Annotated in this window: 47 protein-coding genes and 2 tRNA genes; 14 read left to right on the top strand and 35 right to left on the bottom strand. The window is 45.6% G+C overall.

Features of this window, described 5'->3' with window-relative positions; translation table 11 throughout:
- Nucleotides 1–181 (bottom strand): hypothetical protein (locus ACTTJF_RS06835; protein WP_442551317.1); only part of this gene is annotated, 181 nt, incomplete at its 3' end.
- A gap of 383 nt (nt 182–564) precedes the next feature.
- The gene (locus ACTTJF_RS06830) at nt 565–2,763 is read right to left on the bottom strand and encodes a TonB-dependent receptor (RefSeq protein ID WP_442551316.1); all 2,199 of its coding nucleotides are present in this window, start codon (nt 2,761–2,763) and stop codon (nt 565–567) included.
- A gap of 229 nt (nt 2,764–2,992) precedes the next feature.
- Here ACTTJF_RS06830 and ACTTJF_RS06825 point away from each other — a divergent pair, with 229 nt between their 5' ends.
- Together ACTTJF_RS06825 and ACTTJF_RS06820 are read left to right on the top strand one after the other, a co-directional pair.
- Entirely contained in the window at nt 2,993–4,153 is a 1,161-nt protein-coding gene (locus ACTTJF_RS06825) for an FtsW/RodA/SpoVE family cell cycle protein (RefSeq protein WP_442551315.1), read from the top strand.
- 175 nt (nt 4,154–4,328) lie between these two features.
- Nucleotides 4,329–5,351 (top strand): UDP-N-acetylglucosamine--N-acetylmuramyl-(pentapeptide) pyrophosphoryl-undecaprenol N-acetylglucosamine transferase, encoded by a 1,023-nt coding sequence (locus tag ACTTJF_RS06820; RefSeq protein WP_442551321.1) that lies wholly within the window; start codon nt 4,329–4,331, stop codon nt 5,349–5,351.
- A 53-nt stretch (nt 5,352–5,404) separates the two neighbouring features.
- Here the strand turns inward: ACTTJF_RS06820 and ACTTJF_RS06815 are convergent, their stop codons facing one another.
- From ACTTJF_RS06815 to ACTTJF_RS06765, 11 genes are all read right to left on the bottom strand, one after another.
- Nucleotides 5,405–6,121 carry an imidazole glycerol phosphate synthase gene (locus ACTTJF_RS06815; protein WP_442551314.1) on the bottom strand — a complete coding sequence of 239 codons (717 nt, stop codon included), beginning with the start codon at nt 6,119–6,121 and terminating at the stop codon, nt 5,405–5,407.
- Nucleotides 6,118–6,624 carry a PAS domain-containing protein gene (locus ACTTJF_RS06810; RefSeq protein WP_442551313.1) on the bottom strand — a complete coding sequence of 169 codons (507 nt, stop codon included), beginning with the start codon at nt 6,622–6,624 and terminating at the stop codon, nt 6,118–6,120. The genes ACTTJF_RS06815 and ACTTJF_RS06810 overlap by 4 nt, the downstream gene beginning before the upstream one ends.
- 245 nt (nt 6,625–6,869) lie before the next feature.
- The gene (gene htpG, locus ACTTJF_RS06805; protein WP_442551312.1) at nt 6,870–8,723 is read right to left on the bottom strand and encodes a molecular chaperone HtpG; all 1,854 of its coding nucleotides are present in this window, start codon (nt 8,721–8,723) and stop codon (nt 6,870–6,872) included.
- 214 nt (nt 8,724–8,937) lie between these two features.
- Nucleotides 8,938–9,864, bottom strand: a complete 927-nt coding sequence (locus tag ACTTJF_RS06800) for a hypothetical protein (RefSeq protein ID WP_442551311.1) — start codon at nt 9,862–9,864, stop codon at nt 8,938–8,940.
- Between the two features lie 145 nt (nt 9,865–10,009).
- Nucleotides 10,010–10,906, bottom strand: a complete 897-nt coding sequence (locus ACTTJF_RS06795) for a hypothetical protein (RefSeq protein WP_442551310.1) — start codon at nt 10,904–10,906, stop codon at nt 10,010–10,012.
- Between the two features lie 152 nt (nt 10,907–11,058).
- Nucleotides 11,059–11,745: a lysophospholipid acyltransferase family protein gene (locus ACTTJF_RS06790; protein ID WP_442551309.1), complete on the bottom strand. Its 687-nt coding sequence runs from the start codon at nt 11,743–11,745 to the stop codon at nt 11,059–11,061.
- Nucleotides 11,732–13,084 carry an SH3 domain-containing protein gene (locus ACTTJF_RS06785; RefSeq protein WP_442551308.1) on the bottom strand — a complete coding sequence of 451 codons (1,353 nt, stop codon included), beginning with the start codon at nt 13,082–13,084 and terminating at the stop codon, nt 11,732–11,734. The genes ACTTJF_RS06790 and ACTTJF_RS06785 overlap by 14 nt, the downstream gene beginning before the upstream one ends.
- Nucleotides 13,078–13,743, bottom strand: a complete 666-nt coding sequence (purQ, locus tag ACTTJF_RS06780; protein ID WP_442551307.1) for a phosphoribosylformylglycinamidine synthase subunit PurQ — start codon at nt 13,741–13,743, stop codon at nt 13,078–13,080. The genes ACTTJF_RS06785 and purQ overlap by 7 nt, the downstream gene beginning before the upstream one ends.
- Nucleotides 13,740–14,000, bottom strand: a complete 261-nt coding sequence (purS, locus tag ACTTJF_RS06775) for a phosphoribosylformylglycinamidine synthase subunit PurS (protein ID WP_295146912.1) — start codon at nt 13,998–14,000, stop codon at nt 13,740–13,742. Before purS ends, purQ begins: the two co-directional genes overlap by 4 nt.
- 1 nt (nt 14,001) lies before the next feature.
- Nucleotides 14,002–14,718, bottom strand: a complete 717-nt coding sequence (purC, locus tag ACTTJF_RS06770; protein WP_185898834.1) for a phosphoribosylaminoimidazolesuccinocarboxamide synthase — start codon at nt 14,716–14,718, stop codon at nt 14,002–14,004.
- 11 nt (nt 14,719–14,729) lie between these two features.
- Nucleotides 14,730–16,019 carry a S41 family peptidase gene (locus ACTTJF_RS06765; RefSeq protein WP_442551320.1) on the bottom strand — a complete coding sequence of 430 codons (1,290 nt, stop codon included), beginning with the start codon at nt 16,017–16,019 and terminating at the stop codon, nt 14,730–14,732.
- Nucleotides 16,020–16,212: 193 nt separating this feature from the next.
- Between ACTTJF_RS06765 and ACTTJF_RS06760 the strand changes: the two genes are divergently transcribed.
- Entirely contained in the window at nt 16,213–18,786 is a 2,574-nt protein-coding gene (locus tag ACTTJF_RS06760; protein WP_442551306.1) for an ATP-dependent Clp protease ATP-binding subunit, read from the top strand.
- Nucleotides 18,787–18,994: 208 nt separating this feature from the next.
- Here the strand turns inward: ACTTJF_RS06760 and ACTTJF_RS06755 are convergent, their stop codons facing one another.
- A complete protein-coding gene (locus ACTTJF_RS06755) occupies nt 18,995–20,059 on the bottom strand; it encodes a tyrosine-type recombinase/integrase (RefSeq protein WP_442551305.1) in 1,065 nt (354 codons plus the stop codon).
- Nucleotides 20,060–20,226: 167 nt separating this feature from the next.
- Between ACTTJF_RS06755 and dsrO the strand changes: the two genes are divergently transcribed.
- On the top strand, nt 20,227–20,967 hold the full coding sequence (dsrO, locus tag ACTTJF_RS06750; protein ID WP_442551304.1) for a sulfate reduction electron transfer complex DsrMKJOP subunit DsrO: 741 nt from the start codon (nt 20,227–20,229) through the stop codon (nt 20,965–20,967).
- 10 nt (nt 20,968–20,977) lie between these two features.
- A complete protein-coding gene (locus ACTTJF_RS06745; RefSeq protein WP_442551303.1) occupies nt 20,978–23,977 on the top strand; it encodes a molybdopterin-dependent oxidoreductase in 3,000 nt (999 codons plus the stop codon).
- A gap of 142 nt (nt 23,978–24,119) precedes the next feature.
- Here the strand turns inward: ACTTJF_RS06745 and ACTTJF_RS06740 are convergent, their stop codons facing one another.
- The 3 genes from ACTTJF_RS06740 to pta form a co-directional block, all read right to left on the bottom strand.
- Nucleotides 24,120–25,070: a DUF3137 domain-containing protein gene (locus ACTTJF_RS06740; protein ID WP_442551302.1), complete on the bottom strand. Its 951-nt coding sequence runs from the start codon at nt 25,068–25,070 to the stop codon at nt 24,120–24,122.
- Between the two features lie 281 nt (nt 25,071–25,351).
- Nucleotides 25,352–26,566: an acetate kinase gene (locus ACTTJF_RS06735; RefSeq protein WP_442551301.1), complete on the bottom strand. Its 1,215-nt coding sequence runs from the start codon at nt 26,564–26,566 to the stop codon at nt 25,352–25,354.
- Nucleotides 26,566–27,951: a phosphate acetyltransferase gene (gene pta / locus ACTTJF_RS06730; RefSeq protein WP_442551300.1), complete on the bottom strand. Its 1,386-nt coding sequence runs from the start codon at nt 27,949–27,951 to the stop codon at nt 26,566–26,568. The genes ACTTJF_RS06735 and pta overlap by 1 nt, the downstream gene beginning before the upstream one ends.
- Before the next feature lie 62 nt (nt 27,952–28,013).
- Between pta and flgH the strand changes: the two genes are divergently transcribed.
- From flgH to ACTTJF_RS06705, 5 genes are all read left to right on the top strand, one after another.
- The gene (flgH, locus tag ACTTJF_RS06725) at nt 28,014–28,715 is read left to right on the top strand and encodes a flagellar basal body L-ring protein FlgH (RefSeq protein WP_122873899.1); all 702 of its coding nucleotides are present in this window, start codon (nt 28,014–28,016) and stop codon (nt 28,713–28,715) included.
- Between the two features lie 637 nt (nt 28,716–29,352).
- The gene (locus tag ACTTJF_RS06720; protein WP_442551299.1) at nt 29,353–31,053 is read left to right on the top strand and encodes an acetolactate synthase large subunit; all 1,701 of its coding nucleotides are present in this window, start codon (nt 29,353–29,355) and stop codon (nt 31,051–31,053) included.
- An 8-nt stretch (nt 31,054–31,061) separates the two neighbouring features.
- Complete coding sequence (gene ilvN / locus ACTTJF_RS06715) at nt 31,062–31,523, top strand: acetolactate synthase small subunit (protein ID WP_163026421.1); 462 nt, start codon at nt 31,062–31,064, stop codon at nt 31,521–31,523.
- Nucleotides 31,523–32,479 carry a UDP-3-O-(3-hydroxymyristoyl)glucosamine N-acyltransferase gene (gene lpxD / locus ACTTJF_RS06710; protein WP_442551298.1) on the top strand — a complete coding sequence of 319 codons (957 nt, stop codon included), beginning with the start codon at nt 31,523–31,525 and terminating at the stop codon, nt 32,477–32,479. Before ilvN ends, lpxD begins: the two co-directional genes overlap by 1 nt.
- The gene (locus tag ACTTJF_RS06705; protein ID WP_442551297.1) at nt 32,480–33,310 is read left to right on the top strand and encodes a putative phage abortive infection protein; all 831 of its coding nucleotides are present in this window, start codon (nt 32,480–32,482) and stop codon (nt 33,308–33,310) included. It abuts the gene before it with no gap.
- A gap of 28 nt (nt 33,311–33,338) precedes the next feature.
- Here the strand turns inward: ACTTJF_RS06705 and ACTTJF_RS06700 are convergent, their stop codons facing one another.
- The 10 genes from ACTTJF_RS06700 to murA all read right to left on the bottom strand — a co-directional run bounded on the left by ACTTJF_RS06700 (nt 33,339) and on the right by murA (nt 43,079).
- Nucleotides 33,339–34,508 carry a pyridoxal phosphate-dependent aminotransferase gene (locus ACTTJF_RS06700; RefSeq protein WP_442551296.1) on the bottom strand — a complete coding sequence of 390 codons (1,170 nt, stop codon included), beginning with the start codon at nt 34,506–34,508 and terminating at the stop codon, nt 33,339–33,341.
- A 20-nt stretch (nt 34,509–34,528) separates the two neighbouring features.
- Nucleotides 34,529–36,364, bottom strand: coding sequence for a biosynthetic arginine decarboxylase (gene speA, locus ACTTJF_RS06695; RefSeq protein ID WP_298086001.1), 1,836 nt, complete (start codon nt 36,362–36,364; stop codon nt 34,529–34,531).
- The gene (hisS, locus tag ACTTJF_RS06690) at nt 36,357–37,604 is read right to left on the bottom strand and encodes a histidine--tRNA ligase (protein WP_442551295.1); all 1,248 of its coding nucleotides are present in this window, start codon (nt 37,602–37,604) and stop codon (nt 36,357–36,359) included. Before hisS ends, speA begins: the two co-directional genes overlap by 8 nt.
- Nucleotides 37,597–38,175, bottom strand: coding sequence for a dTMP kinase (tmk, locus tag ACTTJF_RS06685; RefSeq protein WP_442551294.1), 579 nt, complete (start codon nt 38,173–38,175; stop codon nt 37,597–37,599). The genes hisS and tmk overlap by 8 nt, the downstream gene beginning before the upstream one ends.
- A 2-nt stretch (nt 38,176–38,177) precedes the next feature.
- Nucleotides 38,178–38,645: a pantetheine-phosphate adenylyltransferase gene (gene coaD, locus ACTTJF_RS06680; protein WP_442551293.1), complete on the bottom strand. Its 468-nt coding sequence runs from the start codon at nt 38,643–38,645 to the stop codon at nt 38,178–38,180.
- 81 nt (nt 38,646–38,726) lie between these two features.
- Nucleotides 38,727–39,674 carry a UbiX family flavin prenyltransferase gene (locus tag ACTTJF_RS06675; RefSeq protein WP_442551292.1) on the bottom strand — a complete coding sequence of 316 codons (948 nt, stop codon included), beginning with the start codon at nt 39,672–39,674 and terminating at the stop codon, nt 38,727–38,729.
- Nucleotides 39,671–40,477, bottom strand: a complete 807-nt coding sequence (gene flgA, locus ACTTJF_RS06670) for a flagellar basal body P-ring formation chaperone FlgA (RefSeq protein WP_442551291.1) — start codon at nt 40,475–40,477, stop codon at nt 39,671–39,673. The genes ACTTJF_RS06675 and flgA overlap by 4 nt, the downstream gene beginning before the upstream one ends.
- 59 nt (nt 40,478–40,536) lie before the next feature.
- Nucleotides 40,537–40,611: transfer RNA gene (locus ACTTJF_RS06665), tRNA-Gly, on the bottom strand.
- 43 nt (nt 40,612–40,654) lie between these two features.
- Nucleotides 40,655–41,812, bottom strand: coding sequence for a molybdopterin molybdotransferase MoeA (locus ACTTJF_RS06660; RefSeq protein WP_442551290.1), 1,158 nt, complete (start codon nt 41,810–41,812; stop codon nt 40,655–40,657).
- Between the two features lies 1 nt (nt 41,813).
- A complete protein-coding gene (murA, locus tag ACTTJF_RS06655) occupies nt 41,814–43,079 on the bottom strand; it encodes a UDP-N-acetylglucosamine 1-carboxyvinyltransferase (protein ID WP_442551319.1) in 1,266 nt (421 codons plus the stop codon).
- Between the two features lie 170 nt (nt 43,080–43,249).
- On the opposite strand from murA, the gene ACTTJF_RS06650 reads away from it, so the two are divergent.
- The 4 genes from ACTTJF_RS06650 to ACTTJF_RS06635 are packed head-to-tail and all read left to right on the top strand — an operon-like array spanning nt 43,250 to nt 45,823.
- Complete coding sequence (locus tag ACTTJF_RS06650; RefSeq protein WP_442551289.1) at nt 43,250–43,909, top strand: NlpC/P60 family protein; 660 nt, start codon at nt 43,250–43,252, stop codon at nt 43,907–43,909.
- Nucleotides 43,910–43,961: 52 nt separating this feature from the next.
- Nucleotides 43,962–44,495, top strand: coding sequence for a rhomboid family intramembrane serine protease (locus ACTTJF_RS06645; RefSeq protein ID WP_442551288.1), 534 nt, complete (start codon nt 43,962–43,964; stop codon nt 44,493–44,495).
- On the top strand, nt 44,492–45,331 hold the full coding sequence (locus ACTTJF_RS06640) for a ferritin-like domain-containing protein (RefSeq protein ID WP_442551287.1): 840 nt from the start codon (nt 44,492–44,494) through the stop codon (nt 45,329–45,331). Before ACTTJF_RS06645 ends, ACTTJF_RS06640 begins: the two co-directional genes overlap by 4 nt.
- Nucleotides 45,332–45,823: a SixA phosphatase family protein gene (locus ACTTJF_RS06635; RefSeq protein ID WP_442551286.1), complete on the top strand. Its 492-nt coding sequence runs from the start codon at nt 45,332–45,334 to the stop codon at nt 45,821–45,823.
- Here the strand turns inward: ACTTJF_RS06635 and ACTTJF_RS06630 are convergent.
- The 8 genes from ACTTJF_RS06630 to ACTTJF_RS06595 all read right to left on the bottom strand — a co-directional run bounded on the left by ACTTJF_RS06630 (nt 45,820) and on the right by ACTTJF_RS06595 (nt 53,779).
- Complete coding sequence (locus tag ACTTJF_RS06630; RefSeq protein WP_442551285.1) at nt 45,820–46,710, bottom strand: methyltransferase regulatory domain-containing protein; 891 nt, start codon at nt 46,708–46,710, stop codon at nt 45,820–45,822. The genes ACTTJF_RS06635 and ACTTJF_RS06630 overlap by 4 nt on opposite strands.
- A gap of 64 nt (nt 46,711–46,774) precedes the next feature.
- On the bottom strand, nt 46,775–47,110 hold the full coding sequence (locus ACTTJF_RS06625) for a methyltransferase domain-containing protein (RefSeq protein ID WP_442551318.1): 336 nt from the start codon (nt 47,108–47,110) through the stop codon (nt 46,775–46,777).
- A gap of 1,496 nt (nt 47,111–48,606) precedes the next feature.
- Complete coding sequence (locus ACTTJF_RS06620) at nt 48,607–50,133, bottom strand: mobilization protein (RefSeq protein ID WP_442551284.1); 1,527 nt, start codon at nt 50,131–50,133, stop codon at nt 48,607–48,609.
- A 142-nt stretch (nt 50,134–50,275) separates the two neighbouring features.
- Nucleotides 50,276–50,569 carry a hypothetical protein gene (locus ACTTJF_RS06615; RefSeq protein ID WP_442551283.1) on the bottom strand — a complete coding sequence of 98 codons (294 nt, stop codon included), beginning with the start codon at nt 50,567–50,569 and terminating at the stop codon, nt 50,276–50,278.
- Between the two features lie 36 nt (nt 50,570–50,605).
- Nucleotides 50,606–52,123: a hypothetical protein gene (locus ACTTJF_RS06610; RefSeq protein WP_442551282.1), complete on the bottom strand. Its 1,518-nt coding sequence runs from the start codon at nt 52,121–52,123 to the stop codon at nt 50,606–50,608.
- Nucleotides 52,124–52,271: 148 nt separating this feature from the next.
- Complete coding sequence (locus ACTTJF_RS06605; RefSeq protein WP_442551281.1) at nt 52,272–52,577, bottom strand: hypothetical protein; 306 nt, start codon at nt 52,575–52,577, stop codon at nt 52,272–52,274.
- 71 nt (nt 52,578–52,648) lie between these two features.
- Entirely contained in the window at nt 52,649–53,500 is an 852-nt protein-coding gene (locus ACTTJF_RS06600) for a hypothetical protein (protein ID WP_442551280.1), read from the bottom strand.
- Between the two features lie 202 nt (nt 53,501–53,702).
- Nucleotides 53,703–53,779, bottom strand: a tRNA-Arg gene (locus ACTTJF_RS06595).
- Nucleotides 53,780–54,150: the final 371 nt, after the last annotated feature.

Here is a 54,150-nt window from a genome sequence, read left to right as displayed (position 1 = left end):
CCGCTAGCGGACCGCTGGCGACGCCTTTGTTTAGTATGCCTTCGCTGATGCCGCTTTCACTTATGTTATCGCCGACGCTATTTACCTCGACGCCTTCTAGCTTGATCGTCTCGGCTGCGTTTGCTTGCACCGAAAGTAGCGCTAAAACCGCACATGCAGCAACTGAAATTTTAACTTTCATTTATACCCCTTTGTAAAGTATTAAAATATTTATTTTTATATTTAAATAAGCCGATGTTACATATTGTTACCTTAATATACAATTTATCTATAATATATTTTTTAAATTTAATGAATTTATGTTTACTTTTTACGGATGCGTTTGGTTAAATTTATTTTTGTGAAAATTTGAGAAAATAAGGACGTGCGTTTGAAAGTAGTGTTGTAAGATAAATTTTATATCAAGAAGCGTTGCAAATTTGAATGTAAGGCAATAAAGTAAAGTATCGCGAGACGGCTTTGATGATTGCGAAGAAAATTTTCTACCGAAGATAGAACACGTAGTTCATCAAGGGAAATTTCAAGCTCCGTTAAAGACGCTCGCGAGACAAGCCTTAAATCAAATTAAAATTTGACTTCGGCTGACAGCATAAACATCCTACTCTCGCCCAGGCTTAGCCCGTTAGCTACGCCAAGAACGCTAGCGCTGGTACCTGCGCCGTCGGCGCTAGCAGGATACATACCCGCCCAGTATTTTTTGTTAAATACGTTATTTACGTTAAAGCGCAAAGTGGTTTGCTTGCCTAGCATCGCGCGGCTAACGTATCTCACGCCAAGATCGGTGACGAAAAAGCTAGGCGTGGCCTGCGTGTTTAGATCGTCGATATACATCTTGCTCGTGTAGTGGAAATTTGCGCTAAATGCGAGCTTTTCGGTATTTGGAACGACGTAGTCAAATAGCAAATTCGAGTTTAGTTTAGGCACGCCGTTTACGACTTTGCCGTTTGCGCCTTTTAGTAGCGGATCTTTAAATTTAGAGTTTATCAGCGTAAAGCCGCCTAGAACGCTTAAATTTGAGGTGATTTTACCGCCGCTCATAAACTCAAATCCAGTGTTTACCTGCTCGCCTTGGACGTCGTATTTGCCGTTACCGCCAACATAGGCGATAGGGCGCTGTATCCTAAATACCGCCGTGCTAAAGTCGATCTCGTTTATGCGAGCTTTGGCGCCTATTTCGTATTGTTTCGAGCGATACGGTTTTAGCGTGCTGGTCGTGCCGTCGGCGTTCGTGCCGGTGCCGCCTTGTTGCAAGCTATCGGCAAAGGTAAAATACGTGCTGACGTTTTCGACCGGCTTATAAACCAAGCTCGCGCCGTAGCTAAGGCCTGATTCGTCGTATTTGGTTACGATAGGTTTTAGCTGTCTTTGCGTAGCGGTTATGGCCGGACGAGTGCGCTCTTTTATCCAGCTGTTTGAGAGGCTTAGTAGCAAGCTAAAGTTATCATTTATCGTGATATCGTCTAGCACGGAGATATTTTTCATATCGGTCGTGCTGAGTTTATATAAATTTGAGCCTTTTTTAGAGTTTGGATGCGGGAAAATTTTAGGATCGTTGATATTTGCCGAGCCCGCTTTTGTAGTCGTGCTTAAATTTGAGTAACGATACTGCACGTATCTGTATCCGTTTGCCTGCAAGCTAAAGTTATGGTTTAGCCCCCAAGTATCAAAGTCCGTGACTGCCTTTAGATAGCCGCTAGGCAGGTCAAATCTATACGCCGCCGTCGCTCCGCCGCTGTGATAGGTATCGTAGTTGCCGTTTTTATCCGTGATCCTATTTACGACGCTGTGTATGTGGCGATCGGCTCGCTGGAACTGATATCCGCCCTCGAAATACCAATCCTCGCTCGGAGCGTATTTAAATTTAACGCTAGCCGTCGTCGTTTTTAGATTCATACCGCCGTATGGCTGACCAAGGCCCGGAGTTTTGTTATCGACCGGATCTGGTAGCTTTAGGTCGTTTCTGATCATGCCGTCTTTTACGTAAAGCGCAAAAAGTCCCGCAAATCCGTGAGTGTTGTGCTCGTAGTAGCTAGCCGCGGTCTCAAACGTAAGCGACTCGGTCGGATAAAACTCGAGCGTGAGGCTGGCTAGGCGGCGCTGGTAGTTGCTGTCTTTTACTTGTTTTGCGCCGTCTGAGCCGTATACGACTGCGCGGTAGCCCACCTTGTCAAATTTCATCGAACTATCCACGCCTACGCCGAAGTGCTCGCGCGAAGCGTAGTCCGCCCAGATACTGTGCTCGTTATCTACAGGGCGTTTTCTCGTGTAGTTAAAGACGCCGACCGGGTTTTGCGGGCCGTAAAGCGAGCCGGCAAGACCGTTTTGTATCTGCAAACTCTCAAACATCGCCATCGGGATCGCGGTAGTCGAGATAGCGTAAAAACCGTCCCAAAAAACGTTGCCTACGACGCTGCCTTCAAAGCCGCGAGTTTGCGGACGACCGACCGTGGTGCCGCCTCTCATCTGAACTTGCGCGGACGGGAAGTACTTCACCGCCTCCTCAAAGCCGGTCACGCCCTGGTGATTCATCGTTTCTTTCGTGATTGTGCTTATCTGATACGGCGTATCTAGTACCTTTTTACCGGCTAGGATGCCGTTTTGCACGTTTTTGGCTAGGATGCCTTCGCTGATACCGCTCTCGCTGATGTTATCGCCGACGCTGTTTATCTCGACGCCTTCTAGCTTAACCGTATCGGCGGCGTTCGCCTGCGCCGTAAATAGCGCTAAAACCGCACATGCGGCAACTGAAAATTTAACTCTCATTTAGACTCCTTTTAATTTTTCGTTACGTTTTTATAACGCGCGTATGTTACAAACTATTTACTTAATACTAAATTAAAATTATATATTGATATAATTTGTACTATTATATTTTTAATTTTTTAGACGATTTTTTGAGCTAAATTTTGAAATATATAAATGCCCGATTAACATCTTTGTAAGTCATATTTAAGTAAAATCGCCCATTAAATTTAACTCGGGAAAGGGAAAAATGCAGGCGGATAAGTGGATATTTTACTCTTGCGTCGCGCTCATTACTATCGGTATCGTTTTTTCGCTCTCCTTGCCCGTTTTTACCGTGCTTTTCTTTAACTACGAGCCTTATCATTTTTTCATCAGACAACTTGTCGTAGGGGCGATCGGGATATTTTTGATGTGGGGTATCTCGCGGCTTGACCCTGATAAATCCATGGTCTGGATCGGCTTTTGTCTATTCGGCTTTTGCGCTATCGCGATGGGAGCTATGCATGCGCTGCCTAGCTCGCTAGTCACCGATGCAGGCGGAGCTAAGCGCTGGATACGTTTGCCGGGCTTTTCTCTAGCGCCGGTGGAGTTTTTTAAGATCGGTTTCGTTTACTTTTTGGCATGGAGTTTTGCGCGCAAGATCGATGGCAGCAAAAAGAGCCTAAAGCAGGAATTTAAGCTCATTTTGCCTTATATGTTTTTGTTTTTGATAGCCGTTTATCTCATCGCCATCCTTCAAAACGACCTCGGCCAAGTCGTCGTTTTGGCGCTTACGCTCATCGTTATGATGCTTTTTGCCGGCACTAGCAAGCGGCTTTTCGTCATCGGCATGGCGGGCGCTTCGGTGCTTGCTATCGTGGCTATTTTTACGTCGGAACACCGCATTTTACGCATAAAGTCATGGTGGGGCACGGTGCAAAATATGGTCCTTTCGCTTATGCCAGAAAATATGGCAAATATGTTTCGCGTCGAGGGCGTGCCGGAGCCCTATCAGATCTCGCACTCGCTAAATGCCATAAAGCACGGCGGGTTTTTCGGCGAGGGGCTGGGAGCCGGCGTATTTAAGCTCGGATTTTTGAGCGAAGTGCACACGGACTTCGTGCTTGCCGGTATCGCCGAGGAGGTCGGGGTGCTGGGGATACTTATCATCACGTCGCTTCTTTTGATTTTACTTTTCCGCATCTTTCGCGTCTCGTCAAGGAGCGAAAACAAAGTCTATCACCTCTTTACGCTCGGCGTCGGACTTCTCATATCGTTTTCGTTTATCATGAACTCATACGGCATCACCTCGATCACGCCTATCAAAGGCATCGCCGTGCCGTTTCTAAGCTACGGCGGTAGCTCGATCCTAGCGCTTTGCATAGGGGTCGGTATGGTGCTGATGGTGAGTAAAAAAGTAAAAGATTAGGCTCAAATTTGACTTTCGACGCAAATTTAAAGTCAAATTTAAATGTCCAAAATTGGACGACAAGGAGTAAAATTTGACGCCTGAAAATGTACAAGACAAAGAGCGAAATGCTGCTGAAATTTTGCCGTCAAATTTAGCTAGCGGCGAAGCTCGAAACAAAACCGAAAGCGGCGCTATCGTTATATGTGGCGGCGGCACGGGCGGACATCTAGCCGTCGCAAAAGCTCTAAACGAGGAGCTAGTTTCGCACGGATGTAGGACGATATTTGTAGGCTCAAGCAGCGGGCAGGACAAGATGTGGTTTGAAAACGACGCCGCATTTAGTGAGAAATTTTTCCTGCCTAGCAGCGGAGTCGTAAACAAAAAGGGGCTGGGCAAACTTTTTTCGCTTTTTAATATCCTAAATTTAGCCTTTAAATGCCTAAAAATCTTTAAGACCCAAGGCGTAAAAGCCGTCGTTAGCGTGGGCGGATACAGCGCGGCGCCTGCGGCATTTGCGGCAATTATCTCTCGCACGCCGCTTTTTATCCATGAGCAAAACGCCGTGATCGGCAACCTAAACAAGCTCCTAAAACCGCTTGCAAAGGGCTTTTTTAGCTCTTATTTTAAGCCTACATTTAGCTATCCCGTAGCGCAGAGATTTTTTAGCTCGACTAGGCTTCGCGGCGAGCTAAAAACGGTAATATTTTTAGGCGGTTCACAGGGCGCGGCGGCGATAAATTCGTTAGCTTTAAAGCTGGCTCCCGTTTTTAAAGAAAAAGGCGTAAAAATCATCCATCAATGCGGCAAAAACGCGCTTGAAAGCTTGCAAGAGGAGTATAAAAAGCTTGGTTTTAGCAGCGACGAACTCGAACTTTTCGACTTTGATCCCAAAATAGAGCTTAAGATGAGTCGTGCCGATCTAGCGATAAGCCGCGCAGGGGCGGGCATGCTGTGGGAGCTCACGGCAAATGCGCTACCTAGCGTATTCGTGCCTTATCCTTACGCCGCAAACAACCATCAGGTCTTTAACGCGAAATTTCTCGTGGATCAAAATTTGGCCAAATTTTGCTTTCAAAAAGGCGGCGAAATCGACGCGGATGAGATGCTAAATTTGATAAACGAGATAGATATAGCGCAAATTTCAAGCAAGCTTTCTGGACAGATAGATAACGGCGGCGCGGAAAAAATAGTGGATGAAATTTTAAAAGATATTTAAATTTACGGCAGAGCGTTAAATTTAAATATCTTTGTATTTTGCAAATTTTAAAATTAGTTTATAAAATCATCTTTCAGCTCTCGCAGTTCGTAAACCAGATAGTGATACACGAGCTCGCCAGTCTTTAGACTCTGGTCGCTAAATATCGGCCCAATCATTGCTGCAATCTTATCGCAAACGCTTATTATCTCGGCCAAAAGCAGCTGATCGCCTCTGCTTTTTGCTACAAAAACCGCGTAGAGCAAAAATTTATATACTGTCTTAAACTCGCCTAAAATCACGTTTGAAATAATACTAGCCTGAATTTTTAGTATCTTGTCCAATCTTGATTGCACTTTGAGAAGTTCCGCGAGCTGCGTCTTTACGGCGCGAAGCCGAGTTGCGTCATTATTAAAGAAGCTTCGTCTTTTGTATTTTTGCATAATTGCGCTTTGAGCTTGCAGGAGCTCGGTTATATCTTTGATATTTTTCGCGGTAACTTGGAGCTTGAGATTTGCTTTGATACTGATACCATTTTTTTCGCTTTTTAGCGATATCGCCGAGAGTATTTGTGATAGATAGGCGCTAATGTTAGCATAATACTCCTCATCATCAAAAACGGCCGAAAAATATCCGCTACCTTTTGCTCCTTGCACCTTAATCGAATTAGCTATAGTGCTAAACTGCGCGGCGCTCATGATCGCTTCTTGCGGTTTGATGTCCATTTTTTCAAGCTCGTTAAGCTCGTTTTTTAGCTTAATTATATCGCCTGAGATAGGATGCTGCCTCATATCTGTCCTCGCTGAAGTTTATGTACCAACTCATCGTAGCTGACGCCGGCGCCGGCTAAAATTTGCCCCAGCAGCTTGCCAGAAGCCTCCATGCCGCCGCTTTTTTCGGCCTCAAGTAGCTGTCTATATACGCCCTCAATAAATTTGACGCCATCTGGATTTGGCTTGTGGCGAACGGAGTAGTAGCCGATGATCTCGCCGTTAGCGTCTAGTGAAGCCGTAATGTTAGCAAATACCCAGTAAAAGCCGCCGTCAAAGCTCTTGTTTTTAACGAATGCAAATATCTCCTGCTTTGCCTTGATACGCTCCCAAAGCAGCTTAAACACGATGCGCGGCATATCGGGGTGTCTGATGATGTTATGCGGCTTGTGCAAAAGCTGCTCTTGTGTCGCGCCGACGATCTTTAGAAACGGCTGATTGCAGTAGGTTATCCTGCCCTTTAGATCGGTTTTTGATACGATAAAATCTTCTTCTTTTACGAAATATTCTTTATTCTCGTTCACTTTATACCTTAAATTTTTCGGCAATTATAACCAAATATTACGCAAATGTAGCTTACTAGCCTTTTTAATTTGGCATTCGGCGAGCACGGCAAGCATCTTTTAGGTCAAATTTGACGCCGTAAATTTAAGGGTATGACGAGCGGATTTTGCTATGCAGATTTGAGTGAGATTTTGAAAAAACTCGGCGGCAAATTTAACTCCGCCGCCGAACCGAAAATAAAATTTAAGCCAAAAAAGGCTTAAATTTAGATCGCTTTTAGCAAGATTTTGGTTAGCTTTTTACTAAATGCCGACGGATCGTCGATCGCGACGCCTTCGTTTAGCTTAGCCATATCCAAAAGTAGCTCCGCCGCATCATAGATCATCGCCTCGTTTTGAGATAGCTTTTCAAAGAGCTCGTGCTTTGGATTTATCTCCAGTATCGGCAAAATTTTACCCGCATTATGCCCCATCTGCTTTAGCATCATCTGCGTAGCGTAGTCCGGATCGTTTTTGTCGTAAACGATGACGGCGGGGCTTTGGCTTAGGCGCGAGCTTAGCTTCACGTCCTTGACCTCGTCTTTTAGTATCTCTTTCATCTTAGCTAGCAGCGCGGCGAATTTACCCTCGTCGGCTTCGTCTTTTTCAGACTTGATCTCGGCGTCGATATCGGTGTGATTTACCGCTTTTATCGGCGTTTTGTCGTAGTCTTGGACCATCGGCATGACGATAGAGTCTATCTCCTCGTCCATGATAAGTACTTCTATCCCTTCAGCTTTAAAGCTCTCTAAAAGCGGCGAATTTCTTAGCATTGTTTCGTTATTTCCGCTGATGTAGTAGATCGATTTTTGACCGTCTTTCATCGCGTCTTTGTACTCTTTTAGGCTGACTAATCCCTCGCGCTTGCTTGATTTAAAGAGGCAAAGGTCTAAAATTTGCTCCTTTTCGCTGCTAAATCCGTAAAGCCCCTCCTTGATCACCTTACCGAATATTTTATAAAATTTGATGTATTTTTCTCTATCTTTTTCTTTCAGCTTAGCTAGTTCGCCCAGGATTTTCTTGACGCTTTGCTCCCTTACGCTACGCATTATGCTGTTTTCTTGTAGGATTTCGCGGCTTACGTTTAGCGGTAGGTCTTCAACGTCGATTATGCCGCGGATGAATCTAAGATAAGGCGGCAGCATCTCTTTGGCGTCGTCGCTGATAAATACGCTTTTGACGTAGAGTTTCACGCCGCTTTGATAATCCACGCGAAATAGATCAAAGGGCTCTGACGCCGGCACAAAAAATAAGGTAGTGTACTCGATCTTGCCCTCGGCTTTGGTATGCACGTAAAGTAACGGATCCTCGCTATCGTGCGAGATTTGTTTGTAAAAGTCGTTATAGTCGGCGTCTTTTAGCGCGCTTTTACTCATTTTCCAGAGCGCCGAGGCTTTATTTATCTGCACGTTTTTGGTCTCGTACGAGCCCTCTTTTTCGCCATCTTTAGGCGCTACGTACTCTTCTTTATCCGCAAATATCGGATACGGGATGTGGTTAGAGTATTTTTTGACGATGTTTTCTATGCGGTAGGACTCGGCAAACTCGTCATCTTTTAGATAAAGCGTGATCGAGGTGCCGTGGCTATCTTTTTGCGCGGGCGAGATTTCGTAGGTTTTCGCATCCGAGCTCCACATGAAGGCCTCATCGCCAAGCGCCTTTTTGCTCACGACTTCGATCTTATCCGCAACCATAAACGCCGAATAAAACCCGACGCCAAACTGTCCAATGAGCGCGCTATCTTTTTTAGCTTGGCCGCTTAGCTTGTCCAAAAAGCCCTTCGTACCGCTTCTAGCGATGGTGCCGAGGTTGTTTATCAGCTCGTTTTTGTCCATGCCGATGCCGTTATCGCTGATCGTTAGCGTCTTTTTTTCTTTATCTATTTTAATATCGATTCGCGGGGAGTAGCTTAGACTTTTGTAAGCATCATCCGTGAGGCAGAGATAGTTTAGCTTATCCAGCGCGTCGCTTGCGTTTGAGATGAGCTCGCGCAAAAATATCTCTTTGTTCGAGTAAAGCGAGTGTATCATCAAATTTAACAGCTCGTTTACCTCGGTTTGAAATTCAAATTTTTCACTCATTTTTCGTCCTTTGTTTTTAAAATTTTTAGCAGATTATAGCACAAGGTGCTAAGAATATCTTTAAACTTGATACGATTACTATCAACAAATCTAAAATTTGTTTCTCAAATTTGACTCGCGGTTGAGGCTAAAATTTGACGTTTGCTTGGACGGTAAATTCTGTCAAATTTAGGATTTGGGTTTTTAAATTTTGTTGCCGAGTTTTTAAAGGCGACTAAAATTTAAGCTTCAAAACTTCCGTCGCACCGTAAATTTTCGCCTTTTTTCTCAAAAACTCACACTCGCCCGCCAGCTCGCAAAGTCCGTTTTTTAATAAAAATTCTATCGCCATAGCGTTATCAAGCGCCAAATTCGTCTCTATAAAAAATCTAAGCCCGCCTTTGTTAATCTCTTTTAAGCTTTTAAATTTCAAAAACTCCTCGAAATATCTCATTTTCTCGCGGTAAAACTCTATAAATTTCGCGCTTTTTCCAAGCCGCGCCGCCTTTAAATTTACGACCTCGCCAAACTTTAAAGTAGCGCCGTTTTCATGAGCAAAGGAGCGCATATCGACCGCGATTTGCAGCGCTATCTCGCTCATATCGGCGTTCATGCCAAGCAGCTCTTTAAAAATCCCAAAGCCGTCCGCGCCGTAAATGCAGCCTAAAACAAATTTGTCATTCGAGTCCGCTCCATGCCTAACCAGTAGCTTTACGAGGCGGATGACGTCAGCTTCGCTAAGCTTGGACTTTTGTCCTGAGGGAAGCGGCATCGGTAGCAAAGCGGCGTTGCAAATAGGGCTGGCAATAACGGTTTTGTAGTTTAGATCGGGCTTAAATTTGAGCGCTTTTTCTATCCGCCCAAAGTCGATTTCGCCGACATTGTGCATCTTGGCATTAAAGATAAAAGGCGTAAAAGGGCGGTCGCAATACTCGTCCAGCTCGTCGTTTACGCGGTGCGGGTTTTGCCGTAAAAAATCCAAAATTTGATCAAGCCCCGCGTCTATCTGCTCGCTCGTAGCGTTTTCGTCGTAGAAAACCCTAAAATCAGGCACGGATTTTGGCTGCTCGCAAACCTTGACCGCTTCGTCTTGATCTAGCGCAAAAAGCGGCACAAATAAAAAGAGTAGGTCGAGCGGCAAAAATCGAAAAGAAATTTTCATCATCTATACTTAAATTTACATACGCCGCGGTAAAATTTGAGTCCAAATCCAGTAGTCTAAATTTGAAGCGGCAAATTTAACTCGGCCGTCTTGTTTAAATTTGTCCTTAAATTTTAGCTTCATGCCGCTTGCTTACCGCGTTATGCTATCTAACTTCGTTTATCAGCTTTAGGCTCTCTTTTGCGTCGTAGCGGGTCGCGTGCTTTTTAAGATTTTCGCACGAGGTTTGTAGCTTTTCATCTTTGCAAATGCCGTTTTTTAGCAGAAACTTAACCATATCCTCGCTATCTAGGATCGTGGCTAGTTTTGCAAAAATTTCCAGCTCTTTAGTCTCAAATTCGCTAAGCGGTTTAAATTTTAGCAGCTCCTCGAGGTAGCGCATTTTATCGCGGTAAAACTCTGCAAATTTTGCGGTTTTTGCAAACTGCCTTATTTTTGGATCAAGCGGAGCGTTTGCGATCGGCGAAGCGCCGTTTTGACCCATAAAAATAGCTATCCCGCCGGCCACGCAAAGCATCGTTTCTTTGTCGCCGCGCGCGCCTTTGCTAAGAAGGTGGCTAAAAATCTCAAACGCCTCGGCATTGCAAGCCGTTCGCAAAAGCTCGGGCGAGCCGATATTAGTACCGTTTGCTATGAGTAGGTCGATGAGGCGTATCGCTTCTTTTTGATCGAATTTATATTTGCCGTTAGGATTTATACCAAGCGCTATAACCGCATCAAGAGGGGTGAAAATCATAAATTTATAGTTGAGACCCGGCTTAAATTTGAGTGCCTTTTCTATGCGTTCAAAGTCGAATTTACCCGTTTTCATGATTTTTACGTTATAGATAAACGGCGAAAAAAGACGGTCGTTAAATTCGCCGTATTCCTCGTTTACGCGGTGCGGGTTTTGCGATAAAAACTCCAAAATTTGATCAAGCCCCGCGTCTATTTGCTTGCTCGTAGCGTTTTCGTCATAAAAAATCTCAAAACGAGGCTCCGGCAAATTTGATGCAAATAAAATTTGAGCTAAAACCATAAATATAACGGCGTATTTTTTCATAAATCCTCCTAAATTTACGGCTTTTACGGGGGCGGTCAAATTTGACTAGCGGATTTAAGGGCTAAATTTGCTCGCGGTAAATTTGGTTCAAATTTTAGCTGAAAAGTTCGTCAAATTTACGCGTGCGGCAAAATTTACGATAAAGCAACGCTTTAAATCGCCGCTTTTTGCCTCTCGTTGTCGAGCGTTTCTTGCATTTTAGCTCTTGCGTTTTCCAACCACTCTGGCTCGGCGGTGTCGATGAGATCTAGGCAGATTATTTTGATTTTGCCGTTTTTAAAGCTAAAATTTTTCACATCCAAGATGTCTGAACCCGTGATCACAATGGGCTGGATTTTTAGATTTAGCTTGTCGGCGATGATTTTCGCACCACCTTTAAACGGCAAAAGCTCCTTTGAGTGCGAGCGCGTTCCCTCGGGGAAAATCGCCAGTACGCGCCCCTTTTCGACGCGGTCTTGCGCGTCCTTTACGAGCTTGATGAGCGAGCGTTTGTTCTCGCGCTCGACCGAGATCATTTGCGGCACGTGGATGATCTGTCCGATGACGGGCAGGTCGGCAATCTCTTTTTTGGCGATCCAGCAGAGATTTTTAGGATAGACCTCCTCTAAAACGACGATATCTAGCATACTTTGGTGGTTCATGATGATCATATTTGCGCGGTCGTCGAATTTGCCGACGACTTCGAGCGAATAAAAACCGAAAAATCGCTGACTCCTGCCCCAAAATTTCCTCACGGCGTGGATATGCTTTTTAAAAAGCCACATAAAAAACACGACCAAAAGTATACTGATCAGAAACTCGACCGCGAAATACGCGGCCTTTATCCTAGAAAATATCATCTTTTTTAACCCAGCCTATCTTGCCGTCGTCTAGTAAAATTTTGACGTAGTCCTCGCGTTCGCCGAGGATCTCGACTTTTTCCTCCGCTTTTGAGGTATAAAATACGCTTGAGTTTTGCGTAGGTAAAATTTTTACGTTTATATTTTGCCTTAGCGTCGCGCCGCCAAACGGGTTGTAGCTGTAAAGGATATAAGCTCCAAGGCCGACTACGACCACTAGGAATATCGTATCGCGCTTAAATAAAAACGTGATCAAAAATATACCGAAAAGCGCATAAACTCCGATATTTTTGTAAATTTCAAATTTGCTTTGCTTTGGATTTAGTCCGATTTGCGTGCTGATCTCGTCGTCTTCTACGACTACCGGGAACGAAAAGCTCACGAAATCTTTTTTAGCAAGGCTAAAGTAGTTAAAATCTATCGAGGTTTTTTCAGGCGAAAATATCGCAAAATAATATCCGCTTTGCGCGTCAAATTCGCCGCTTGTGGAGTCCACGCCTTGCTTGATGATGTCCTTATCCTCGATGAAAAAATCCGCAATATTGCCTTTTTGCGCATTTACTTCGACGATCATGATGAGATTTTTATCGTCGAATTTATTGGTTTTGTATTTTTTGACTTCGAGATTTTGGGCGACGACGTGGTTGTATTTCTCGCCGCTTTTTAGCGCTACAATTTTAGGTAGCGAAAGCGTTAAATTCGCCGTCTGGAAAAACTCGCCGTTGCGCTTTAAATTTACAGTGATTTTTGGATTTTTCACGGCCTCGGCGGAGGCCTCGGCGTAAATTTGAGCTTTATAAACCCCTTTGCCGTCGTTATCCCAGCGCAAATTTGAGCTTAGCCATTTTAGGTTTTCGGTTTCGGGCAATATGGTTTGCAAATCAACCGCGATGTTATCCTGGATATCGACCGAGAGCGTAAAGCTAAAAATTTGTCCGACGTAGACTTGCTTCGGCGCGTTTAAGGCCTTGATTATGATGTCGTTTGGCTGCACGCGCTCGTAGAGCTGGCTGTCTTTTAAATTTAACTCTGGCTCGTTGGTTGGCGCGATATTTTGCGGGATAGGCTGGCGCAGATGCGTGCCGCCCTGGTTGCTTGAGACTTGGCTTTGAGCTACGGGAGTTCTGTTTTGAGTGGTCGTGCTTTGCGTCTGGCTCGGAGTTCTATTTTGAGCGCTTGGCGCTTTGTTTTGTAAATTTGGCTTTTGCGCGGGCGTTTGCGGAGCGGGCTTGATTACTTTTTGACTTTGCTCGTCGCCCATCATGTCAAACACGCTAGGCTCGGTGGCTCCGCAAGCTAAAACAAATATAGTAAAAAAGGCTAAAAAGGGCTTTAGCAAACTAGCCCTTTTAGCATCTTTAGTCCATCATCCGTGCCCAAAAACTTCTCGCAGGCGCGCTCGGGGTGAGGCATGAGGCCGAATATCTTTTTACTCTTATCGCAAATTCCCGCTATTGCATCGACCGAGCCGTTTGGATTTAGGGTGGCGCCGTTTGCGTCGCAGTATTTTAGCAACACCTGATCGTTATCGTAGAGGCCTTTTAGCGTCGCCTCATCGGCGTAAAAGTTACCCTCGCCGTGAGCGATCGGGATGTTTACGACCTCGCCGACGCTCAAATTTGAGAGAAATTTATTTGCGTTTGAGACCACCTTTAGATAGTGGTATTTTGAGATAAAGCTCAAATTTTCGTTTCGTCTCATCGCGCCTGCAAGCAGTTTTAGCTCGCACAGCATCTGAAAGCCGTTGCAAATTCCAAGCACGTATCCGCCTTTTTGGGCGTGTTTTACGACTGCGCTCATCGCGGGACTAAATTTAGCGATAGCCGCCGTGCGCAGGTAATCGCCGTAGCTAAATCCGCCCGGAAGTACGATTAGATCGGCATTTATCTCGCTTTCTTTGTGCCAGATTATCTGCGTCTGGCACCCCAAAAGCTCAAAAGCGTACTTTGTATCTTGCTCGCAGTTCGTGCCTGGAAACAAAACGATGGCGACTTTCATTTTGCGCTCTCGCATTTATCGTTCAAATTTATCTCGTAGTCCTCGATGACGGTGTTTGCGAGTAGTTCCTCGCACATTTTGGTGAGCTCCTTGCGCGCTTCGTCTTTGCTTGCGGCGTTTATATCCAGCACGATTTGTTTGCCTATTCGTACGCCGCTTACGTTGTTAAATCCAAGCGATCCGAGCGCGTGCTCAACAGCCTTTCCTTGCGGATCTAAAACGCCGTTTTTTAGGGATACGTTGATGATAGCTTTCATTTTAAACCTTAGATAAAATTCTTTTTAAAACTTCTTCGTAGGCGACTTTTACGTTGCCAAGATCCTGACGGAATCTATCTTTATCGAGTTTTTCGTTCGTAGTCGCGTCCCAAAAGCGGCAACTATCCGGACTGATCTCGTCTGCTAGCAGGATATTTCCGTCCTTATCGACGCCGAATTCGACTTTAAAATCGACTAATTTTAAGTTTCTATCTGCGAAAAATTTAAAGAGGATAGCGTTTATCTCGCGGCCCATGTGTTTTAGTCTGTCAAGGTCGTTTTCGCTCTTAACTAAGCCCATGATTAGGCAGTGTTCGTCGTTTACGAGCGGATCGTGCAGGTCGTCGTTTTTGTAGTAAAACTCTACCAATGGAAACGACAAAACCGTACCTTCTTTTATCGCAAGGCGCTTTGTTAGCGAGCCGGTTGCGATGTTTCTCACGACCACTTCAAGCGGGATGATTTCGCATTTTTTCACGAGCTGTTCGGTGTCGCTTAGGGTTTCGACCAGGTGGGTCGGGATACCTTTTTCTTTTAAAAGATGAAAAAGTTGCGTCGAAATTTTGTTATTTAACGCGCCTTTGCCCGCTTCATTGCCTCTTTTTTGCGCATCAAAGGCGGTTAGATCGTCTTTAAATTCCGCTATTAGCAAGTCCGCATCGTCCGTTGCGAACATCTTTTTTCCCTTGCCTTCGTAGATCAGCTCTTTTTTTTGCATTTTTGCACTCCTTATTTTAGCTGTAAAATTTTGATCGCGTCAATCGCCGATTTTAGCTGTATATCGTCGTTTACGTTAGCCTCGGTTATTATCTTTTTGTTGTCGGCGGTTTTGGTCGCGTTTTTATCGCCGTTGCCGTCGATTTTACTTAGTTCGTTGGTTAGATGTTTTTTTAGTTCGCTCTCCTTTATAGAAAACGCATTTTCGTCCTGCTGAGGCACTTTGCCCGGAAATACTATGATATCAGGCTCCACGCCCGTTGCTTGTATGGTGCGGCCGCTAGGCAGATAGTAGCGAGCTATCGTTAGACGAATAGCCTCTTTGTCATCGACTGGAAGGATGATCTGCACGCTGCCTTTGCCGAACGTCTTTTCGCCGATAACGACGGCTCGTTTATGGTCTTGTAGCGAACCACTCACGATCTCGCTCGCGCTCGCGCTTCCGCCGTTAACTAGCACCGCAAGCGGCAAATTTGTGATCTTATTTGCTCTTGCGGCTTTAAATTCGCTATTTTCGCTCTCGTTTCTACCCTTTTGAGATACGATCACGCCGCTATCTATAAACAAATTCGTTAGTCCGACCGCTTGGTTTAAAAGTCCGCCCGGGTTATTTCGAAGGTCTAGTACGATACCTTCCGCTTTTGGGTATTTTTTGATAAATTCCTCGGCCTTTTCGGTTACGTGCTTGTCAAAATTCGTCACGCGAAGATAGAGGATGTTGTCTTTTTCGATCATCTTTGCGTAAACGGACTCGACCGAGATGATGTCGCGCACGAGCTTGACGTCAAACGGTTTTTGCTCGCCTTTTCGCACGATAGTTATCGTGATAGGCGTCTTTGGTTTGCCGCGCATTTTATTTACCGCTTCGTCTATGGTAGTGCCTAGAGTCGCGTTTCCGTCGATGCGAAGGATGATGTCGCCGCTTTTTATGCCGGCTTTATCCGCAGGCGTATTTTCGATAGGCGAGATGACGGTTAGCGCGCCATCTTTCATACCGACCGTGATGCCAAGGCCGCCGAATTCCCCGTTTGTCTGCACTTGCATATCTTTAAACGCCTTTTCGTTTAAAAATCCGGAATGCGCGTCGAGGTTGTTTAAAAGCCCCTCTATGGCTTTATCCACGATCTCTTTAAACTGTAAATCATCAACATAATATTTTTCGATAGTAGAAATGGTTTTTGTAAGTTTTGAGAGCGATTGTAATTTAGAATTTGAGCCGTCCTCGGTGGCTTTAGCATTTAAATTTGCGCTAAAAACCGCTCCGAAAATCATCGCGCCCGCAACGCTCGAAAACAAAAACATCTTTTTTTTATTCAAAGTTAATCTCCTGCCTTTTTAAGTGGGGCTATTTTAGTTAAATTTGCCTAAAAATAGGATAAAAGATTTAATAAAATTTAATTTTATTTCGTAAGTATTTATATTGTATCACTTAGATAACTTGACAATAATCGACTAAAGTTATATAATACGCTCAATATAAACTAAAGGAGAAAAAATGGCGAATTTAGGCGAAAATTTAACCGCACAAATGCAAGAGCTGGTAGAAAAGGGCGTCGCGCTAGCGATACATGCGAAAAATCCGCAAACGTTTCCGCTTCACTTGCTTTGGGCTCAGGTCGCAGATAGCGGCTCGCTACTCAACCAAGTCTTTAATAAAATGAACGTCGGCAAGGACGCGGTGGAACTTGAAGTAAAAAGCAAAGCCGCGCAGTTACCTACAAGCTCAAACGTGACCAAAGAAAACGTGCAAATTTCAAAGGAGCTCATAAACTCTCTTGAAAGCGCAAAAGCTCTGATGGTGAGCCTAGGGGATAGCTATATCGCGGTGGATACGTGGATTATCTCGGCGCTTGAGCTACCTGAGATCAAGCAAATTTTAGGCAAATTTACCGACGTTTTAGAAATCCGTAAAAATTTAGAAAGTATAAGAGCAGGGCGCAAGATAGACAGCCAAACCAGCGACGAGACGCTAGATAGTCTCGAAAAATACGGCATCGATCTAACCGCAAAGGCACTAAACAAGGAGCTTGATCCGGTTATCGGGCGCGACGAAGAGATCACGCGCATGATGCAAATTTTAATAAGAAAGAGCAAGAATAATCCTATTTTATTAGGCGAGCCGGGCGTTGGTAAAACCGCTATCGTCGAGGGTCTAGCGCAAAAAATCGTGGCAAAAGACGTACCGACTAGCCTAGCAAACAAACGCGTAGTAGCACTCGATATGAGCGCGCTAATCGCTGGCGCAAAATACCGCGGCGAATTTGAAGACAGGCTAAAAGCCGTCATAAACGAGGTAAAAAGCGCCGGAAATATCATCCTCTTTATCGACGAGATCCATACTATCGTGGGCGCTGGAGCTAGCGAAGGCAGCATGGACGCGGCAAATATCCTAAAACCCGCGCTTGCTAGAGGCGAGCTGCACGCCGTGGGCGCTACGACGCTAAAAGAGTACCGCAAGTATTTCGAAAAAGACGCCGCACTGCAACGCCGCTTTCAGCCTATCGACGTAAAAGAGCCTAGCGTAAACGAAGCGCTTCAAATTTTACGCGGTATAAAAGAGCGCCTCGAGGTGCATCACGGCGTGACGATCACCGATAGCGCGCTGGTAGCGGCGGCAAAGCTAAGCGACCGCTACATCTCAAACCGCTTTTTGCCAGATAAAGCGATCGATCTCATCGACGAGGCCGCAGCCGAGCTAAAAATGCAGATAGAAAGCGAGCCGTACGAACTAGCCCGCATCAAGCGCGAGATCGTAACGCTGCAAGTCGAAAAAGAGGCGCTAAAAATGGAAGACGAGGCTAAAAACGCCGCTCGTCTAGCCGAAATAGAAAAAGAGATCGCCGATCTAAACGAGCAAAAGCACGCCCTTGACGGTAAATTTGAAAATGAAAAGGCGGTTTTCGGCGGTATCTCAAAAGCTAAAAAGGAGATAGATAGCCTAAAAAGCGAGGCCGAGATAGCGCGCAGAAACGGCGACTTGCAGCGCGCAGCCGAGATAGAATACGGCAAAATTTTAGAAGCGGCCAACCGCCAAAAAGAGCTCGAAAAAAAATGGGACGAGATGAAAAAATCAGGCGTGCTGCTCAAAAATCAGGTCGATGAGGAGCTGGTGGCTGAAATATTAAGCAAATGGACGGGAATTTCAGTCAGCAAAATGCTAACTAGCGAAAAGCAAAAGTACCTGATGATCGAGGAGCATTTGCGCGAAAGCGTCGTCGGTCAGGATGCCGCTCTGCACGCGCTAGCAAGAGCTATCAAGCGAAACAAAGCGGGCCTAAACGAGGGCGCGCGTCCGATCGGATCGTTTTTGTTTCTAGGGCCTACAGGTGTGGGTAAAACGCAGTCGGCCAAGGCTTTGGCTAAATTTTTATTTGACGACGAGCGCGCGCTCATACGCTTTGATATGAGCGAATACATGGAAAAGCACAGCGTCTCTCGCCTGCTCGGAGCGCCTCCTGGATACGTGGGTTACGACGAGGGCGGACAGCTAACCGAAGCCGTGCGCAGACGTCCGTATAGCGTCATACTTTTTGACGAGATAGAAAAGGCTCACAAGGACGTGTTTAACGTGCTTTTAGGCATCCTAGACGACGGAAGGGCGACTGATAATAAGGGCGTGACGGTCGATTTTAAAAACACGATCATCATCCTCACATCTAACATCGCGTCGAATTTCATCATGGATTTAAAGGGCGAGGAGCGCGAGCAAGCGGTCAAAAACGAGCTTAAAAACTACTTTAAACCCGAGTTTTTAAACCGTCTTGACGACACGATAATCTTTAATCCGCTTGACGAAGACGGGCTCATAAAAATCGTAGATATAATGTTTAAAGAGCTTGAAAAAACGCTGCAAAATCGCGGTATCAAGGCGAGCCTAAGCGAAGAGGCGAAGAAATTTATCGCGGGTGCCGGCTTTGACATCGTTTACGGCGCTAGACCTTTGCGCCGCGCGCTATACGAGCTAGTGGAAGACCCGCTAGCCGATATGATCCTGCGCGACGAGCTTGAAAGCGGCGACGAGATCGTAATCGGTAGCGACAAAGAAAAAATAACGATCTCTAAAATTTAAACCAAATTTACGGTCGCGTTTTAGGCGCGGCCGTTTTTATTCTCCCGTCAAATTCTTTAAATTTAACTGCGCAAATATCTTATATATAGACTACTCAAATTTGAAAACTACATATTGACTCGCAAATTTAGCTAAATTTCAAATTTAGCAAGCTCGCGTGCCGTTAGCCGCCCGGGTCAAATTTGCCAAAACCGCTCAAATTTAGCGCCTATTCTCCGCTTAGCTCCTCGGCTACCTGAGCGGCGAGCTTTAGCTTTTCGCTATCAAAATGCGTGTAAATTCGCGAGGTGTTTAGGCTCGCGTGTCCGAGCGCTTCTTGCACCAGCACGAGGTCTTTTTGCTTTTTGTAAAGCATCGTGGCAAAGGTGTGGCGCAGCATGTGAGCGCCGTTTTTTTCCTTGCGGATGCCTGCTTTAAAGAGGATCTGCTCGACGATGCGGCTCACGTAGGCCTGCGTTAGGCGCGTGCCTTTTTTGTTGATAAAAAGATAGCCTTCTTTATTTATATAGTTTATCGCGATCGCGTCTAGATGGGCTTCGATGAGGCGGCGTTTGATCATGACGACGCGGTATTTGTTGCCTTTGCCGCGGATTCTTATGACGTAGAGCTCGCCGTCCTCGGCTATATCTTTGCGCTTTAGGTTTAGCGCCTCGCTCACGCGGATACCGGTGAAAATAATAATTTTGATGATGAGCTTGTTGCGGTTGGCATTGCTTTTAAACTCGGCGTTTTCGATCGCTTCCAAAAATCTCTTGACCTCATCCTCGCTCATAAACTCAGGCAGCTTTTGCCCGCGCGCTCCGCCCACGCCGCCCCAGTTTTTTAGCTCGATGTCAAAGACGTGCGCCTTGCCGTCCTCTTCGTTTTGCTTATCCAAAAATGCGAAAAAATTTATCGCGCTTATGCGGTAGTTTTTCTTGCTCGCGTCGCTTAGTCCACCCGTGACGCTAGCTAGCACCTCGCTTAGCAGCTCTTCGTCGATCTGCTTTAGGCTCTCTAGCTCGTAAAATTTGAGCGTCTCGAATATCTTTTTAAGCGGATTAAAGTATGTATTTATGCCCGTTAGTCCCGCGTTTCTAGCCGATTTTACGAGGCCGTCGAGCTGGTCGATATTTTTTATCTCGCGGCTAAGGGCGAAATTTACGCTTGCTAGCGCCTTTGGGTCGCGAAGCTCTTTGTTTGAGAGCGAGCTAAGCTTAAATTTGACGTATCTCGTGAGCCAAAATATAAACGAGTTTTCAAAACTATCCTTGCAATCAAGCACGTATTTCAAGATATTTTCCTTAAATTTATTAAAATTTGAAAAGCATTATAACCAAACGCTTCTAAAAAATAAATTTTGGGGTAATCTGAAAAACACTTTTAATGAAAATATTAATATTATCATTTAAGTTAAGTTATGATAAAGTTGCAAAACCATTTTGATTCAAAGGAGAAAAAATGCAATCAACGCTAGGTTCGCGTCGTAGCTTTATCGCTGCGGCGGGTGTTTTTATAGCGGCGACCGCGCTCAGGGCCGCTCCGAATACTTTTGAAAAAACCAAAGGTCCGCGCTACGGCATGGTCATCGACCTCACGCGCTGCGTCGGCTGTCAGTCGTGCACGATGAACTGCGCTATGGAAAACAACGTCCAAGCAGGCGCCTTTAGGACGATCGTTTCGGAGTACGAAGCTAGCGACAAAGACGGCAACCGCGCCGTTATCGCCTCGCTACCGCGCCTTTGCAATCACTGCGAAAACCCCGCCTGTATCGACGTTTGTCCGACGGGAGCGAGCCACCAAAGAAGCAACGGCATCGTCAAAGTAGATAGCGCCGAGTGCATCGGCTGCGCGCTTTGCGCCGAGGCCTGTCCGTATCACGCCAGATACCTTAGCCTACAAACCTACAAAGTCGATAAATGCACCTTCTGCGATCACAGACTGCGCGAGGGATTGCTACCTGCGTGCGTGGAGACCTGTGTGGGCGGAAGCCGCATAATAGGCGATCTAAACGACGAAAACTCAAATATCAGAAAATTTTTAGCCGCTCACGAGACGATGGTGCTAGATAGTCCGAAAAATACGCATCCGCAGGTTTTTTACTACGGCGTGAGCGAAATTTTGACTAAAAACGATAAAGAACTGGCGGCTAAAAAAGGCTACAAACAAGCGATCAGCTGGAGCGAAGAGATCGCGCTGTAAGGAGAAAATAATGCAAAGACGAGAATTTCTAAAAAACGCGGCGATGATCTCGGCCGTAGGCGCGACCGCTGCGGTAGCGGACGACGCGGGAAAAATAAAAGACGACTATAAACCGCAAGGCAGCTCGCTTCAGCCCGAATTTAGCGTAAAAGACGGTAAAATTTCGATGAACGACGGGCATAGCGTGGTATTTTCTATGTGTCACGGCTGCGTGGCAAAGTGCGGACTACGCCTGCACGTGGACGAAAAAGCCGACCGCGTGCTAAGATGCACGGGCAACCCGTACCATCCGCTATCAAACGTGCGCTGGGCGAGCTACAATACCTCGATAAACGACGCATTACTAGCGACCACCGCTAGCGGCGAGGACGATCGGCGCGCCACCGTATGCGCTAGAGGCGCGGCTCTGCCCGAGATGATAGCTTCGCCTATTAGGATTTTATCGCCGCTTAAGCGAGTGGGCAAAAGAGGCGAGGGCAAGTGGAAAAAGATCAGCTTCGAGCAGCTCATCGAGGAGGTCGTCGAGGGAGGGGATCTTTTTGGCGAGGGGCACGTGGACGGGCTTAGGGCTATACTCTCAGACGAGCTCATCGACGAGGCAAATCCCGAATACGGCACCAAGCGCAACCAGCTTTTGAGCTTTTATCTCTACGACGGACGCTCGGATATCGTCGATCGCTTTATAAAAAAATCTTTCGGCACTATAAATCACTACTCGCACGGCGGTATCTGCGGCGGCGGCTTTAGAGTCGGCGGCAAGATCGCGCACAACGCAAAGGGCTTTGCTCACACTAAGCCCGACTACGAAAACTCCAAATTTACCATCTACTGGGGCACCTCGCCCGCAAACGGCGGAAATCCGTTCCAAAAGCAAGCTAAAATGGTCGCCCACGCAAGAAGTACAAACGACGGCTTCACCTATGCGGTGGTAGATCCGACGCTAACAAACGCCGTCAAATTCGCCGCCTCCGATAAAGGCCGCTGGATCGGTATAAAACCCGGCACCGACACCGCGCTTGCTATGGCGATGATACGCTGGATCATCGAAAACGAAAAATACGCCGCAAACTACCTCATGCAGCCAAATTTAGAGCAAGCAAAGCTAGCGGGCGAGATACACTGGTGCAACGCCACACACCTAGTCATCACGCAAAAAGGCCACCCAGACTACGGCAAATTTGCGCTCGTGGGCGATGAGTGGCAGGTCTGCTCGCAAAGTGGCAAAATCCAAAGCTACAAGATAAACGAACCCGCCAAGCTCTACTACAAGGGCAAAATTTTACTTAACGGCAAAAAAGTCGAGGTCAAAAGCTCGATGCAACTGCTAAAAGAGTCAGCCTACAAACACAGCCTCAAAGAGTACTCTAAAATTTGCGGCGTGAGCGTAGACGATATCCTCTGGCTGTGCGAAAATTTCACCAAAAACGGCAGGCAGGTCAGCACCAACGTCCACGGCGGCATGATGCATACGCAAGCGGCGATGAGCACGTACGCGATATTTTGCCTAAACACGCTAATGGGCACATACGGCTACAAGGGCGGCAACGTAAACGCAAGCGCGGGCACGCATGAGTTTTTAAAGGGCAGATACGATCTGGAGAGCTTCGAGGGCGCATACAAGCCAAACGGGTTAAATTTATCCCGCTCGGGCAAGTATTACGAAACGAGCTCTGAGTTTAAGCGTAAAGTCGCGGCAGGCGGCAGCGGCTATCCTGCGCAGCAGCCGTGGTATCCTATCTCGATGCCGCTAGTAAACGAAACGCTCACTAGCCACGCCGCAGGCTACCCGTACAAGGTAAAAGCGCTCATAAACTACATGACAAACGTGATGTACGGACAGGCGGGACTCGAGGTCGCGGTGCTTGACGCGCTAAAAGATAGCAAAAATTTGCCGCTTTTCATCGGTATCGACGCCTTTATGAACGAGACCAACGCCTACGCCGACTATATCGTACCCGACGGCGTAAATCTCGAAAACTGGGCGCTGCCAAACTCACTCTGGGGCACGATAGCTAAAACCTCCGTCGTGCGCTACCCGGCCGTCGCCGCCAAGCAAGACCGCGCCGCAGACGGTACGGTGATCGACGTAGAGGCCTTTTATATCGCGGTAGCAAAGAGACTCGGACTAAAAGGTTTTGGCAAGGGCGCCTTTAAGGACAAAAACGGAAAGCCGATGGATCTGGATACGAAAGAGCAGTATTACGCCGCGGCGCTGGCAAATTTGGCCTTTGACGGAGCGGGCGTGAAGGACATCGACAAAGAGGACTTGAAGCTTAGCAAAATTTCAAAAACCATGAAAAAGCTAGAGCCGTTTTTAAAAGACGAGGAAAAAGCAAAAGTCGCGCACGTGCTGGCAAAGGGCGGTAGATTTGACGATTACGAGAGCGCTTATGCGGGCGATAAAATGACGGTAAAAGTACCCGCCGCCACGCCTGCTGCGATCTACTACGAGCCCCTTGGCGGACACAGACACTCTATCACGGGCAAGTACATGCCGGGCACTCCGACTCTAGCTCTTGCGGTGGCTAGCGACGGCACTCCGCTAGAAAAGTTTTTCCCAAAATCAGAGTGGAAATACCTCGTAAGCTCGAGAAAATCAAACATCCAGCACTACTATACGATAGTTAGTCCAAAGCTGCGCGCGATACATCCAAAAAATTTCGTCAGGATCGCCGAGGATATCGCGAGCGAGCAGGGTATCAAAACGGGCGATAAGGTCAAGATCACGACGCCGTACGGCTCGCAAACGGGCGAGGCCTTCGTAACAAACGGCGTTGCTAACGGCGTCATCAGCCTCGAGCACGGATTTGGACACGATGAGTTCGGTGCTAGAGTGCATTTTATCGACGGTAAACCGGCCTTTTGGCTAGAAAGCGCGGAAAAGGGCGTAAATCACAACAAACTAGGCCTGCTAGATCCGAAGCGAAAGGGCAAATTTAGCCTAAACGACTGGCTAGTGGGCACCTGCGCTAGACAGGCGCTACCTGCAAATATCCGTAAAATCGGCTAAATTTAACGCGGCGGCCCTGGCCTAGCCGGGTCGCCGTTAAATTTGACGCTTGGCGGTAAATTTAAAGTAGCGTAAATTTGTCGCGGACGGCGTCAAATTTGCAGTAATTTTAAGGCAACCCGCGCAAATTTGACGGCAAATTTTACCGATAAATATCTAGGCTCAAATTTAGCTCGTCGATGACGCTAAGTATCTGTCTCACGTATCTTTGCTCGCGGCGAGCCTCGGCGATGTCTAGTTTATCAAAAAGCCGCCCCTCGAAAAAATTTCTCCTGCTAAAGCAAAATAGATAAAATTTGTTATCCATAAAGGCCGCACTCGGCGATTTTAGCGTGTTTTTGTAGGCTTTTAGTATATTTAGCTTGCCCATAAACGCAGGCGTGAGTAGATATCTCGCTTCCACCTTATCCGTCGTAAAAACTCTAAAATTTTCATTAAATTTGACATCGTCGAGTAGCTCTTTTTCGCCTAAAAATTTAGTATTAAAATCCTTGCTAACGGCGACCGTTTTGCCGTTAAATTTCTTGTTAAACTCGCACTTTAGCACGCTGCCTTTAAAGTCCGAATACTTATCAAACGCATATTTTAACAGGATAAATGCGGCGACGTATTTGTTATTTGTCCAAGGGTATTCGCGCTCATGGCTAATAATCTCGCACAAGTTAAATTTGACGCCCTTATATACGCCGCGCACGCTATCCTCGCTGTAAAACGTGCTCGGTCTATAAATCCCCGCCGCGTTAAATTCGCTCTGCGAGATACCGCCGTAAGCGCTATACGTAAAGCTCTCGTCGATATCTTTGATGAGCGCGGGGATAAAAACCTCTTTGTAAAATTCGTTGTATTCCTCTTTTACTTTTTCTACTTTTTCGATGTGATTAAGTATTTTAAAAAGATAACAAGAAATAACAAGCAAAAACGCCATCATAAAGCCAAATGACGAGAGCTGATCGCTATCAAATCTATTTCCGAAGATAAGAAAGAGCGCTATGACGCCAACGCTCAAAATAACGCTTATCGGAGATACTGCGACTCTAGCTCGGCACTCTTTTTGTTTTTTTACGGTTAATAAAAATGCTTGCGAAAGGGTCATTTGGTCGCTTTTGATTAAAATTTACGTAAATTTTGACCGAGCGCGGCTTAAAATAAAGTAAATCCTGGTGAGTAAATTTGAGCGAGGATTTTTAAAATTCGGTAGATTTGGAGTCAAATTTGACTCGGCGTAAATTTGAAATTTGCCGCCGTTTTCGAGCGTAAATTTAAGATCAAATTTGACGAGTCCTAGAAGCGACTCGTCAAATTTGCTTTAAGCGCCAAATCAAAGCTGTTTTTGCGGCAAACGCGCCGAAAAAACTCAAATTCAAGCGATCAAATTTAGAGATTTTCTATTACCCTTTTTGTTTCTAGCGCGATTTCTAGCTCCTCGTTGGTAGGCACGACGAGAGTTTTTACCGTAGCGCCAGAGGCGCTTAGATCGCGTATACCGCCGCTAGCGGCGAAATTTAGCTCGTGATCGATCCTGATACCCATGTGCGTAAGATCGTTGCAGATTTTCTCGCGGCTATACGGGGCGTTTTCGCCGATACCGCCGGTAAAAACGACTGCATCCACTCGGCCCAAAACAGCGTAATACGCGCCGATATATTTTTTTATACGGTAGCAAAACATCTCAAAGGCCAGATGTGCGCGCTCGTCGCCTTCGTGCATTTTGGCGACCACTTCGCGCATGTCGTTTGAGCCGCAGATGCCTAGCAGCCCGCTTTTTTTGTTTAAAAACGCGTCTATGCCCTCAGCCGTGAGCTCGCCTAAATTTAAAAGGTATGTAAGCACCGCAGGATCCATATCGCCGCTTCTAGTGCCCATTATCAGGCCTTCTAGCGGGCTTAAACCCATCGAGGTATCGACGCTTTTGCCCCCTTGCACGGCGCAGGCGGAGGCTCCGTTGCCAAGATGTAGCGAGATAGCGTTAAATTTCTCGTACGGCACGCCTAGATGCTCGGCGGCCTTTTTGGTCACGTAGTGGTGCGAAGTGCCGTGAAAGCCGTATCTGCGAATGTGTAGCCTTTTGCAAAGATCAAAGGGTAGGGCGTAGCGATAGGCGTACTCGGGGATAGTTTGATGAAACACGGTATCAAAAACGACGACGTGAGGTACCTTTTTACCGCTTCCGTTTTTGTCCGTTTCTTGCATAGCATTTTTTATACCCGCTAGGTGGCCCGGGTTGTGAAGGGGCGCTAGGACGGAGTTTTGCTCGATTTTGGCGATAACGTCAGGCGTAACTAGAGCCGAGTCGCTAAAGCTCTCGCCGCCGTGCACGATGCGGTGTCCGATGCCGTCTAGCTCGCTAAAATCATGCAGGATATTTGAGCTAGCAAACAGCCGCCTCATCGCTTCAAGCCCCTCGTGGTGGTCCTTTAGCGGAGCGCGCTCCTCGTAAATTTTATCCGCGCTAACGTCTTTTAGCTTGGCGTAGGAGCTTGCTTCGCCGATCTTTTCGACTAGGCCGCTAGCGATGACGCGGTTATCGCCCATATCGAAAAGCTGAAATTTAACCGACGAGCTGCCTGAGTTTAAAACCAAAATTTTCACTATTTTTCTCCTTCGTTTGCGGCTTGTATCGCGCTTATTAGGACCGTATTTACGATGTCCCCCACGCCGCATCCGCGACTTAGGTCGTTTACGGGCTTTTTTAGACCTTGCAAGATCGGTCCGACGGCGACGCAGTTTGCGCTTCGTTGCGCGATTTTATAGCCGATATTGCCCGCGTTTAAATTTGGAAATACAAAAACGTTCGCGCGACCCGCTACGTCGCTATTTGGTAGCTTTTTGCGCGCTACGGCCGGATCTATGGCCGCGTCATACTGCACGGGAGCTTCGATTTTTAGGGCTGGGTCTAACCCTCGCGCTATCTCGCCCGCACTCCTAACCAGGTCTATATCCGCCCCGCTGCCGCTATCTCCGCTAGAGTAGCTTAGCATAGCTACCCGCGGCTCCAGTCCGAACGCACGCGCCGTATCCGCCGAGGCTAGGGCGATTTGGGCTAGTTGCCGGGCGTCCAGATTTGGATTTATCGCGCAGTCGGCGTAGATGAGGATCTCCTCCGCAAAGCACATTATAAACGAGCTTGAAACTAGCGGGCTATCAGGGCGGGTTTTGATGATCTGAAGCGCGGGGCGGATGGTGTGCGCCGTGGTCGTGTTTGCGCCGCTCACCATGGCGTGGGCTAGTCCTTCTTGTACCATCATCGTAGCAAAATACGTTCTATCTCGCACGAGCTCGCGGGCTTGCTCTAGGCTCACGCCCTTGCTTTTGCGAGCTTCAAAAAGCGCGGCGGTTAGGCGATCTGCGTACTCGTTTTTTTCTAAATTTATAAATTTAGCGCCGCTTAAATTTACCCCGAGCTTTTCCGCGTCAAATTTGACTTCGTTTTCGTCGCCCAAAAGGATCAAATTTACCGCGCCGCTTTTTAGTAAAATTTCGCTGGCTTTTAGTACCCGCTCGTCTTCGCTTTCGGGCAAAACGACGGTTTTTTTATATTTTGCGGCGAGTTTAAATAGCGAATTTTCAAACCTCAAAGGCGTGATTATATCTTGCTTTACGCTTAAAATTTCATCTAAATTTCGGCTTACGATCAGCCTTGAGTTTCGCGTAAAAAAGCTCAAATTTTCGCGGCAAAAAACCGGAACGTTTAAATTTCTAGCGATCTGCAAATTTAGCTCTATTTCGCCGATATTTGCGATGCTTTTTGCAGGCTTAACCAGTACGAAATCAGCGCTCCCCGCTAGGCGGTCAAATTCATCTACCGCGCTTTTAAAAAACTCCCGCTCGCTACCGTTTTCAAAAGCTTTCCGGGTGTTTTCTAGTCCGTAAAAATCGTTGATGGGGTCAAAAACGGCTACATTTTTAAATTTTGTTGATATAATTTCGTAAATTTCTTGAAAATTCGCGCCAAGCGCAAGGATAGAATCGGCCATAATTTTCCTTTTGGAACTTGATTTGCTTATTTTATCGTAAAATTTTCACTTTAAGGTAAAGCGTGAGAAAAAATATTTACTTTTGCGCCCTTGCAGCAGCGTTTTTGAGCGGGTGTTTGCCTAGCGCCGACCCTCGCATAGATATGAAACCGCCCGTTTACGTCGAGCAGCTTCCCGCCAAACAGGTCAATAACCAACCAAACGCGGGCAGCCTTTTTGGTCGCGGCGACAACCCGCTTTTTGCCGACCGCAAGGCGATGAACGTAAACGACATCGTAACCGTCGTCATCAGCGAGCGCGCCAACCAAAGCTCCAGCGGCAAGCACGACACGAGCAAAAACAGCACGATAAGCCTTGGCGGAGGGATATTTACCGCAGGCTCCGCGCCGCTATCTACGCTAGCCACTCAGCTAAACAAAGCCGGCGACATCGGCTTTAGCGCGGGCACGAAAAACGAATTTACGGGTGCGGGATCTAGCGTGCGCGCAGAGGCCTTTACGACTACGATTTCAGCGCGCATCATCAAGGTGCTAGAAAACGGCAACTACTTTATAGAGGGCTCGCGCGAACTGCTCATAAACGGCGAAAAGCAGATCATGCAGCTTAGCGGCGTGATCCGCCCGTACGACATCTCAAACGCCAACGAGATCGACTCGCGCTACATCGCCGACGCCAAGATCCTCTATAAAACCGAAGGCGACGTGGATAGGGCGACGAGGAAGCCGTGGGGGACGAAGCTTATGGAGGCGATCTGGCCTTTTTAAGCTTTTTTATGCTTAGCTAGCTGGCTTGTCTTTTGAGTGCTTTTTGCGGATTTTTGCTTCGCTTTGCTCGCAACTGCAAGTAGAACGTTAAAATTTGACTCGATAGGCTACATGCCTTATCTTCGTCAAATTTTAACTTCAAAACCCCAAAAATCATCTCAAAATACTGCGCCTTATCTTTTTATATTCAAATTTGAAGTCAAATTTACAAATTTTACTCGCCGAGACCCGCACCCTGAAAGCCCAAATTTAAAAACATACGGCGCGATAGCGCAAATTTGAACCTGCACGCAGTGCAGCAACTCATCACGTCGTAGGGGTTGGGGGATTGTTAAGGGGGAAGGGAGCGACTTCGTAATTCAAGCCCCTTCCCCCTTAACAAGAAAGATTGATTTATGCAAAAAAATCTAATTTATAACGCCAAATTTAACTAAATAAAATTTAGCATCTTAAATGCACGGGTCTCGGCACGTCAAATTTAATAGCCTATCCAAATTTGAATCTTCTAAATTTCGCTGGCAAATTTACTCAAATTTAAGCCCTTTTAAATCCGAGTCCAAATTCCAAGCCCGGTTTTACGCTTTTTTAAACCTTAAGGCTGTATAATCGGGGTCAAATTTATCAAAAGGCGATACAGATGATAAAAGGTATTTCTGGCTCGCGCATGGTTATGGAAGCCTTGCGCGAAGAGGGCGTAGACACGGTTTTCGGTTACCCGGGCGGCGCAGCGCTAAACATCTACGACGAGACATACAAGCAGAGTTATTTCAGGCACGTTTTGACGCGTCACGAGCAAGCCGCCGTACACGCAGCAGACGGATACGCGCGCGCTAGCGGCAAGGTCGGAGTGGCGTTTGTAACCAGCGGCCCCGGTTTTACAAACGCGGTCACGGGTTTAGCCACTGCATACTCGGATAGTATTCCGCTTATATTAATCAGCGGCCAAGTTCCGACCTCGCTTATCGGCACAGACGCCTTTCAGGAGATCGACGCCGTGGGTATCTCGCGCCCGTGCGTGAAGCACAACTACCTCGTGCGCAGTATCGAGGAGCTACCGCGCATCCTAAAAGAGGCCTTTTATATCGCTCGCTCGGGACGCCCGGGACCCGTTCACGTCGATATCCCAAAGGACATAACCGCAGCCGTTGGGGATTTTGATTACCCGACCGAGATAAAGATGCCGACATACAAACCGACCTACAAAGGCAACGCAAAGCAGATCAAAAAGGCGCTCGAAGTCATCGCCGAGGCTAAACGCCCGCTGCTCTATCTAGGAGGCGGAGTCGTAGCGGCGAACGCTAGCGAGCTCGTGCGTAAATTTAGCGCAAAAACGGGTATCCCAGCGGTAGAGACGCTGATGGGGCTTGGCGTCCTAGCGCACGAGGATAAAAATCTACTCTCTATGGTCGGCATGCACGGCAGCTACGCGGCAAATATGGCGATGAGCGAGACTGATCTCATCATCGCGCTTGGCGTGCGATTTGACGACCGCGTGACCGGCAAGCTAAGCGAATTTGCCAAACACGCCAAAATCATCCACGTCGATATCGACCCTAGCTCGATCTCAAAGATCGTAAACGCGCACTTCCCGATCGTAGGCGATCTAAACTGCGTCCTAGAAGAGATGGTGGAAAAAGTAAGCGTAAACGAGCAAAATTTGACTGCGTGGCGCGAGATATTGGCCAGGTATGACGCGCTAAATCCGCTAGATTACAAAGACAGCGACGAAGCCCTAAAACCGCAGTGGGTCGTGCGCGAAACGGCTAAAATTTTAAAAGAATCTGGCAAAGACGCCGTGATCGCCACCGACGTCGGCCAGCACCAGATGTGGGTCGCGCAGTTTTATCCGTTTGACAGACCGCGTCAGCTGATAACTAGCGGAGGCCAGGGAACTATGGGCTTTGGTTTGCCCGCAGCCCTCGGAGCAAAAAACGCGATGCCGGGAAGCACGGTCGTAAATTTCACCGGCGACGGCTCGATCCTCATGAATATCCAAGAGCTGATGACCGCCACTGAGATCGACAAACCCGTCATCAACATCATCTTAAATAACAATTTCCTAGGCATGGTGCGCCAGTGGCAGACCTTTTTCTACGGCGAGCGCTACTCCTCGACCGACCTTAGCCTGCAGCCTGATTTTGTGAAGATCGCAGAGGGCTTTGGCGGAACGGGCTTCGTGTGCCGCACGAAAGACGAGTTTCGCTCCGCGCTAAAAGAGGCGGTGGCCTGCGGTAAAACGGCGGTGCTAGACGTACGCGTGGATAGATTTGAGGACGTACTGCCGATGGTTCCTGCTGGCGCGGCGATATACAACATGATCTTAAAAAGCAAGGAATAAAAATGAGCATAAGAAGAGTGATTTCAGTCATCGTGCTAAACGAGCACGGCGTTTTATCGCGCATTTCCGGGCTTTTTGCGGGACGCGGATACAACATCGACACGCTCACGGTAGCACCCATCCCCGGCACCGAGCTTTCTCGTATCAGCATCGTCACTAGCGGCGACGAGCGCGTGCTCGAGCAGATCGTAAAGCAACTACACAAGCTAATACCGACCTACAAAGTCATCGAAAGCGGCGAATTCGTCGAAAAAGAAATGGCGCTCGTTAAAATCCCGCTAAGCGAAAATTTCGGCGGGCTGGACGCGATACTAAAAGCCTACAACGGTATCGTAGCCAACACCAACGAAAACTACATCGTCGTCATGGTCAGCGACGACGCGAGCAGGATAGAAAATTTCCTCAAAGCTATCAAAAAATTTAACCCCACAGACGTCGTGCGCGGCGGCTCTGTGCTAATGGATCTATGATGAAACTAAGCGAAATTTATAAAATTTTAGGACTGGAATTTAGCGGCGAGGAGCTAGAGATCACGGCTCTAAATTCGCTCTCAAAAGCTGGAGCTAGCGAGCTAGGCTACTGCGATAGCGAGAAAAACGCTAAATTTATCGAGAACTCAAAGGCGGGCGCGATTTTAGTCGCGTCAAATTTAAAAGAACTCGTCGGTGCGCAAAGTAGGGCGGTGGTGGTAGAAAACCCGCATCTTGCCTTTGCTATTTTGAGCGAGTATTTCGCCAGAGAGCTTCTAGCGTCCAAGCCGCAGCCGGCGCAAATTTCGCCAAGCGCAAAGATAATGCCAAACGTCTACGTGGGCTCAGGCGCCGCAATCGGCGATAACACGCTCGTGATGGCGGGCGCCTACATCGGCGACAATGTAAAAATCGGCGCAAACTGCGTCATTCACCCAAACGTCGTCATCTACAACGACACCGTTATCGGCGACGGTTGCCGCATCAACGCAAACGCCGTCATCGGTAGCGACGGCTTTGGCTACGCGCACACGAAAACGGGCGAACACGTGAAAATTTACCACAACGGCAACGTCGTTTTAGAGGATTTCGTCGAGATTGGCGCATGCACGACGATAGACCGCGGCGTGTTTGAAAGTACGGTCGTAAAAGCCTACGCCAAGATCGATAACCTCGTGCAAATCGGTCACAACTGCGAGATAGGCTACGGCTCGATACTCGTTTCGCAGGTAGGACTCGCAGGCTCGACGAGGCTTGGGCGTAACGTCGTGATGGGCGGACAAAGCGGCTCGGCGGGGCATTTAAAAGTCGGCGACTTTGCCCAGATAGCAGCGCGCGGCGGCGTGTCAAAGGATATCGCTGGCGGTAAAAAATACGCAGGCGCATATCCGATAATGGAGCTGGCCGACTTTTTCAAACTGCAAGCTAAGATCGCGAGATTTTTTAAGAAAAACTAGATGAAAAAATATCTTATTATTTTTGGTATTTTTGGAATAGGTTTTTACGTAGGTACATTGGCGGCCTATATTTTAAAAGACGATATAAATAGCGAATTCTTGGGTCAGGTTGGAGATTTCTTGGGAGGTTATTTAAACCCGCTATTTGCTCTTTTATCCTTTATAGCACTTTTGATTACTATAGTTTTTCAATCCGAAGAATTAAAAAATTCAAGAGAGGAATTAAGGCTAACCAGAGAAGAATTGGCAAAAAGTGCTGAAGCGCAAGAGAGATCATCTCAAATTTTTGAACAGCAGAGATTTGAAAACACGTTTTTTTCTTTATTAAAGACCTTAAATTTGGATATAAAAGATTTCAAGTCTAATAATGATAGATTTTTAGAAAATCATGGCGACTATGATAATCCTGAATTAAAGTATGTTGCAAATTTTTTCAGGATCGCAATTCTTGTATATGAAATATTAAAATTTATAAACGACTACAATACAAATCAAATCACTAGCAAAGAACAGAATTGTGGATATAAAAGGCATAGCAACATTTTAAGAGCTTGCTTAGATGCGGATATATTGCAATTATTACTCATATATTGTTGTAATGATAATATTGTAGATGCGTACAATATTAGGCAATTGCTGGAAAAATACAATATTCTAGAATATATGCCCATAGATAAAAGTATAAATATGGAGAAGCGTATACCAGATGATATAATGGAAATTACTTACGAAGTTTATATAATTCGACTAATAAAAAAGTATCTTACAATTGGACACATATCTATATTTGGAGATAATGTCTATATAAAGGGGCTCAAATTTGATTTTTAATATCTACCAAATTTGAGCCTAATTTACGCTATTTTTTATAGCTTTTTACGAATTCGCCGATCCTTGCGATACCTTTTCTGATACTCTCCAAATCGGTCGCAAAAGACAGCCTAAAGTATCCGTCCATACCAAATCCCACGCCAGGCACCACGGCGACCTTGGCCTTTTCTAGCAGCTCTTTGCAAAATTTCATACTATCGGGCTCAACCTCGGAGCAGTTTATAAAAAGATAAAACGCGCCGTCGGGCTTAAGCACGCTAAGTCCCGGTATAGCGTTTATCATCTCGACGCCTAGGTCGCGGCGCTTTTTAAACTCGCCCTTCATATACGCGATGTCCTCGTCGGCTTTGCCGAGCAGCGCAGGGATGGCGCCGGCTTGCGTTAGGGAGTTTATGTTGCTCGTGCTTTGGCTTTGTAGCTTGTTTACCGCAGCATTTAGCTCCTTAAACGGGCTAGCCATGTAGCCAAATCTCCAGCCCGGCATCGCGCCGCATTTGCTTAGGCCGTTTATCGTGATCGTGCGGTTAAACATATCCTCGCTCACCGCCGCGGTCGCGACAAATTCGCCCTCATAGTTTAGCTTTTCGTACATTTCATCGCTAGCTACGATGATTTTCGTGCCTTTTAGCACTTCGCCCAGCGCCTCCAGCTCTTTGCGGCTATATATCGCGCCCGTCGGATTGCAAGGGCTGTTTAATACTAAAATTTTAGTTCTAGGAGTGATCGCCGCTTTTAGCTGTTCGGGAGTGATTTTAAAGCCGGTCTTTTCGCTAGTTTCGATAAAAACGGGATTGCCGCCGCTAAATTTGACCATCTCCGGGTAGCTCACCCAGTACGGGCTCGGCACGATGACCTCGTCGCCCTCGTCGATTAGCGCCTGAAATACGTTAAAAAGCGAGTGCTTGGCGCCGACGTTGGTGATGATTTGATTTGGCGCGTAGTCTAGGCCGTTGTCGCGCTTTAGCTTTGCGGCGATAGCCTCTCTTACCTCTGGCGTACCCGCTACGGCCGTGTATTTGCCGCAGCCCTTATCTAGGGCGGTTTTTACTTCGTTTTTGATGATCTCGGGCGTGTCGAAGTCCGGTTCGCCCGCGCCGAAACTGATCACGTCCTCGCCGCGGGCTTTCATCTCTTTTGCCTTGGTGCTGATTTCGATGGTTAGGCTCTCGCCTAGCACTTGAACTCTTTTTGATAGCATTTTTACTCCTTTTTCTAAATTTAAGATATGGTTTTTAGATAGCCGTTATCGTTTAAAAACAGATACATTTCGCCTAAAATTTGCTTGCGCTGCGAGTCGGTTACGAGCTTTGACTTTTCGATGCGCTCGTTTAGGATATCCTGGATCTCGTAGATGTCGTAGTCAAGATCCTCCATGATATCAAGGATCGATTGGCTCTCCAGCAGGTGCGAAACCTTAAATCCCTCGGCGTCTATCTCGATGGTAGCTTCTGTAGGGTGAGTAAAGAGGTTGTGTTTCATACCCAGCACCTCCTGATACGCTCCGACTAGGAAAAATCCTAAAAAGTACTCCTCTTTTTCCACGTCTACGTCGTGCAAAAACAGAGGATTTTCCTCGTCGTCAAAGCCTATCTCGCCGTCACTATCGCACGTGATATCCCACAGCGACGCCGAGCGGGTAGGGCGCACGTCTAGGCGGTCAAGCGGCATGATAGGGAAATTTTGCTTTAAACCCCAAAAATCAGGCAACGACTGAAATAGCGAGAAGTTTACGAGATAGCGCTCCTGCGCCTCCTCTTGCAGCTTTAAAAGCTCGGCGTTGTGCTGCTTGGTGCCGAGGATTTTAGCCGCTTTTTTGATGATTAGGTGGGTTAAAATTTCAGCATTCGAGCGATCTTGTAGATCGACGTAACCCAGATCAAAAAGAGTCAAAATGCTCTCCATATGATCGATGCTGTCGTGCAGATACTCTATCGCGTTTGACGGCTTTATCGTGCTTAGCAGGTCGTTTAGCTCGGTGATTAGCTGAGGGTTTTTCTTTTTTAGTACGAGTTTTTCCTCGGTGTAGTCTTGACTAAAGAGCTCCAAAACGGGCGCGACCAGCACGGCGTGCGAAGCCGAGACGAAGCGGCCGCTCTCGATAAAGATATCGGGCTCCACCTCGTTTCGCTGCGTCGCCATCGTTTTTAGCAGATAGACCACGTCGTTGGCGTATTCGCTAAGCGTGTAGTTTCGGCTCGAGTTTTCCTTAAACTGCGAGTACTCTATGGCCAGACCGCCGCCCAAATTTATGGCTTTTAGGTTTTTCGCGCCCATTTTTCGCAGCTCGGCGTAGATGTTTCCTGCTTCGATTAGGGCCTTTTTTAGCGGATGGATTTCGGTGATTTGCGAACCAATATGAAAGTGGATCATATTAAAGCGATCGAGCAAATTTGCCTCTTTTAGCAAATTTACCGCTTCGATTAGCTCGGTCGCGGTTAGGCCGAATTTGGAGTTTATGCCGCCGCTTTTAGCCCAGACGCCGGATCCGCTGCTATGCAGCCTGATGCGCAGACCGATGTTTGGCTTGGGCGCGAAACGCTCTTTTGCGATGGCGATGATAGCCTCAAGCTCGTTTAGTCCCTCGATCGTTAGCGTGATGTTGTGTCCCATTTCGGCCGCGATAAAGCCGATGTTGATCATCTCCTTATCTTTAAAGCCGTTTACGGTGATCGGCGCGCCTTCGTTGTTATACGCCATCACCAGTAGCAGCTCGGCCTTTGAGCCCGCTTCCAGTCCGTAGCCGTATTTTTGTCCGTGACGGACTAGGTTTTTTACAAAGCCCGGATACTGGTTTACTTTTAGCGGATAAACGGCGTTAAAGCTACCTTTGTAGCCAAATTCGTTTTTCGCGTTCTCAAAGCTTTTGTAAATTTGCGAAATTTGCTTGTGTATGAGGTGAGGGAAGCGCAGCAATAGCGGGCCTCGGTAGCCTTCGCTCCTGATGCTTTTTACGATGTCGATGATGGCGGGTTTTGAGCCGGTATTGACGCAAATTTTACCGTTTTCGACGATGAAGTTATTATTTCCCCACAAATTTAAACCGTAATCATACATTTAAAATCCTTTTAAGCTCCGTCTCCAAATCAACCAAATCAAGCGTTTTTTCGGCTTTTTCGCTCAGATCTTTTAGCCAAATTTTGCCCGATTTTAGCTCGTCCTCGCCGACGCAAAGGCAAATCCTCGCATTTGCATTATCGGCTGCATTTAGGTGCTTTTGCAGTTTTTTTGGCTCGTAGCTCACGAGAACCGGGAGGCTTTTTCTTAAATTTATCGCTATTTTGTAGACCGCGTCCACCCCCTCGGCATCCATCGCGCCGATATATACGCCGCTTCTTTTGCTCTCGCTCTCGCGGCCGCCTAGGATTTCCATTATGCGCTCGATACCCATCGCAAAGCCAACGCCGTAGCTAGCCTTGCCGCCTAGGTACTCGACCAGTCTGTCGTAGCGTCCGCCGCCCGCGACCGCGCTCTGTGCGCCGATCTCGTTTGAAACGAACTCAAACGCCGTTTTGCAGTAGTAATCAAGTCCGCGCACAAGCTTTGGATCTATCTCAAACTCCACGCCGTTGCCGCTTAAAATTTCTTGCAGCTTTTTAAACTCGCCTGCGCATTCGTCGTTTAGACTTCCGATTATCAGCGGCGCGTTTTCGTAGATTTTTTGGCAGCTTTCGACCTTGCAGTCTAGCACGCGGATAGGGTTTGTTAGCTTTCTGCGCTTGCAGTCCTCGCAAATTTGCCCTTCGTGTGCGTCTAAAAATTTAACCAGCTTTTGCCTGTATGCACCCATACTAGCGGCGTCTCCGAGCGAATTTATAAGTAGCTTGGTTTTGATACCTAGCCGCGAGAAAATCTCGCTTATCATCAAGATAACGCTCGCGTCCTCATAAACGCTAGGCTCGCCGAAGCACTCGCAGCCAAACTGATGAAACTCGCGCAAACGCCCTTTTTGCGGGCGCTCGTAGCGAAACATCGAACCGTGATAAAAGTACCGTCTCACACCGCCCGCGCGGTCAAATTTAGCCTCGATAAATGCGCGCACGACTCCCGCCGTCCCCTCAGGGCGCAGGCAAACGTCGTTGCCGCCTTTGTCCTCAAACTGATACATCTCCTTACCCACGATGTCGCTGCTTTCCCCGACGCTGCGACGAAAAAGCGCCGTTTGCTCCAGGTGCGGAGATAGCACGAACTCGTATCCGTAGTTTTTCGCGACCTCTTCGCAGATTTTGATTATCCTCTCGTAAAGTCCCGACTGGGGCGGCAAAACGTCCTTCATCCCCCTTAATGCGCTAATCATTTATAAACTCCTTTATCAAATTCGTTATTTTTTCTTCATCCAGGGCGGCGTCGATCGTGACGTAGCGGACGTCTAGTTTTTGCAAAATTTCCTCCATCGCGTCCTGCACTCTTAGTAGATAACTAAATCCTCTAGCCTCTATGCCGTCCATCTGCGCGCGCGAGCCTAAGCGCGATCTTAGCGTGTTTTCGTCCGCTTTAAAAAATACTATTTTTTGCGGAAAATTTCCTTGCAGGGCGAATTTATTTAAATTTAAAAGCTCCTCAAAGCTAAAATTTCCGCCCGCCAGCGCGTAGGCCATGCCCGAAACAAAGCCCCTGTCGCTCAAAATTATTTTATCCGAGTTGGGTTTTATTATCTTACCCGAATGCTCGGCTCTATCGGCCAAAAATAGCAAAATTTCAGCCCTTTTATCTAGACCATTTTCTTTTAGTAAAATCTCGCGCAAATTTTCGCCGAGCTTCGTACCGCCGGGCTCTTTAGTCACGATGGCTTGCGGGAAAGCAGCCGCCAGCCGCGCTATCTGCGTGCTTTTGCCCACACCGTCGATACCTTCAAATAAAATATACAAATTTAGCCTTTCAAAGTTTCTAAAATTTCGCTTGGAACCAGCTTGCTAACGTCGCCGTCGTGGCTAAGAACGGAGCGCACGATCGAGCTTGAGATAAAGGCGTTTTGCAGGCTTGGCATCAGATAAACGGTCTCAAGCTCCTCCCAAAGCACGGCGTTTGCATAGCCGATTTGCAGCTCGTACTCAAAGTCGCTAACCGCGCGAAGTCCGCGGATCACGACGTTTACGCCGCAGTTTTTAGCAAAATCGACGAGCAGGTTATTAAAGCCTACGACCTCGACGTTTTTTAGATCCGTCGTCGAGATTTTTACCATCTCTACACGCCTAGCCAAGCTAAAATAGGGCTGCTTGCTCTCGCTAGCCGCAACTGCGACGATAACTTTATCGAAAATTTTAGTCGCTCGCCTGATAACGTCGACGTGTCCGTTTGTTACGGGATCAAAGGTGCCGGGATAGATACAAGCTTTCATTTTTCGCCTTTAAATTTTAAAGGTTGATTTTACTATTTTATGCCTAAAACAGGACTTTATCCTGCGGCTAGCGCAGCTGTTTTAGCTCCATCTTTTATAAATTTGATGCTCGAGTCCGAGCAGATCAAGCCACTTGCCGATGATGAAATTTTCCATATCTTCAAGGCTATTTTGATCCGAATAATAACCCAAAACCGGCGGCGCGATAACGGCACCTAGGGCGGATAGCTTGGCTGCGTGCTCGAGTGCTAGCGTAGAAAACGGCATCTCTCTAACGCCCAAAACCAGCCTTTTTCGCTCTTTTAGCGCGACTGCGGCGGCGCGGGTTATCAGCGTGTCGGCAAAGCCGGCGTGGATTTTAGCTAGGGTGTTGATAGAGCAGGGCGCGACGATAGTAGCATCTATGCCAAACGAGCCCGAGCTCGGAGCTGCGGCCAGATCGGAGTCGCCATAAATAACGGCGCGATTTTGCAAATCTTGCCAAATTTGATAAATTTCGTCTCGTTTGGCGTCTTTTTGAACGCGATTTTTATCAAAAACGCACTGGTTTTGAAATTTACGATCGTCAAATTTGCTTGCTATTTCATCGTTAGGGCTTGCGTTTTTTTCGCCGCCATTAGATTTACAAATTTGCCCGTTTGTATCATTAAAGCCGCAGTTATCTAAAGCGGTAAATTTTAAAATATTGTCGCCAAAATCTTGCGCATTATCCGCAAATTTGTTGCTTTGATTTTGCGATCTTTTGTCTCCGCCTCGAAAACCTAGCTCGCCTTGGGCGGAGCTAGAATTTGCAAATTTTGCGTCTTCGCGATCTTTGTCAAATTTGGCGCTATTTTGGTTTGCGTTAAATTTTAAACCCGTCGCACCGTTTTTATAAAAAATATCCGTAAAATTTAGCTCTTTTTCTAGCACGTTCATCGCGTTTTTACTCACGCACAGATGTAGCTCGCTTCTTTTTGCTATCTCGCGGGCGAGCTTTAGCCCCAGATTTACGCCGCTTGCGCCGCTGATACCTAGAAAAATTTTCATCTTATCATCACCTGTTTTTTTGAGACGATTTGCGCGCTAAAGACCTTTTTGTCGTTATTTTTAACTTTGATGGTCTCACCTAGATTGCCGTTTTCTAGCGCCGTGACCTCGACGATGATACTGAGTGCCCCGTCGCTAAGCACGGCATTTACGCGCTCTCCTTTTTTGATGAGCGGTAGCAGAGTAAACTGCCGCAAGCGCAACACTTCGCCGCTTTTTATATTTTGCTTTGTCGCTAGCCTCGCATTTGGCGCTTCGCTCATCATGTCGGGGCTAAACTCGTCAAGCTTAACCCAGTCCTTTGCAAAGTCGCCGATACCTAGCATTTGGCGCGTCGCAAGCGGCTTAGTAGCCCTCAAAACCGGCATTTTTGCGTTTATTTCATATCTAAAAAATACGCTTGGCTGCGAGCCGTTTGGCGTGATAAAACCGGCTCTAAAGCTACCTTTTGGATTGATTTTATTTACGTAAATTTTATCGAATTTGTATTCGTGGAAGTTTTTAGGAAGTTCGTTTTGAGGCTCGATAAGCGGAAATTTGACGAATTGCAGTCCCTTAAACTCGCTCGTAACTTCTTGCAAAAACGCGCGCTGCACGAGAGCTAACGCGTCGCAGTTTTTTACAAATACCGTCTCTCCGCCGCTTTTATCCTCAAGCTCTACGCCGCGTTTTTTTAAAATTTCCACTAAATCTCGCGAATTTATTTTTGCGGCTTTGTTTTCGCCTAAATTTAAAATCTCGTCGTTTTTGTCCGTAAAGCCCAAGTCCGCAAGCGTTATTTTGCCGTTTGAAACGCAATACATCGGCCAAAGCGCTAAATCCAAAGAAAATAAAAAAATGGGAAAAAATAGTAAGAAAAAAATGGAGCGGGAAACGAGATTCGAACTCGCGACCCCAACCTTGGCAAGGTTGTGCTCTACCCCTGAGCTATTCCCGCACCGTTTGAGAAGTCGCAATTTTAGCAAAAACGTTTTCATTTGTCAAGAAAATTTCAAAATTTTTACGATTTCGCCCGCTTTTAGCTCGCCGAGGCTTTCGCTTGTTACCAAAACGGCGTTACTTTTGATGAGCGGAGTTATCATGCCAGAGCCGAATTTATTATTATCCGTCACGCTAAATTTGCCCCCCAAAAAGCTACCGAGCACGATGTTTTGACGTCCCGATTTTATTTTTACGTCTTGATTTAATACGGCGTCAAATTTTTCAAGCTGCGCGCCATTCAAAAAAGGAACGACTAGTAAAAAGCACATCAAAAACGCCGCCATCGGATTTCCCGGCAGGATAAATACGATTTTTTTATCTTTTATAAAAGCTTTGCTCGGTCGTCCGGGTCGGATATTTACGCCGTCAAAAAGCTCACTAAAGCCCAAATTTAAAAGCGCCGTTTTCATAAAATCAGCCTCGCCCTTGCTCGCTCCGCCGCTTGTGATTATAACGTCAAATTCGGCCGTCTCTAGCGCTAGCGTCGTGCTTTCTAGGTCGTCTTTTATGATGCCCGCGTACGAGCTAGCAAAGCCGAAGCTTTGAAGCAAAGATACGATGCCTGCGCCGTTTGCGTTGTAGATTTGCTCCTCGCTAGCGTTTTGCCACGGCTCGACCACTTCGTCGCCGCTTGAAAATATACCGATTCTTAGCTCGCGCTCCACGCAGACGCAGTAGATGCCCTGAGCGGCCAGCATCATTACTCTTGCGGGCGTTAAAAATTCGCCTTTTTTTAGCAAAATTTCGCCAGCCTTAACCTCTTCGCCCTTATATCTTAGTGCGTTAAATTTTTTGACTTTGCTTTGCTGCGAGAGCTTGCCGTCCTGCAAAATAGCGTCTTCAAAAGGCACGACCGTGTCGGCATTTGTCGGCATTTTTGCGCCGGTCATTATCTTTACGCATTCGCCTTTTTTTAGCGTGATTTCAGCCTCATCGCCCGCCAGCACGGTTGCCGCGACGCTTAACGGCTCGTTAAAATCGTCAAATTTGAGCGCGTAGCCGTCCATTGCGGCGTTATCAAAGGAGGGCAAATTTTTAACGGCAACGACGTCCTGTGCTAAAATTTTGCCCGTCGCGCGCTCAAGGCTCGCAAACTCTCCGCAGCCGTCAAATTTGGCTTTTTCTAGGATTAAATTTTGAGCAAGCTCTAGCGTCATTTTACTCCTCCAGCCTGCGTATTTTTGCGCCCAGAGCCGCTAGCTTGCGCTCCAGCCCCTCATAGCCTCTATCTAGGTGGTAAATTCTATGCACGCGGCTAGTTCCGTTTGCGGCGAGAGCAGCTAGCACTAAAGCCGAGCTTGCGCGCAGATCGGTAGCCATCACGTCAGCAGCATTTATCTCGCCTCCGCCGTAGATCGTCGCGATATGGCCGTTTAGGCGGATGTCCGCACCCATACGAGTGAGCTCGCTAACGTGCATAAAGCGGTTTTCAAAAAGCCTCTCGTCTATCGTACTAACGCCGTTTGCTACGAGCGAGAGTGCCATAAACTGCGCCTGCATATCGGTCGGAAATCCCGGAAACTCCGTCGTTACGATCTCGACGGGATTTACGTTTTTAGCCGGCATTATCGTGATTTTGTCGCCGTCCACGACGGTTTCAAAGCCCATTTGGTTAAATTTAGTAAGCACGGCCCGCAGATGCGCTGCATTAGCGTTCGTGATAGTTACTTGCGAGTTCGTGATCGCCCCGGCGCAAAGATACGTGCCCGCCTCGATCCTATCTGGGATGACCGTTATCTCGCCGACGTCCAGCAGGCGCCTATCCGTGCCCTCGATCACGAGCTCGTCCGTGCCGATACCCTCGATCTTCACGCCGCCTGCGGCCAAAACCTGGCAAAGCTGCACCACCTCAGGCTCTTTGGCGACGTTGATTAGATGCGTCGTACCGTGAGCGAGCGCGGCGGCCATGATGATGTTTTCGCTGCCCGTTACCGTGATCTTATCAAACACGATCTGCGCGCCCTTTAGCCCATCAGGCGCCGTAGCTACGACGTAGCCTTGCTTTATCTCGATGTTTGCGCCCATTTTTTCAAGCGCGCTTAGGTGTAGATCTATCGGTCTTTGTCCGATCGCGCAGCCGCCGGGCAGGCTCACCTCGCAGTGGCCAAACCTAGCTAGCAGTGGGCCAAGAACCAGGATAGAGGCGCGCATTTTGCGCACGATGTCGTAGTTAGCCTTCGTGGAACTGACGTAGTTTGAGTTGATTTTTAGCGTGTGATCATCTGCAAATTCGCATTTTGCGCCCAAATTTACGAGCAGCGTCGCCAATGTTTTTATATCCGCAACGTTTGGCATGTTTTTTAGCGTCACGTCGTTTTTTATGATTAGAACCGCTGCTATGAGGGGCAGGGCGGCGTTTTTCGCTCCGCTTATGGCGACCTCGCCGCCTAGTTTTGCGTTTCCTTCGATTTCTAAATAATGCATCATCTTAAATCCTTAAATAAAACCCAAAGTATAGTGAAATTTAGCTTATAAATTTAAATTTATGCCGATATTTACCGATTTATTTATATAATCTTACTTTTAGGCGGCTCGTTTACGGTGCTTAAATTTACCGCAAAACGCCGCTTTAAATATAAAATAGGATGATTTAAATGAAATTTACCATTTTTTTACCGCTGGCGCCGATTGCGGCTTTGATTTTTAGCGGTTGCGCGAACAGTACGCCCAAAATTTACCCGACCGATCAGAGCGGACAAATTTTAAACGCTAGATTTTTAAACTCGCAGCAAGACGTATTTAACGATCTGGGCGGCATAGCGCTTTCAAATTTTATGCAAGGCTTTTTAGGCAAAAAAGATGGCGGAGACTGCTCGGGTTTCGTTTCGCTCGTAAATAAAAACATAAATAACGTTTACTTTTCCGAGACGAATTTACTCAAATTTTACGGCGAAAACGGATCGAAATCTCAAGCCATTTATAATCTTTACAAAAAGCGAAATTTGATCTCGCAAACAAGCCCGAAGCTCGGAGATTTGGTATTTTTTAACAACACCACGAGTCAAACCAAAGGCAAAAACAAGCAAATCATAACCCACCTTGGCATCATAGACCGCATAGAGGACGACGGAACTATAAGATTTATGCATAATACCAGAGGCAAAAACAAAAGCGGATTTATAAATCTATTTCAAAAAAATAGCCATAAAATAGGCGGCAAAGAGGTAAACTCCTACATCGTAGCGTGTAAAGGCGGCGACGCTACCTGCCTAACGTCAAACAGATTCGCCGGCTTTGGCAAGGTTAATTTTTAGCTAAATTTATGTCTAAATTTTATATGATAAAGCCTTTAAAAAGGAGCCGTTTTTGAAAGCCACGATATCGCTCATCGCGTTAAATTGTCTAGTATATCTTGCCGTTTACTGCGGCATTTGCAGTAGTAACGTGACGCTTGGGCTAAATATGTTTTTTATAGACGAGCTTTTCGTTTGGCAGCCCGCGACCTCGATGTTTATGCACGCAAATTTGGCCCATTTGCTGATGAATATGGCGGTTTTGTATCAGTTTGGATCGCTTCTAGAGCGGTACTACGGAAGCGAAAAATTTGCCGTCGTTTACTGCGTCGGAGGCGTTTTGACCTCGCTGCTTAGTTTTATTTATATTTATGCTATGTTTAAAACTAACGGAACTTTTATAAATTTAGTCGGAGCTAGCGGCGCGATCAGCTTGCTGCTAGGAGTTTTGGCGTTTTTGGACGCGAGTAGCAGAAAAGGACTAATAATCGCCATCTTGCTAATGAGCTTCGCGCCCGTAGCCATGGGCGTAAACGTCGCCTGGTACGCGCATATCATCGGCTTTGCGCTAGGGTATTTCGGGGTAAAATTTAAGGTGATAAAATGAGATTTTTCGATCAAATTTGGGAAATTTTAGAGTGCGGCGACAAGGAGCTTAAATTTGATAAATTTAAACGATTTTACGCCGAATACAAGGCCGGTAAATTTGACGCGCAAATAGAAGAGGGCGGTAAATTTGACGAGATAAAACCGATTGAGCGCCCAAGCTACGCAGTATTTTGCGATGTAGTAGCGATGAGAGAAATAGGCGGTAAAAAGCAAGCGGACAAGCAAAAAGCCTTCCTGCACTCGATCGCGCATATCGAATACAGCGCCGTAGATATCGCGCTAGACGCGGCGTATCGCTTCCGCGCGCTGCCAAAAGCCTACTATGACGACTGGCTAGAGGTCGCGCAGGATGAGATTAGGCACTTTAAGATGATCGAGGATCACATGGCTAAATTTGACGTGAAATACGGCGATTTTACCGTGCATGACGGGCTTTTTATAGCTTTGCAAAATACCTCCGCGTCGCTGCTTGAGCGCATGGCGGTGCTGCCTAGATACATGGAGGCAAACGGCCTTGACGCAAACGCTTTTATGCTAAAAAAGCTGGAAACCGAGCGCGAAAAAGACGGGAGCAAGGCACGTCTTTGCGAAATTTTGCAAGTTATCTTAGACGAGGAGATCTCGCACGTCTCAAAGGGCGATCGTTGGTTTAAATTTGCCTGCGAAAAAGAGGGCGTAAGCCCCGAAATCTATGCGCAAATCGTGCAAAAAATCTACCCTAAAGCCTTTTTGCAGTCCCGCGAGCTAAACGTGAGCGCGCGTCTAAAATCGGGCTTTAGTGAGGCAGAGATCGAGCACATAAAAAATCTATCAAAAGCCAAAAAGGCGGAATAAATGAAAAAAATCTACTTTATCAGGCACGCAAAAGCTGTAGAAGAGGGCGAAGGCAGCGACTTTGAGCGCGATCTGAGCGAACGAGGCAAAAAGGATCTGGCGCTGATGTGCGAACGACTAAAAAAACACGAGGTAAGGACGGACGCGATATTTGCCAGTCCCGCCAAACGCTGCGCTAAAACGGCTCAAAAGCTAGCCGAAGCAGTTAAATTTAAGAAGAAAATCAAATTTAAAGACGAGCTATACGGAGCGCAGACGCATGATCTTTTGACCTTTGTAAGAGAGTTTGACGACAAATTTCAAAGCGTATTTATCGTCGCGCACAATGACGCGATAACGGAAATTTGCGAGCTTTTAAGCGATGCCGCTATAGGAAATATCCCGACTTGCGGCATCTTTTGCGTCGAATTTAACAGTGGCTTCAAGGAGCTAAAAGAACACGGCACAAAAGCTCTGTTTTTTGACTATCCCAAAAAGCATAAAAAGAGCTAAATTTCCTCAAACATTAAGCTGTTTGTCATCATTTTTATTAGTCCTTCTAAATAGATGTCAGCGGCCTCGCCAATACCGACGTTCACTATGTTGCCTTTTTTGTCTTTTCTTTGCATCATTATTCCCTTGTTTTTGATAATATTTTTGATATCCTTGATGCTATTTTTGCCGTTAAATTCCAGCATTATTTCAAGGTCGGCTTTATCAAATTTGCTGAGTATGATCTCATTAAATTGATTTGAAAAACCGATAGCTGGTTTGTCGTTTTTCAAAAAATATCTTATATATCTTTCGTAAATTTCTTTGATCTTGCTTTTTCCAGGAACGTATTTTATGCATTTTACTGCAACAGGCAAGATATCAACACTGCCATTGAGTATAAATGCGATAATACTTGAATAAACTTCATTTTTGTCCTCAAATTTAGTTACCAGTTCTTCGATATTCACAGAGCCTGGATAGGCTGAGTTTATAATATCAACAATTTTAGTAGTTTTTAGATTTACGATTCGTTCCTTAGAGTCGATTATACTGCCGTCCTTTTCATCAAATTTACCGCGAATATAGAGCGCATTTACACTTTTTTTATCAAATCTTTTATCAAGTCTTGCATTTTGAATATTTTGAGCATGAGTAATTATGCTTCTGCGAAAACTTGAATTGATCGCAAAATCGATATATTGTTCCTTTACTATGCGTGCAGGTATATCTTTTATGCTACTAAAAATACCGCAAATTTGCTCATCATAAAGGGTATCTAAAGATATATGCAAATTTGTGTCCGTAAGATATCCAAGCTCAAATTTCTCGATATCTTTTACAAATTCGAAAAAATAGCAAGGATCGTTAAAAATCTCAAAAAACTCATGATAGAAATAATAGTCCATACTAGCATATTTTTCATTGACACTATCGATATGCTTTATTAGCCACCTCTGTTCATCCTCAAGGTCAATCGCCCGTATGTAATCTTTTAGAGATTTTTATATCTCCCCGAAAGGCGGTTACTTTTTCTAGTTCACTGGCATCCTTGTGCGAATTTTGCACGAAGATATCGATAAAATCCCTCAAAACGGACCTTCCTTTCCAGCCCGGATATACATTATACGAAATATAAGCAAGCCCGTTTGGCGTTAGCAAATTTTTTATAACGCTTAAAATCGATTTTTGGACGTTTTTTGGCACCCAACTATAAACGCCGTGAGCTATGATGTAGTCAAATTTACCCAGTTCGTCTTTTAGCTCGCAGATATCTTTTTGATGCAGCTTTAAATTTGAATACCGGATAGATCGATACCTGCAACATCCGCGTTTTTATTGTTTAGCGCAAATGGGATCAAATTTCCGCCGAACTAACAGCCGATCTCTAAAACTCTAGCTTCCGAAGCCGCGGGAGGATCAAGAGAGATAAGCCTCGCTATGGACTCAAGCTTTTGCGGATGCGACTCTTTGAATGACTGCGAAGTATATGGAAGGGTGTCGTAAGCTTGTTCAATATTGTTTATTGCTATTTTAATTCTTTCAAGTAAGATATGAGGGCTAATTATAATATAAAATTTAATTTTTTAGAAATTTTACGGCAAACTTTTTGCAATACAATACTAAAAATAATCTATAAAATAAAACCGAAAATATCGCGTTAAATTTGACGGATAAATTGGTTTAATGCAAAAAGTAAAACGCTAAGAAAAACCTTATTTTAGGCACTTGCTGAAGATATTGAGGTAATACAAAAGAGATATAAATATTTATTTGAAAATTATAGTTTTCAATACAAAATAGCAAAAATAGTCTGCATTTTACTTTTTGACCTATTATTATAAGCATTAAACTATGTATCATAAAAATTGAGTAGTTTTTGTATTTTTTATCCAAGATAAGAATTAAATGATTGTTTTTAGTAAGCCGCGAAAAATTTTAAAAGACAAAGTAATAATTTACTCAAGATCTAACGATTTAAATTTTATCTCTAAAAGTTTTTGCTCATATAATTTATATGCAAAACCACTTAAAGCAAGAAAATATAACCAAAAGAAAAGCAAGGATAAATAAAAAAGATTTGCGAAAAAGGGTTAATTATAAATGAATAAATGGTGCGCTCGAAGGGAAACGAGCACGATACTTAAAACCCCAAAATACAGGCATTTTAAGCTAACTAAGGAAGTTTTTTAAGTATCTTCCCAACTCTTTTAAGAAAAAGCCGAAAAGTAGGATAAAATAGTAGAAAACTTAAGCTTTTTTAGTCATTGTCGCAGATTTTAAGGCTAAGATAATTAACCTTTTTTAAACGGCTTAAGGTTTGAAAGCTTAAAGTTTATTACTAATTCATTCCCCGCTTTTTGTTAGCAAGAATCATAGCACAAAATTTTATTTTTTGCAAATTAGCTACAAAAAAATGCTATTCCATACTTCGGTCAAGCGTAGCCGCATTTTTGAGATAGGCGAGAAAATCGGCGAAGCGTTAAAAAATACAAATTTGTTTTTCCAAAAAAGAAAAAGATGTTTTTCTTTTTTTATGCTTTTAGGCGTCGCCCTCTCTTTGGGGAGATGTCGCCGAATACACATCTATGGGGGCTCACCCCCATACCCCCTTGTCGGTTTAAGAAAATTTGATTTCTCTTACGCTTCCGTGATTTTTCTCGCCACTCTCAAAAAATCACTCTCGCTTGACCGAAGTATGCTTTAGGGGTTTTGCCATATATATCTTTATTTTAATATATTAAGAAGGTGCCAAAAACTCGCGCAAACGCCGTATTTCCAGACGCGCGCGAGCAATCAGAGGTTTATATTTCGAGGTCGTTCTTCGGAGACGATGAAGCGGGGCAATAGGTAAGAAGGCCGCTTTTTATGCCCTCAAAGCGAGAAAATGGAGTTTCACCGTTTACGATATCGTTTAGACTCTCGACCAGATGTTGCCCTTTTGGCTCAATGTATAGCTGTTTATTCCTAATTAATTGGGACAATAGCATAGCTTGCCCCCGAAAAAAAGAGTCATCAAGTTGTTTAACCACCTCTTGATTCTTTTGTGGTTTTTCAAGCCCGGTATTTTTTTGGTTAATAAGGCTTGTAGCTTTCTCTAGGGCGGTTTGAAGGTCTTTGTTTTGTTTTTGAAGGAAGTCGAAAGTTTTCAAAAGCGAGGCATTTTCGGATTGCAAGGCATCCACATCGACAGCAGGCTTTGAGACAGCCCCAAACAAAGCCCCCGCGATCTTGTTTTCTCGCAGAGCCTTCAGTTGTTCGTACGCGTCGATTTCTTTTTTAACTGCGGCTTTTTTTAAAGCAGCTTGGGCATCCTTGATTGTATTTAATGCCGCCTGTTTCGTAGCAACTGAATCAGCGATGTAAGCCATTATACTATTTTTATCAAAAGCCCCCAAAATACCGCTTCGTAAGTTGTTCGCTTTTATGGCCTTCTCAACCTCGACATCGATTTTAGGGTGATTGCGTAGTTTTTTAATTTTTTCCTCAAAAAGTTTTACAAAGTCATCAACGCTAACATTATCAGTCGTTTTTTTAAAGGCGGCTAATTCATCTTTTAGCTTGGCGTTTTCAGCCTCAAGCTTCGCGTAGTCAGGGCGACTTGCGCCCTGTGCCTTAAGCTCATTTCTAGCATCAAGGTTTGCGGTCTTAAGCTGCCCCTCTAGCTGTTTTATTCGCTCTTTTGCCGTTTTCAGATCAGCTTTCGTGAGTTTCAGCTCTTGCTTCAGCGGCTCCTGCAGTTTCACGGCTTGCTTATATTGGCGCGGCGTGAGATGTTCCCGCCCGCTTATTCTTTTGTCAATCCCGCGTTCCATATTTAATACGCGGGCGACTTCAGTCTGAATATCCCGCATAAGCTGACGCTTCCCCCGGGTAACCCGGTGCATACTATTTCCGTTTTCATCTAAGCTTATAAGTAGTACTTGAAAGTGTGTGTTTTTTACAAAAACCCCCTCATCATTGAGATGCCCTTCGTCACGATGAATTGCCCCGTAAACCATACGATATCCGGTCTTTTTTTCGATTATCTTGCCAGCTTTTCGCAAGTCGTCCAAAGTATGATATTCTCTAGCATTAATTGACGCCTCCCAAAATATTTTCTCCTCGTCAAATTGCGGCTTTTGATTATATTTTCTTTGATACGCGGCGACTGCGTCGTCTCGCATCCGTTTTGCCAAACGTCGAGCTTCCTCAAAGCTACACGTATATTCATTTTCGTGAACTAGCTCTTTGTGGCAATCGTTCGGTAAAAATCCGCGCCTAAAATTGTGCCAAAAGTTGCCAGGTTTAGCCAGCAAAATACTAACACACGATTTAGCATTATTATCCATATAATACCTCTTTCTATTTTGTTTCTAGCATTTTAGGCACTGTAACCCCCTCGCGGGGTTATCGGTGCACGTAATGCGCATTACGTGCACCTACCCACAAGGGGTAAGTGCAGAAACGCGCCCACAAGGGGAAAGACGAGCGTCAATACGTCGCAAGGTCGAACTTTTTAAGAAGCTCTGCGTATTTGACCTTTTCCGCGCCGATTTTGTCGAGTTCGGTTTTAACCTTGTCTAAAGTATTTTGAGCAGCCTTTTCCCGTTTTTCTAGGCTCTCGATTTGCTTTAAAAGCTTTTTCAGCTCTTGGACAAGCTTAGCGTTTTCACTAAGGGGCTTTTTCTCTTGGGGCTTAATCTCTTGAGTTTTTTGCTCTTGTTGTGGGCGAGGTTGGCTCAAAGATTGAGCGACGTTTTGGCTAGGTTTTTGAAAATTTTCCATAATGGACTCCTTTTAAAAATTTTGACAAAGATCATATCAGGAAAGATGGTAATTTTTATTTAATTTTTCTATCGACGTCGGCACTAGGTCGGAAGGCGCAAAAAGGCAAGGCTCGGGCTCTTTTTGCGGCTCGCTTTTCGTGACGATTTTTTCCAAAATCAGCGTGCGTTCTCGCTTCGGAAATAGCTCGGCTAACTTTTGTTTTTTCTCGTCAATCGAAAAATCGGTAAATTCCTCGGTATCGAGTAGCTCATCTACGAAATTATCAAAGGCCTTACTAGAAGCGTCACTCATTAGCCCCCTCTGCCAAAGCTCCGTATGCCAAGTTTCATAAATTTCAACCTTTACTTCGCCCCAAAGTTCACGGTGTAAATGATAGTCGTACAGCCACTGGATATCATCTGCGCCATATTCGCGCGCGAGCTTGCGATTTGCGCGAGCCTCTTTTTCTTGCACCCGTTGCCGTTCAAGGACAAAGTTTAAATACGAAGCCGCACGAGACGGCGACAATGCAGGCATTAAGCCGTTTTGATAGTTCGAAAAAAGCAAGCGGATTAAGTGAATTAACCCCGCTTTGTTCTTTTGTTGCCGTGCTGCAATTTTTAGGGCTTTTAGTTGCCGTTCAGAGAGAAAAACCCGGCAGTTGCAGGCATGATATCGATCGCCATTTTTTGCCCGCAAATCTAGATCAAGAGGTTTTGCGTTTTCTTTTTTACTCGTCTTTTTGGGCTTGCGATTTCTTTTAATGCTCGACGGGAATATGACGACCTTTTCAAGAATATAAGGGGCTTTGGTTTCTTTATTTATAGCATTCGCAGCCCTTGCACGATTCTTTTTAACCCCAAAAGTGTTATTCCATGCTTCAAGCAATTCATTCATAAATACGTCGAGCTCAATATACGCATTCGGATATTTGCGAGCCATTTTAAAGTTTTGCGCGCTGTGTAGAACTTTTCCTTCTTGAAGGTCTTTAATTCGATCGCATTTGTAGGTTTTTTTCTTGCCGTTTTCCCATTCGCTCGTGGTTTTGCGAAGCAGCTTTGAAACATCACAGCCGATGAGTTGCGCCGTTGTTTGTCGCAAATGCCATGTACCCGTATTTTGCTTAAACAAATACTCGGGCGACAAAACTTCGACGGTTACAGCTTTGCGGCTTAAAAACCTTGAAAAAAACGCCGAAATTTTTGCAAGGTGAGAGGGCAGACAAAAGATCATAGCGTGGATATGGGGCATTCCGCCCCTATGCGATTCAAATACGTAACTGACAAACAATGGATACTTACGCAATTCTTTTTCGATAAGCGTTTTAAGGTATTTTTCGAGAGCCTGCGCAGCTTCGACCGCAGTCATACGCCCGCAAGTGCCACGCTTTTTTATGCCTGAATTGTCAAGCGTGATAGCTATGCCCAAGGCGGTAAAGCCGATTTTTTCGAGAGTTCGCGAAATGTCTATAGTTCGCAGGCGGACTTCTCGACCTATCGACGAGCGAGCGAGTAGATCGTCGCTGATTATTTCGCCGTCATCGAGCGAGAGAAATTTTCTATTTTCTAGCATACTGACCGCCCATAAAGAATAGGACTTTTTAGCAAAACTTCCCGAGAGATTTTATATGCAAATAAGCTTAAATTAGCTAATATTTCAGAGGTCGAAAGGTGAATGCTTTTACAAGTTTCAACTAATTCGGCCCCGCTTCTTTTTTTACTCATAATGCCAATCCCAAAGATTTTAAATAGTTAAACCACCACGTTATAACTTTTCTAGTCATAGCGATATTTGTCGATTTATTATAAACCCCTGCTACGCCGTGGATAGCGTGAAAAAGCGTGCGTTCAACCTCGTAAGGTATAAGCCCGTTTTGAGGCATATTTTCATGGCAAAATGTAGAGGCTATCTTCCTGAAGCTATGAAATACAAGGCAAACATTATCCCCTAACTTTTCAGAACAATAGTCGCCTAGCGCATTTGAGAGAGTCCCGTCGCTTAAAGGCTTGCCTTTTTGTATTTCCAAAAAATAATTGACTTCCTTTAAGATTAAAACTCAATAGCCATTCGCCAATCTCCCGCGGAAGCCCTAGATATTCATCGCCATTTGTTTTGGTTTTGTTTTTCATCTTTTGGAAAATGTAAGTAAAATTCGCCGTTTTCATCAATTTTTAGATGATTTGCGGACATCTTTCGGATATTTCCGGCACGAAGCCCTGTAGCCAAGCCCATTATTAGAGCTTTTTTTATAGAGGATATAGGACTGCGATAATTTAGAACATACGAGATTAAACTCTCAAGATCGGCTTGGTCGCTAATCCAAGCATAACCTTCGCTAGGCGGGCAATCGTAGCTTTCTTTTAAGAGAATGCCGTCAAAAATATCTTTTTTTAAAATGCCTCGCTTTCTAGCAAAACCCCAAAGCTGATGAACAAACTCGCAATAATCATCGAGACTAGCGTATAGTTTTTCGCGAAATATCTCATCGGCAATGTCTTGCAAATGTTTTCTTTCAATTTTTGAAATATCCCTATCGGCAAGCACTCCAAGCCTTTTGCTAAAAATAGTTTTCTTTTTTTTGACGGTTGTTGCAGCAAGCGAGGGGCGAAAGGTTAGATATAACTCGAATACGCTTCGTAAAGTATTTTTGGAAGTTTTAGCAGCGCTAGGAACGGCTAGCAAAAACTCATCAAGAGCTTTTAGAGCTTCTTTGTAGGTCATATCGCCAAAACTTCCCAAAAATTTTACTAATTTTCCGTTTGTTGAATAATAGAAATCTTTTCGGTATTTTACATGCGTAGTGTTTTTCTTGTGAAGCTTTTTAATTTTCAGACACAAGCCCGTATCGGTAAGCATTTGGCGACTTTCTTTTTTATCGCTTGGGAGCTTGTAATCACGAATAGCGTCGTCAGGCGCAACTTTAAAGTTTAGCTGTTGAGTGAGTTTCATTTTCGACCCCGCTTTTAATTTAATTATAAAAACTTTGAGGCCTACTTGCCGGGATTTGCTTAAAAAAACTTCCCAAAAACGCTTGGGAAGTAAAGTTGGGAAGTTTTAGGGCGTTAAATTTGATAAATTTCACATTTAACGGTTTTCGTTAGTTAAATAAAAGCATGAATTTTGGGGATTTTTATCGGTTTTGTAAGTATCGTGGTGCGCTCGAAGGAATTCGAATCCCTGACCTTTTGAACCGCAATCAAATGCTCTATCCAGCTGAGCTACGAGCGCACTTTAAAAGAAATGTGAAGTATAGCCAAAGGTTTCTTAAATCTTTCATAAATTTTGACATTGTTGCAAAAATTTTACATTTTTACATCCCCTACTACATCAAATTCGCCGCAAGCCTATAAAATTTTAAATTTCTGCGCCAAATTTGCCACATTTAACCATCTATAAAAAATCTTTATGTTATCTTATGTAACAAGTTTAATTAAAAATAAGCGTGCCTGACTACCGAGCACTAAAATATATTAAATAAGGTAGAGCAAGCTAAAAATTTAATAGCAAAAAGGGCAAATTTAAAGACGGTGCGCAAAGATCATGTTCTAAAAAAGCAAATTTCAAGCATCAGCAAGCAAAAAAGAGTAAAATTCAAAAAA

Origin of the sequence: Campylobacter sp. (assembly GCF_052170435.1) — a bacterium.
Classification (GTDB): domain Bacteria; phylum Campylobacterota; class Campylobacteria; order Campylobacterales; family Campylobacteraceae; genus Campylobacter_A.
This window is presented reverse-complemented; position numbering and strand designations above follow the sequence as displayed.

Coding starts and splice junctions, on each gene's coding strand:
- ACTTJF_RS06830 (WP_442551316.1), bottom strand. CDS start 2,763: ATGAGAGTTAAATTTTCAGTTGCCGCATGTGCGGTTTTAGCGCTATTT.
- ACTTJF_RS06700 (WP_442551296.1), bottom strand. CDS start 34,508: ATGCTATCAAAAAGAGTTCAAGTGCTAGGCGAGAGCCTAACCATCGAA.
- ACTTJF_RS06720 (WP_442551299.1), top strand. CDS start 29,353: ATGATAAAAGGTATTTCTGGCTCGCGCATGGTTATGGAAGCCTTGCGC.
- murA (WP_442551319.1), bottom strand. CDS start 43,079: ATGCATTATTTAGAAATCGAAGGAAACGCAAAACTAGGCGGCGAGGTC.
- purC (WP_185898834.1), bottom strand. CDS start 14,718: ATGCAAAAAAAAGAGCTGATCTACGAAGGCAAGGGAAAAAAGATGTTC.
- ACTTJF_RS06760 (WP_442551306.1), top strand. CDS start 16,213: ATGGCGAATTTAGGCGAAAATTTAACCGCACAAATGCAAGAGCTGGTA.
- hisS (WP_442551295.1), bottom strand. CDS start 37,604: ATGATTAGCGCATTAAGGGGGATGAAGGACGTTTTGCCGCCCCAGTCG.
- ACTTJF_RS06815 (WP_442551314.1), bottom strand. CDS start 6,121: ATGAGGCAGCATCCTATCTCAGGCGATATAATTAAGCTAAAAAACGAG.
- ACTTJF_RS06660 (WP_442551290.1), bottom strand. CDS start 41,812: ATGACGCTAGAGCTTGCTCAAAATTTAATCCTAGAAAAAGCCAAATTT.
- purS (WP_295146912.1), bottom strand. CDS start 14,000: ATGAAAGCTATCATCAACGTATCCCTAAAAAACGGCGTTTTAGATCCG.
- dsrO (WP_442551304.1), top strand. CDS start 20,227: ATGCAATCAACGCTAGGTTCGCGTCGTAGCTTTATCGCTGCGGCGGGT.
- speA (WP_298086001.1), bottom strand. CDS start 36,364: ATGTATGATTACGGTTTAAATTTGTGGGGAAATAATAACTTCATCGTC.
- ACTTJF_RS06675 (WP_442551292.1), bottom strand. CDS start 39,674: ATGAAAATTTTTCTAGGTATCAGCGGCGCAAGCGGCGTAAATCTGGGG.
- flgA (WP_442551291.1), bottom strand. CDS start 40,477: ATGTATTGCGTTTCAAACGGCAAAATAACGCTTGCGGACTTGGGCTTT.
- ACTTJF_RS06825 (WP_442551315.1), top strand. CDS start 2,993: ATGCAGGCGGATAAGTGGATATTTTACTCTTGCGTCGCGCTCATTACT.
- ACTTJF_RS06635 (WP_442551286.1), top strand. CDS start 45,332: ATGAAAAAAATCTACTTTATCAGGCACGCAAAAGCTGTAGAAGAGGGC.
- lpxD (WP_442551298.1), top strand. CDS start 31,523: ATGAAACTAAGCGAAATTTATAAAATTTTAGGACTGGAATTTAGCGGC.
- ACTTJF_RS06610 (WP_442551282.1), bottom strand. CDS start 52,123: ATGCTAGAAAATAGAAAATTTCTCTCGCTCGATGACGGCGAAATAATC.
- ACTTJF_RS06795 (WP_442551310.1), bottom strand. CDS start 10,906: ATGAAAAAATACGCCGTTATATTTATGGTTTTAGCTCAAATTTTATTT.
- ACTTJF_RS06740 (WP_442551302.1), bottom strand. CDS start 25,070: ATGACCCTTTCGCAAGCATTTTTATTAACCGTAAAAAAACAAAAAGAG.
- htpG (WP_442551312.1), bottom strand. CDS start 8,723: ATGAGTGAAAAATTTGAATTTCAAACCGAGGTAAACGAGCTGTTAAAT.
- ACTTJF_RS06630 (WP_442551285.1), bottom strand. CDS start 46,710: ATGGACTATTATTTCTATCATGAGTTTTTTGAGATTTTTAACGATCCT.
- ACTTJF_RS06650 (WP_442551289.1), top strand. CDS start 43,250: ATGAAATTTACCATTTTTTTACCGCTGGCGCCGATTGCGGCTTTGATT.
- ACTTJF_RS06615 (WP_442551283.1), bottom strand. CDS start 50,569: ATGGAAAATTTTCAAAAACCTAGCCAAAACGTCGCTCAATCTTTGAGC.
- ACTTJF_RS06790 (WP_442551309.1), bottom strand. CDS start 11,745: ATGATATTTTCTAGGATAAAGGCCGCGTATTTCGCGGTCGAGTTTCTG.
- pta (WP_442551300.1), bottom strand. CDS start 27,951: ATGGCCGATTCTATCCTTGCGCTTGGCGCGAATTTTCAAGAAATTTAC.
- purQ (WP_442551307.1), bottom strand. CDS start 13,743: ATGAAAGTCGCCATCGTTTTGTTTCCAGGCACGAACTGCGAGCAAGAT.
- ACTTJF_RS06800 (WP_442551311.1), bottom strand. CDS start 9,864: ATGAAAATTTCTTTTCGATTTTTGCCGCTCGACCTACTCTTTTTATTT.
- ACTTJF_RS06705 (WP_442551297.1), top strand. CDS start 32,480: ATGAAAAAATATCTTATTATTTTTGGTATTTTTGGAATAGGTTTTTAC.
- ACTTJF_RS06600 (WP_442551280.1), bottom strand. CDS start 53,500: ATGAAACTCACTCAACAGCTAAACTTTAAAGTTGCGCCTGACGACGCT.
- ACTTJF_RS06640 (WP_442551287.1), top strand. CDS start 44,492: ATGAGATTTTTCGATCAAATTTGGGAAATTTTAGAGTGCGGCGACAAG.
- ACTTJF_RS06620 (WP_442551284.1), bottom strand. CDS start 50,133: ATGGATAATAATGCTAAATCGTGTGTTAGTATTTTGCTGGCTAAACCT.
- ACTTJF_RS06745 (WP_442551303.1), top strand. CDS start 20,978: ATGCAAAGACGAGAATTTCTAAAAAACGCGGCGATGATCTCGGCCGTA.
- ACTTJF_RS06765 (WP_442551320.1), bottom strand. CDS start 16,019: ATGTTTTTGTTTTCGAGCGTTGCGGGCGCGATGATTTTCGGAGCGGTT.
- coaD (WP_442551293.1), bottom strand. CDS start 38,645: ATGAAAGCTTGTATCTATCCCGGCACCTTTGATCCCGTAACAAACGGA.